The sequence below is a fragment of the Psychrobacter sp. 1176_08 genome (assembly GCF_052850615.1).
The window spans coordinates 57,672-115,342 of record NZ_VXCU01000006.1 but is presented as its reverse complement, the minus strand read 5'-3'; the positions used below and the strand labels follow the sequence as shown (position 1 = coordinate 115,342).

43 protein-coding genes and 1 tRNA gene (2 of these 44 cut by a window edge) are annotated in these 57,671 nt (G+C 43.3%); 32 read left to right on the top strand and 12 right to left on the bottom strand.

Going from position 1 to position 57,671, the window contains the following annotated elements; translation table 11 throughout:
* From FW759_RS09285 to FW759_RS09255, 7 genes are all read left to right on the top strand, one after another.
* Positions 1-70, top strand: the final stretch of a protein-coding gene (locus FW759_RS09285) for a cardiolipin synthase (protein ID WP_443566801.1). The gene continues 1,538 nt to the left of window position 1, outside the view; the window shows 70 of its 1,608 coding nt (coding positions 1,539-1,608); its start codon lies off the left edge, out of view; it ends in the stop codon at positions 68-70.
* Between the two features lie 100 nt (positions 71-170).
* Complete coding sequence (locus FW759_RS09280; protein WP_446442811.1) at positions 171-1,634, top strand: tetratricopeptide repeat protein; 1,464 nt, start codon at positions 171-173, stop codon at positions 1,632-1,634.
* A gap of 120 nt (positions 1,635-1,754) precedes the next feature.
* The gene (locus FW759_RS09275) at positions 1,755-3,359 is read left to right on the top strand and encodes a 3-deoxy-D-manno-octulosonic acid transferase (RefSeq protein WP_446442810.1); all 1,605 of its coding nucleotides are present in this window, start codon (positions 1,755-1,757) and stop codon (positions 3,357-3,359) included.
* Positions 3,356-4,123, top strand: coding sequence for a 16S rRNA (uracil(1498)-N(3))-methyltransferase (locus tag FW759_RS09270; protein ID WP_443570819.1), 768 nt, complete (start codon positions 3,356-3,358; stop codon positions 4,121-4,123). The genes FW759_RS09275 and FW759_RS09270 overlap by 4 nt, the downstream gene beginning before the upstream one ends.
* Before the next feature lie 339 nt (positions 4,124-4,462).
* Positions 4,463-5,596: an extracellular solute-binding protein gene (locus tag FW759_RS09265; protein WP_446442809.1), complete on the top strand. Its 1,134-nt coding sequence runs from the start codon at positions 4,463-4,465 to the stop codon at positions 5,594-5,596.
* Between the two features lie 123 nt (positions 5,597-5,719).
* On the top strand, positions 5,720-7,396 hold the full coding sequence (locus FW759_RS09260; RefSeq protein ID WP_443508687.1) for an ABC transporter permease: 1,677 nt from the start codon (positions 5,720-5,722) through the stop codon (positions 7,394-7,396).
* A gap of 125 nt (positions 7,397-7,521) precedes the next feature.
* The gene (locus tag FW759_RS09255; RefSeq protein ID WP_446442886.1) at positions 7,522-8,724 is read left to right on the top strand and encodes an ABC transporter ATP-binding protein; all 1,203 of its coding nucleotides are present in this window, start codon (positions 7,522-7,524) and stop codon (positions 8,722-8,724) included.
* A gap of 55 nt (positions 8,725-8,779) precedes the next feature.
* On the opposite strand, the gene FW759_RS09250 is transcribed toward FW759_RS09255, so the two are convergent.
* Positions 8,780-9,673 (bottom strand): methyltransferase domain-containing protein, encoded by an 894-nt coding sequence (locus tag FW759_RS09250; RefSeq protein WP_446442808.1) that lies wholly within the window; start codon positions 9,671-9,673, stop codon positions 8,780-8,782.
* Positions 9,674-9,998: 325 nt separating this feature from the next.
* On the opposite strand from FW759_RS09250, the gene FW759_RS09245 reads away from it, so the two are divergent.
* The 7 genes from FW759_RS09245 to FW759_RS09215 all read left to right on the top strand — a co-directional run bounded on the left by FW759_RS09245 (position 9,999) and on the right by FW759_RS09215 (position 19,965).
* On the top strand, positions 9,999-11,693 hold the full coding sequence (locus FW759_RS09245; protein WP_446442807.1) for an alpha/beta hydrolase family protein: 1,695 nt from the start codon (positions 9,999-10,001) through the stop codon (positions 11,691-11,693).
* A gap of 571 nt (positions 11,694-12,264) precedes the next feature.
* The gene (gyrA, locus tag FW759_RS09240) at positions 12,265-15,084 is read left to right on the top strand and encodes a DNA gyrase subunit A (RefSeq protein ID WP_446442806.1); all 2,820 of its coding nucleotides are present in this window, start codon (positions 12,265-12,267) and stop codon (positions 15,082-15,084) included.
* Positions 15,085-15,265: 181 nt separating this feature from the next.
* A complete protein-coding gene (gene rarD, locus FW759_RS09235) occupies positions 15,266-16,330 on the top strand; it encodes an EamA family transporter RarD (RefSeq protein ID WP_446442805.1) in 1,065 nt (354 codons plus the stop codon).
* Between the two features lie 245 nt (positions 16,331-16,575).
* Positions 16,576-17,646: an EamA family transporter RarD gene (rarD, locus tag FW759_RS09230; RefSeq protein ID WP_131397134.1), complete on the top strand. Its 1,071-nt coding sequence runs from the start codon at positions 16,576-16,578 to the stop codon at positions 17,644-17,646.
* Between the two features lie 185 nt (positions 17,647-17,831).
* Positions 17,832-18,500, top strand: a complete 669-nt coding sequence (locus tag FW759_RS09225; protein ID WP_062844104.1) for a glutathione S-transferase — start codon at positions 17,832-17,834, stop codon at positions 18,498-18,500.
* A gap of 68 nt (positions 18,501-18,568) precedes the next feature.
* Positions 18,569-18,817, top strand: a complete 249-nt coding sequence (locus FW759_RS09220; protein ID WP_062844105.1) for a hypothetical protein — start codon at positions 18,569-18,571, stop codon at positions 18,815-18,817.
* Between the two features lie 44 nt (positions 18,818-18,861).
* Positions 18,862-19,965, top strand: coding sequence for a ribonuclease Z (locus FW759_RS09215; protein ID WP_446442804.1), 1,104 nt, complete (start codon positions 18,862-18,864; stop codon positions 19,963-19,965).
* Between the two features lies 1 nt (position 19,966).
* Here the strand turns inward: FW759_RS09215 and FW759_RS09210 are convergent, their stop codons facing one another.
* Positions 19,967-20,932 (bottom strand): ATP-binding protein, encoded by a 966-nt coding sequence (locus tag FW759_RS09210; protein WP_446442803.1) that lies wholly within the window; start codon positions 20,930-20,932, stop codon positions 19,967-19,969.
* Between the two features lie 81 nt (positions 20,933-21,013).
* Here FW759_RS09210 and FW759_RS09205 point away from each other — a divergent pair, with 81 nt between their 5' ends.
* Positions 21,014-22,039, top strand: coding sequence for a serine/threonine protein kinase (locus tag FW759_RS09205; protein WP_446442802.1), 1,026 nt, complete (start codon positions 21,014-21,016; stop codon positions 22,037-22,039).
* 81 nt (positions 22,040-22,120) lie between these two features.
* Here the strand turns inward: FW759_RS09205 and FW759_RS09200 are convergent.
* From FW759_RS09200 to FW759_RS09190, 3 genes are all read right to left on the bottom strand, one after another.
* A tRNA-Leu gene (locus tag FW759_RS09200) sits at positions 22,121-22,205 on the bottom strand.
* A 240-nt stretch (positions 22,206-22,445) separates the two neighbouring features.
* A complete protein-coding gene (locus FW759_RS09195; protein WP_446442801.1) occupies positions 22,446-24,278 on the bottom strand; it encodes a sigma 54-interacting transcriptional regulator in 1,833 nt (610 codons plus the stop codon).
* Between the two features lie 95 nt (positions 24,279-24,373).
* Positions 24,374-25,735, bottom strand: coding sequence for a two-component system sensor histidine kinase NtrB (locus FW759_RS09190; protein ID WP_446442800.1), 1,362 nt, complete (start codon positions 25,733-25,735; stop codon positions 24,374-24,376).
* A gap of 148 nt (positions 25,736-25,883) precedes the next feature.
* On the opposite strand from FW759_RS09190, the gene rimO reads away from it, so the two are divergent.
* The 13 genes from rimO (at position 25,884) to FW759_RS09125 (ending at position 41,190) form a co-directional block, all read left to right on the top strand.
* Positions 25,884-27,470 (top strand): 30S ribosomal protein S12 methylthiotransferase RimO, encoded by a 1,587-nt coding sequence (gene rimO, locus FW759_RS09185; RefSeq protein ID WP_446442799.1) that lies wholly within the window; start codon positions 25,884-25,886, stop codon positions 27,468-27,470.
* Between the two features lie 164 nt (positions 27,471-27,634).
* Positions 27,635-28,360, top strand: coding sequence for a UMP kinase (gene pyrH / locus FW759_RS09180; protein ID WP_443504809.1), 726 nt, complete (start codon positions 27,635-27,637; stop codon positions 28,358-28,360).
* A gap of 96 nt (positions 28,361-28,456) precedes the next feature.
* Positions 28,457-29,011 carry a ribosome recycling factor gene (gene frr / locus FW759_RS09175; RefSeq protein WP_062844111.1) on the top strand — a complete coding sequence of 185 codons (555 nt, stop codon included), beginning with the start codon at positions 28,457-28,459 and terminating at the stop codon, positions 29,009-29,011.
* A 319-nt stretch (positions 29,012-29,330) separates the two neighbouring features.
* The gene (uppS, locus tag FW759_RS09170) at positions 29,331-30,089 is read left to right on the top strand and encodes a polyprenyl diphosphate synthase (RefSeq protein WP_446442798.1); all 759 of its coding nucleotides are present in this window, start codon (positions 29,331-29,333) and stop codon (positions 30,087-30,089) included.
* 238 nt (positions 30,090-30,327) lie between these two features.
* Positions 30,328-31,137, top strand: a complete 810-nt coding sequence (locus tag FW759_RS09165; protein WP_062844113.1) for a phosphatidate cytidylyltransferase — start codon at positions 30,328-30,330, stop codon at positions 31,135-31,137.
* 99 nt (positions 31,138-31,236) lie between these two features.
* Entirely contained in the window at positions 31,237-32,439 is a 1,203-nt protein-coding gene (ispC, locus tag FW759_RS09160; RefSeq protein WP_446442797.1) for a 1-deoxy-D-xylulose-5-phosphate reductoisomerase, read from the top strand.
* 33 nt (positions 32,440-32,472) lie between these two features.
* Positions 32,473-33,849, top strand: a complete 1,377-nt coding sequence (gene rseP / locus FW759_RS09155) for an RIP metalloprotease RseP (RefSeq protein ID WP_446442796.1) — start codon at positions 32,473-32,475, stop codon at positions 33,847-33,849.
* 261 nt (positions 33,850-34,110) lie between these two features.
* On the top strand, positions 34,111-36,531 hold the full coding sequence (bamA, locus tag FW759_RS09150; RefSeq protein WP_446442795.1) for an outer membrane protein assembly factor BamA: 2,421 nt from the start codon (positions 34,111-34,113) through the stop codon (positions 36,529-36,531).
* Positions 36,532-36,671: 140 nt separating this feature from the next.
* Positions 36,672-37,688: a UDP-3-O-(3-hydroxymyristoyl)glucosamine N-acyltransferase gene (gene lpxD, locus FW759_RS09145; RefSeq protein WP_446442794.1), complete on the top strand. Its 1,017-nt coding sequence runs from the start codon at positions 36,672-36,674 to the stop codon at positions 37,686-37,688.
* A 52-nt stretch (positions 37,689-37,740) separates the two neighbouring features.
* Complete coding sequence (fabZ, locus tag FW759_RS09140) at positions 37,741-38,250, top strand: 3-hydroxyacyl-ACP dehydratase FabZ (protein ID WP_062844118.1); 510 nt, start codon at positions 37,741-37,743, stop codon at positions 38,248-38,250.
* Between the two features lie 183 nt (positions 38,251-38,433).
* Complete coding sequence (gene lpxA / locus FW759_RS09135) at positions 38,434-39,213, top strand: acyl-ACP--UDP-N-acetylglucosamine O-acyltransferase (RefSeq protein WP_095568864.1); 780 nt, start codon at positions 38,434-38,436, stop codon at positions 39,211-39,213.
* A 287-nt stretch (positions 39,214-39,500) separates the two neighbouring features.
* Positions 39,501-41,018, top strand: a complete 1,518-nt coding sequence (locus FW759_RS09130; protein WP_062844120.1) for a sodium-dependent transporter — start codon at positions 39,501-39,503, stop codon at positions 41,016-41,018.
* Between the two features lie 40 nt (positions 41,019-41,058).
* Positions 41,059-41,190 (top strand): methionine/alanine import family NSS transporter small subunit, encoded by a 132-nt coding sequence (locus FW759_RS09125; protein WP_021815034.1) that lies wholly within the window; start codon positions 41,059-41,061, stop codon positions 41,188-41,190.
* A gap of 130 nt (positions 41,191-41,320) precedes the next feature.
* Here the strand turns inward: FW759_RS09125 and tgt are convergent, their stop codons facing one another.
* Complete coding sequence (gene tgt, locus FW759_RS09120) at positions 41,321-42,472, bottom strand: tRNA guanosine(34) transglycosylase Tgt (RefSeq protein ID WP_095568863.1); 1,152 nt, start codon at positions 42,470-42,472, stop codon at positions 41,321-41,323.
* Positions 42,473-42,818: 346 nt separating this feature from the next.
* On the opposite strand from tgt, the gene FW759_RS09115 reads away from it, so the two are divergent.
* On the top strand, positions 42,819-43,466 hold the full coding sequence (locus FW759_RS09115) for an SOUL family heme-binding protein (protein WP_446442793.1): 648 nt from the start codon (positions 42,819-42,821) through the stop codon (positions 43,464-43,466).
* Positions 43,467-43,605: 139 nt separating this feature from the next.
* Here the strand turns inward: FW759_RS09115 and asd are convergent, their stop codons facing one another.
* Positions 43,606-44,739, bottom strand: coding sequence for an aspartate-semialdehyde dehydrogenase (asd, locus tag FW759_RS09110; RefSeq protein ID WP_446442792.1), 1,134 nt, complete (start codon positions 44,737-44,739; stop codon positions 43,606-43,608).
* 418 nt (positions 44,740-45,157) lie between these two features.
* Here asd and FW759_RS09105 point away from each other — a divergent pair, with 418 nt between their 5' ends.
* Complete coding sequence (locus FW759_RS09105) at positions 45,158-46,291, top strand: endonuclease/exonuclease/phosphatase family protein (RefSeq protein ID WP_443528189.1); 1,134 nt, start codon at positions 45,158-45,160, stop codon at positions 46,289-46,291.
* 433 nt (positions 46,292-46,724) lie between these two features.
* Here the strand turns inward: FW759_RS09105 and FW759_RS09100 are convergent, their stop codons facing one another.
* Both FW759_RS09100 and lptD read right to left on the bottom strand, forming a co-directional pair.
* Entirely contained in the window at positions 46,725-48,119 is a 1,395-nt protein-coding gene (locus FW759_RS09100; protein WP_095568860.1) for a peptidylprolyl isomerase, read from the bottom strand.
* A gap of 173 nt (positions 48,120-48,292) precedes the next feature.
* Positions 48,293-51,283: an LPS assembly protein LptD gene (gene lptD / locus FW759_RS09095; RefSeq protein ID WP_446442791.1), complete on the bottom strand. Its 2,991-nt coding sequence runs from the start codon at positions 51,281-51,283 to the stop codon at positions 48,293-48,295.
* A gap of 430 nt (positions 51,284-51,713) precedes the next feature.
* Here lptD and FW759_RS09090 point away from each other — a divergent pair, with 430 nt between their 5' ends.
* Both FW759_RS09090 and murU read left to right on the top strand, forming a co-directional pair.
* Positions 51,714-52,790 carry an aminoglycoside phosphotransferase family protein gene (locus FW759_RS09090; protein WP_446442790.1) on the top strand — a complete coding sequence of 359 codons (1,077 nt, stop codon included), beginning with the start codon at positions 51,714-51,716 and terminating at the stop codon, positions 52,788-52,790.
* Between the two features lie 111 nt (positions 52,791-52,901).
* Positions 52,902-53,645 (top strand): N-acetylmuramate alpha-1-phosphate uridylyltransferase MurU, encoded by a 744-nt coding sequence (gene murU / locus FW759_RS09085; RefSeq protein ID WP_443508663.1) that lies wholly within the window; start codon positions 52,902-52,904, stop codon positions 53,643-53,645.
* A 295-nt stretch (positions 53,646-53,940) separates the two neighbouring features.
* Here murU and cydB read toward each other — a convergent pair whose 3' ends face one another.
* From cydB to FW759_RS09070, 3 genes are all read right to left on the bottom strand, one after another.
* A complete protein-coding gene (gene cydB, locus FW759_RS09080; protein ID WP_443570764.1) occupies positions 53,941-54,957 on the bottom strand; it encodes a cytochrome d ubiquinol oxidase subunit II in 1,017 nt (338 codons plus the stop codon).
* Positions 54,957-56,447, bottom strand: coding sequence for a cytochrome ubiquinol oxidase subunit I (locus FW759_RS09075; RefSeq protein WP_353671519.1), 1,491 nt, complete (start codon positions 56,445-56,447; stop codon positions 54,957-54,959). The genes cydB and FW759_RS09075 overlap by 1 nt, the downstream gene beginning before the upstream one ends.
* 626 nt (positions 56,448-57,073) lie before the next feature.
* On the bottom strand, positions 57,074-57,671 hold the 3' end of the coding sequence (locus tag FW759_RS09070) for an esterase/lipase family protein (protein WP_446442789.1). Its footprint extends 1,868 nt past the window's final position; the window shows 598 of its 2,466 coding nt (coding positions 1,869-2,466); its start codon lies off the right edge, out of view; the stop codon is at positions 57,074-57,076.

Below are 57,671 nucleotides of genomic sequence, written 5' to 3'. Positions count from 1 at the left end.
ATGGCAACAGCGTCATGGTGCTGCGCGTTTGTTTGATAATGTGGTTCGCCTATTTAGTCCTTTATTGTAGCGTTTTTACTTTTAGGTTAAGGTAACCTATCGCTATTAATGAGGCTCACTGTTTTAGCCATACTACATTCCACTTATTGGTAAAAAGGACGCGATTGTTTATGTCTGCATTGCTTTTGACACCACTTGACTATACCGCAGCAGGATATTGGCAGGACTTTTTAGCTGAGCGTCCCATTGCTGGCGGTATTGTTTATGAAACCGAGCTGCGCGATTGTGTATTGGATGAGTCACTGGCAAGTTTGCAGCGTATAGATACATTATTGACGCAAATACGCCGTGATATGATTAAAGCGGGTCAATGGCATGAAGAAACGTTACTGATTGATGAGCGTTATCGTAACTTTATGGTGTTTCTGGCGTTTTATGCAGGACAAGTCTTAGCCCAGCGGTGGCAGCATACGCCGCATTGGTATGGTCAATTTGAGCTACGCAAACGCTATCCAAACGTATCGTTAACAAGTGATGATTTTTATCAGCATATGGCGGTTGTCTATCGTGAGGATACGGAACACAGCACCTCACATAATGGCAGTAACTCTGCCTTTTTCGCCTTAGAGCCAATAGGGCTGCGTTTGTTTGGGCATATTGATCGACCATTTGAGGCAGTACAAGGTGGTCAAGTAGCAAGCGGTTTATATCAAGCGGTTAGCTTACGATTACCAGGTGTCAGCGAGCCATCCGTTATTAAAGCAGCTATACCCGATATCATTCAGAATGTTGGTACACATAAAACGGCTGAGCCTTATTTAGACACTGTCCCAGAACTGCCTCAAAATTCTAATCAAGTGTTAGTTGGTCCGTCAGATAAAATAGAGACCAGTTCGACACCAGTCAATAATCCCTCGTCTACAACAGACTATCAACCATCGCCAGATTTGAGCAGCGCTGAGACACCATCAGTTGATACGGCATCAAGCACGCTTATGTCATCCAAACTTGCTTCCGTCTCAAAAACACCTCCAACGCCAGAGATGTTTACGCAGCTTCTTATAGAGTTAAATGAGATTGAAGTGGTACAAAGCGCTGACAATATGGCGTACCAACAAGCTTGTCGTGTGTTGGATCAGTTTGAGGAACACATTGCCAAACAAAACAAATCCCGTGCGCAAGTTTCTTTTTCACAAAATCATCTAAAAGCAAAAAAACAAGCATTATTGAAGCTACAAGAGGCTGCTGATGCTGGCAATACGGCGGCCATGTTACGTTTGGCAATGTATGAATTATTGGGTGAGGGTTTGGCGGTGGATAAGTCTGCGGGAACGGCGACAGGGGCAGAGTGGGTCAAACAAGCCGCCAGCAAAGACGACAGTCGGGCCCAGCGTTTCCTTAGTAAAATTTATTACCAAGGCATAGGGGTCACGCAAGACATAGAAAATGGTCAGTATTGGCTCACCCAAGCTGCTAAACATGGTCATGCTGAAGCTGCTGACTTGGTCGCCCATTGGCAGCAGACCCAAGAGTTGATGAGTACACAAAAGCGGGAGCAGCATAGTATCAAACGGTATCAAATCTTGCTTGGAGCGGTGGCGGTGATAGCGATGTTGATTCTCATTCTTCTCTAACCTCTTTTGTGGTAGACCGTGCTTAAAAGCGTATTGTTACGTGCCAAATTCAGGTAGAATTGGCGCATTTTTTACTACTAGCTTTTTGTTTATCAATCCATTACTCATCTGGGCTGCTTCATGTCATCTCCCCATACAACTCCTGATTGTCCTTCGAAGTCGTCTGATAGTGCTTCTTTACCCAGTCGTTCTGTGCACACGCCACCTTTTTATTATCAATTTGGTATTGGATTACTCAAGCCGTTATATCGAATGCAGGTATGGCGACGCTCACATAAGCGCGATTATTATCAACGAGAAGTGGCGCAACGGTTTGGTAAACACTATCCCGCTCGTCCAATAATAGAGTCTGCTACTAATAAAAACGAACCCCACGCAAATAAAGGCGTGATTTGGTGTCATGCGGTGTCATTGGGTGAGACCAACACGGTTGCGCCTTTATTAGATGCATTGCTGGCTGAGGGTTATAAGATATGGCTGACCAATACCACTCAGACAGGGTTTGCTCGCGGTGCCAGCCGTTTTGCCGACGAAATTGCTCAAGGTCATGTGAGTCATAGCTATGTTCCGGTCGACAGTCCGGCAGTCATTGAGACGTTTTTGGCACATGTAAACCCTGTGGTAGCTTTGTTTGTAGAGACGGAGCTATGGGCAAACATTTTAACCAAACTTTCTGAGCACCAGATTCCTAGTATTTTGGTCAATGGACGCTTATCGGCGTCCTCTTTTAAAAGCTACCAGAAAATTGGCGCCGTCAGTACCAGTATGATGAAAAATCTGACACTCATCATCGCGCAAGACAATGAGTCGGCAAAACGCTTTCGGCAATTGGGGGCGCACAGTGCGCAAATTCGTGTGGCAGGCTCGTTAAAGTGGGTGATCAATACACCCAAAGTGACAGACAGCGCCGCTCATATAGAAAATACCCATAACTCTATTGATTTATTAACACAAAAAAGCAAGCTGGCAGAAGCGCTGGGCGTCGCAGGTCGACCGATTTGGGTGGCGGCAAGCACACATAGCGATGAAGAACAAACGGCACTGTCACTACACCAGCAATTACTGTCCAATTCAACGCTGGCTGATGCGCTATTAATTGTGGTGCCCAGACATCCCGAACGTTTTGACGAAGTCGCAGAGCTGATTCAAAACACAGCATTAAAGATGGCACGGCGTAGTAACGAAGAGGCAATAGAAGCAGGCACACAAGTATATTTAGCTGATAGTATGGGTGAGCTGATGACGTGGTATACGCTAGCAGACGTGGCGCTGGTGGGCGGCTCGTTGGTTGATATTGGTGGGCACAATCCAGTGGAGCCTGCGAGTGTGGCAACGCCTGTGATTATGGGACGCTACACGCAGTCTTGTCAAAGCGTAGTCGATGCGCTGTCTGAAGTAGGAGCTTTATATCAGCCGAATAATGCGTTTTATCGTCCCGCTACTAGAGAACAAGTGGCGCCGAATGACGCTGGTAAATATGAGCAAACCACCCTACAAAATGCCGCAAATATAACTCAAAAACCCGCGCGCAAAGCGTCTAATAATGAGGATGAGACAACACTGATTTACCAACAGTTGGTGTCTTGGTTGGACAATTTGGCATTGGCAAAACTGGCTGGACAGGCTGGGTTATACATGACAACGAAGCAACAAGCGGTATTGCCTCGTCAACTTACAATGATTACGGATATTATAGAGAAGCATGCGGGTTTAAAAACGTTATGAACTGTATATTACTTCCAGCCGAAAACATCGTACATGAGACTGCTCAGATTAATACTTTGTTGCAAGTGCGTCATGTGACTCAAATATTAGATGCTAAGGTTGGTGAGTCACTAAAGATAGGTCAGATCGGCGGACAGCTAGGCACAGCAATCATTGAGTCTATAACACAAGACTGTATTCAGCTACGTGATGTTCAGCTCACGATTGCACCATTACCTAAACTAGATCTGACAGTGATACTGGCGCTGCCCCGGCCAAAAGTGCTAAGACGCCTGATCATGGATATGACGGCGCTTGGCGTACGACATATCATTCTTATCAACAGTTATCGTACTCAAAAAAGCTATTGGCAAAGTCCAATGCTGGAGCGCTTAGATGAGTTCGTGTTAGAAGGGCTGCAACAAAGTGTGGATACGATAGCGCCAAGTATTGATCTAAAAAAGCGCTTTAAACCCTTCGTGGAAGATGAACTTGCGAATCTGGTCACTAATGGTGCTATTGTGGCACATCCTTATAGCACACAGTCATTTGCTCAGTATATAAAAAAGCAGCCTTTAGACAAGCCCTATCTAGATCACCCAGATTTAAAAAAGCCGCCGGTTTCTGGCTTGCCAAGTTTGGTATGCATCGGTGCTGAAGGTGGCTGGATTGATTACGAGATAGCGTTGTTGGCCACTCAAGGTTGCGAGCCTGTGCATATAGGGCCGCGGATTTTGCGCACTGAAGCTGCGGTCAACGCGCTATTAGGACAGTGGCTGCTGTAAAAAGAAGTGGTTTATTGATGGTGGTAATTTAGAAATATTTATACCCGCTGAGCTTTTGTAGTGGTAATTTTTTTGCTCCATTGACTGTACAGAAATTAACGTTATTGAGTTCAGGTTGGCGATTTACATACGGCTGGAGGGCAAGTTATCAAAGGATTTGTGAGAAAAAAATGCATTGATAATTACTCTCATTTACATTAGTATGTCGTTTCTAGATATTATAGTCTTGACCATTTTAATCAGTGGTTGACGCAATAAATGGTCGCACAGATTTTTTCACCAGCCTTTCCAACGTTTGATAACACTATCTTTCTTTTATAACACCATTGTGGAGAAACCATGTCACTGAATGCCATCACTACCATTGCGAGTTTTAGTAAGCTGACCTTACCTGTTGCTGTATTTGGCATGATGCTGGGGCTTACAGCTTGTAGCGATTCTTCTACAACAGACGGTAGCGCAGATACAGAAGCACCTGCTAGTACAGAAGCAGACGTTGCGACCAGTGATGCTGCTGACGTTAAGGCTGATACTGAAAATCATACTGTTACTATCTACTCATCACGTAACGAGCAGCTTATTAAGCCATTGCTTGATCGTTATACTGAAAAGACAGGTGTGAAGGTTGAGTTGGTCACAGATAGTATTGGACCATTGCTTGCACGTTTAAAAGCAGAAGGGCAGAATACGCCAGCTGATATGCTCTTGACCGTTGATGCAGGCAATTTATGGCAAGCTTCGCAGGAAGGATTGCTCCAACCAGTAGCTTCTGATATTTTAGAAGCGAATGTCCCTGCAAAATATCGTGACCCAAAAGGTCAGTGGACAGGCCTATCATTGCGCGCGCGTACTATCTTTTATGACCCAAGCAAAGTCAACGCTGACCAATTATCGACGTATGCAGATTTGGCCGATCCAAAGTGGAAGGGCAAGCTGTGTCTACGTAGTTCTAAGAAAGTTTATAATCAATCACTTGTAGCGAGCATGATTGAGCACTTAGGCCCAGAAAAAACTGAGACCATCATCCGTGGTTGGGTCGATAATTTGGCCACTGATATATTCAGTGATGACACAGCGTTGTTAGAAGCGATTGCTGCTGGACAGTGTGAAGTCGGTATTGCCAATAGCTACTATTATGGTCGTTTGCTCGATGAAAAGCCTAACTTTCCTGTTAAGCTATTTTGGGCAAACCAAGGCACAACTGGTACGCACACAAATATCTCAGGCGCGGGTGTGGTGGCAAGCTCAGACAATGCAGACGACACGCTTAAACTTATAGAATGGTTATCATCTGATGAAGCACAAGGCATTTATGCCAGCTCAGACAAAGAATTCCCAGTGAAAGAAGGGGTTGATGAGTCGGAAATGCTCAGATCGTGGGGTCAGTTCAAGAAAGACGATATCAACGTTCAAAAATTTGGTGAGCTACAGACTCAAGCCATTCAAATAATGGATAAAGCAGGTTACAAATAACGACTTTTAGTCACTACGGTTGATAATGGCCTTTATACCAATCTTTAAAAATTGCTTATAAGCTTGGGATTGGTATAAAGCCGTTATACGTATGACAGGACATTGAAGCATGGTAATAACGATATGAGCACAACGCCAAACGCGTCTGTTCGTCAGCCTGGTGCAGTGGATAAACGTCTTAGTCAGCAGCAGCTTGCCAGTCAAGACCATACACTCTTTAACCGTTTTCTCTCCAAATCAGTCTTAGGGCTGATTTCGTTGTTTATGCTGATCCCAATTTTAATCGTATTGCTGTCATGGACGCAGCCAGTCGCTGATATTTGGTCGCACATGGCAGAGTATGTGCTGCCACAAGTACTCAAAAATACGGCAATTTTATTGTCGATGGTAATCGCCATTTCTGGCATCATTGGTACCACGCTTGCTTGGATTACTAGCATGTACCGCTTCCCTGGACAGCGGTTTTTTTCGTGGGCATTGATGTTGCCGTTGGCCATTCCTGCTTATGTATTGGCGTTTGTGACGATCGGTATTGTTGATTTTAGTGGGCCATTGCAGACCGGTTTGCGGGATTTTGGCATTGATACAGCGATTCCATCAGTACGTAATGTCTGGGGCGCAGGTCTAGTCCTATCATTGGCATTCTATCCTTATGTTTATTTGTTGGCGCGCCAAGCTTTTTTATCGCAAGGTCGGCGTGCGATTGAAGCAGGACAGATGCTTGGTTTAAGCCGAGGGCAGGTGTTTTTTAAACTGGCATTGCCACAAGCACTGCCATGGATCGTTGGTGGATTATTGCTGGCAAGTATGGAAACGTTGGCAGATTTCGGTGCAGTATCAATATTTAATGTCGATACCTTTACGACCGCAATTTATAAAGCGTGGTTTGGGTTTTTTAGTTTAACGACGGCAGCACAGTTAGCGGCGTTGCTAATTGGGGTAGTCTTTATCGTGGTTTTGTTTGAGCAGTACTGGCAAGCAAAGCGCGGACGTTCGGTGACTCAAGGCAATAGTCAACGTTTTGAAACCACTACGCCTGCCAAATGGGGCATGACGCTGCTATGTATGCTCGTATTTGCAGTGGCATTTTTCATCCCATTTTTACAGCTGATCTATTGGACGGCATTGAATTTCAGGCAAGACTTTGATGCGCGTTATATCGATTTTGTGACCAATAGCTTTATGATTGCTAGCATGACTACGCTCTTTATTGCTGTTTTGGCGATTATTATGGCGTGGATTAAGCGGCAGTATCCTGATAAATTGACCAAGCTGATGACAACGCTGGCCAATTTAGGTTACGTGGTGCCCGGGACGGTATTGGCAGTGGGTATATTTATTCCGATTGCTTGGCTAGACAATCAAATGATTGCTTCTGGAATGATCTCAAAACAAGTGCTGTCAGGTAGTGTGATTGTGATGCTACTTGCATTATCTACACGCTTTATGACAGTCAGCTTTCAGCCAGTGGATCGGCAATTACAACGCTTGACAGTCAATCAAGAAGCGGCGGCCAAGTTACTCAGTGATAGCGCATATCAGCGCTGGCGACAAGTGGTGTTACCGGTGCTGAGCCCAGGAGTGTTGACAGCATTATTGATGGGTTTTGTCGAAGTTATGAAAGAGATGCCAATTACGTTAATGACACGGCGACAAGGTTGGGATACGCTTGCAGTACGGGTATTTGAGATGACCAGTGAAGGTATGTGGGGACGCGCGGCATTGCCCAGCCTATTGATTGTACTGGTTGGACTGTTGCCTGTTTGGATATTATTGCGTCAAAGCGACAAGCAGCATTAAAGGCGGGCGCTAAAATAGATTAAAAGCAGGCGATAGCCTTTTTGTCGTTATGATGGTTGTACTTTTTTATCCGTGAGTTTTTATTTAAAATTATTTAACGAGTATCTTCCATGCACACTGATTCGATGAAAGATTCAATAGATCTCAAATCAATAAACACCAGCTCAGTAAGTGACACTAAGCCTTATTTTCGCGTGCAAGATTTGGTGGTCGGCTATGACGATACGATAGTCGTCAATGGATTGTCTTTCATTCTGCAACAAGGCGAGATTGGCTGTTTTTTGGGATACAGTGGATGCGGTAAAACCACGGCATTACGTGCCATTGCAGGATTGGAGCCGAGTCGCGGCGGTAGCATTCATCTAAGCAATCAGTGTTTAACTGACCAAACGGCTCGTAACGCATTGACCGTAGCGCCAGCCAAACGTGGCATGGGCATGGTGTTTCAAGACTATGCGCTTTTCGGTCATCTAAGCGTCGCAGAAAACATCGCTTTTGGGCTGAATAAATGGTCTGCGGCCGACAAAAAAGCCCGCGTGGTTGAGATGCTAAGCTTAGTCGAATTGACCGAACATGCTGACAAACGTCCTCATGAGCTTTCAGGTGGACAGCAACAGCGCGTAGCATTAGCACGAGCATTGGCACCTAAGCCTAAGTTGTTGTTGCTGGATGAGCCATTTTCGAATTTAGATGTGGTATTGCGTGAGTCGTTGGCAATGAGTGTCCGTGACATTCTCAAACTCACCAATACCACTGCTATCTTAGTGACTCATGATCAAAACGAAGCCTTTGCGCTGGCAGATAAAGTTGGGGTGATGGATAAGGGTAAGCTTGTGCAATGGGCAACCCCAAGCGAGTTGTACCATGAGCCAATCAGTCCTTTTGTTGCCGAGTTTGTAGGCGAAGGCGCAATGATAGATGGCATCATAAAAGACGGCCGCATCGAAACCGCCTTGGGGAATATTTATCGACGCATGGAAGTTTATGACGAATTAGGGCAGCCGCAATACTGCGCGTATGATTATCCCAACGGCACGCCGATTAAAGTGCTGGTGCGTCCTGATGATATCATTCATGATGATGAGAGTACGCGAACAGCATTGGTGATTGGGCGCGTGTTTCGCGGTGCCAACTATTTGTATCGCTTACAGCTTGATGATGGGCAGACAGTGTTATCTTTGGTCGCCAGTCACCATAATCATGCGATAGGCTCGCACATTGGTATTTTACCCTTGTTAGAGCATGTCGTGGTATTTGATGAAAAAGAGATCAATGCCACGACGTGGTCAGAATCTGATAAATCAAAAAGAGTGGAAGAGATTAGATAAAACAAAACGGTTTGCTTTGCCTGTAACTTTAGACTGGCTATCATGATGGGCAAATTTACCGAGTTGCCATGACATGTAAGTAGCGTCCTAGCCATTTATAAGGTTCTAGTTGTGAGTAACGCAGCTCCATCCGTACGACGGCATCTGGGTGATTATGACCACCACGTTTGAGGGGCGCATAATCATGAAACACGCGCAAGCCACTGGTCAGTACGGTTTGATAATGATGGGCTGCCAGCCAAGCATCGACTTCTTCTTTGGCAACGGGATGATTGGGCGTTAAGCTTTTTTTGTTGTCGGCCTTATAGTCCGTGTTATCGAGTAAGTTAAAGTTACCCATGATGAGGTTACGATAATCGAAGCTGGCGGGATTATAGAAGCATAAAGATATCGCCCCATGATTGGCTAATTGTCGATCAAAGAAATTCATAACCATCGCAGGTTCTGCCAACCATTCTAATAACGCGTGTGACAGGATCAAATCAAACTTAGCGCCATTTGAGCTTTTATCCTTATTTAGCTTGTCTTCAAGGTCTTGATACGGGCAAACATACCACGTTATATCCAACGCTTTATCTATTTGCGCCGCGCTCACTTTTGCCTTTTCAAGCATATTGGCTGAGATGTCATTGATGACTAGGCTATGGCCTTGCGTGGCAAGCTCGATCGAAATCTGTGCCAGTCCTGCGCCCACATCGAGGATACGCAAAGGCCGTCCAAGCTTTTCGCTCATCTTTGCACTATATTCAAAAATATCACGACGCAACACAGCCAATCGAATCTCGCCCTTTAGACCACCGTAGACTTTTTTTTCAAAATGATCAGCAATCGCATCAAAATTGCGATCTGTACGTGCGTCTTGTTGCTCTAACGCTTGCTGCGGCGATATAGTTGCTGATTCTAATAATGGATTATCAGCATTTTTTGTGTCTTGAGGTATTGTTTGCATAAAGGGTAGGTCTGTATCGAGGTGAGATTTTGCAACATCGTACAATAAAGAAGAGAGCGATGCTAGGATTGGTTTGATGGCTTAGAATATTGTTTCTTAGTGTCAAAAAAGGGTCTAAGGTCATGCTTTGCAGTAGCTTTTGATAATATTTTACGGTATAAATAGTAAGGTTTAAGAAACAATTCTGATCATGCAGATTTTGAAGAAAATGCTTAAGACAAAGCAATGATTAAGAATCTCTTTCAAACTGACATTATCTACTGCCATGGACTATCGGCAATCTATTACTTGCCTCTGAAGGCCATCACTACTAAGGATAGTAACGATGTTAAAATCCAAATCTGCCACTCGCCTCGCACCAGCTGTTAATACTCAGCTCTCAACTTCTATTATTACGAAACAATCAAAAATGTCACGCTGCTTGTTGTCTGTCGCCATCACCAGTAGTTTACTACTGGTAGGCTGCGGAGATGATGACAACGACAGAGTTGTCTCCTATGACACGACAGTTGAAACCATCAATGCATTTAGTACCGATCAAATTGATAATGGATTTGGTCTAGGAAATACCGCAACGCCTGATGCCAAATGCGACATTAAAATTGAAAAAATCAATTATCCAACGGTAGGTGCAGCGGGCGAGCGTACCAATGCAACTGCCGCACTGATGCTACCAAGTGGTGATAGCGCGGACTGCCAAGGTGATCGACCAATACTGCTTTATGCACATGGCACCACCACCGATAAAGACTATGACTTCAGTCAAGTGGCGAATACCCAAAACCCAGCGGTGGCTGAAGCCACATTGATAGCCGCGAATTTTGCTGCACAAGGTTATATTGTGGTGGCACCAAACTATGCCGGTTACGATGATTCTAATCTAGAGTATCATCCGTATCTGGTGGCAGAGCAGCAAGCTACTGACATGGCGGATGCATTAGAGGGTGCGCGTACGATTATTGATAGACAACAACGCGTCAATGATACGGATTACACCAGTATTGATGACTCTGGCAAACTGTTTATTAGCGGATACTCACAAGGTGGCCACGTTGCCATGGCAACCGCCCGTCTTCTAGAACAACAAAACGAGCCAGTGACGGCAATTGCACCTTCATCAGGACCTTACGCATTGGCCGCATTTGGTGATTTTATATTTAGAGGAAATGTGAATGTGGGTGCCACCCGTTTTGCACCGTTATTGGCAGTAGGTTTGGATAAAAAGTATAAAAATATCTATAGCAATACATTAGATATTTTCTCGGCGCAGTATGCCAATACTCAGCTACCAAGTATGCAAACATTTGGCGAGTTGGTGAATGCTGGCAAGTTACCTGATAACGCGCTTTTCCAGTCAAAACCTACCAATAATCCTATTCTCGATCAACTCCCAACCAGCAATTTGCCTTTTGCTTTCTTAGGGTTCGACGATGATAAATATCTGATAAAAACAGACTTCCGTGCCGCTTACGTTGGCGATGCCTTACAAAATCCAGACAGCCTAGTAGCTAGTACAGGAGTATTGCCAGCCGCTAATCCACAAAACAATTTGCGTAAAGCGCTAAAAGATAATGACCTCCGCGGTTATGTACCTAAAATGCCAGCCCTATTGTGCGGTGGTAACCAAGACCCAACCGTTTTTTATGATATAAACACAGGATCAATGACGGCCATCATACAACAAGCAGGAGCAGCTTCAGGCGCCAATCTAAACGTCACAGTATTGGATGTTGACACTAGAGGCAATCGCGGCGCAGTAACACCAATTGGTAATGCCATGAGCAATCCATGGATGTCCACGTCTATCATTGATAATGTTCAAGGTAGATTTTCTGCAACTTTGACAGCTGTTCAAAACAAAGCCATCGCAGATGCTCAAGCGGGAGGAGTGACTGATCCGACGGTATTGGCTCAAGCAGCAGGCGCCGCTGTATTGGCCAGCTATCACGGCGGCTTAGTCAGTGCAGCCTGTACCCAAGCGACACGCGAATTCTTTGATCAGGAATTCACAGCCAGTTAAGTTCATTCAGAACTGCTTATAACTACTATTTTACCATTAAAAACTGTATCTACTGGATGCAGTTTTTTGATGAATGTATGCCAATAATTGAAGAGAGGAAAATATGAAATCAATACTATTGTCACTATTCACAATTATTTTTGTTGTTGCGCCTATTAGCCAAGCACAAGCAAAAAATACCCCATGTTCGGGTAAGATGGGCGGAGTATCTCACTGCTCAGCAGATGGTAAATTTGTGTGTAACAACGGCAAAATTAGCCAATCTAAAAAAACCTGTCACTAACGTAAATTTAACGGGCAGCGATTCATAAAAATATTGCTGCTAATAAGCTGTTTTCCTTGATTTTAATGACAGTCAGATGCCCCTAAATCAGTAATTTTGTGCTAAAATAGCTTCTTTTATTAAACATTAAAACGATCGTTATTTTCCTATTGTTTTGCACGGCTAGCCGTATTTTTATGATCACTATTTTGATAGTAGCTGCGCATTGATGCAGCTATATTTTTTAGAGTGTATTGGTATCTCAAAAAAAGTGTCTACATTAGAAAAAACGAGAGTGAAGGAGTGTATATGAGCGAATCGGTCAGTCCTATTGGCATTGTAGATGAACTAAAACAATCCTATTTGGATTATGCGATGAGCGTGATCGTCTCGCGTGCACTACCTGATGTGCGTGATGGGTTCAAACCTGTACATCGCCGCGTCATGTACGCTATGCATGTGCTATCTAACGATTACAACAAACCTTACAAAAAATCTGCACGTGTGGTCGGTGATGTTATCGGTAAATACCATCCACATGGCGATAGTGCGGTATACGATGCGATTGTGCGGATGGCACAGGATTTTAGCTTGCGTTATCCGATGGTCGATGGTCAAGGTAACTTTGGTTCGATCGATGATGATCCACCGGCAGCGATGCGTTATACCGAAGTACGTATGACCAAGTTGACCCACCAAATGTTGGCTGATTTGGACAAAGACACGGTCGATTGGGAAGACAACTACGATGGATCTGAGCGCATGCCAAGCGTGATGCCAGCACGTATTCCCAACCTATTGGTGAATGGTGCGACGGGTATTGCTGTCGGTATGGCCACCAATATGGCACCGCATAACTTGACCGAAGTCATCAATGCGTGTTTGGCCTATGCTCAAAACCCGCAGGTTTCAGCCGAAGAGCTGATGTCCCATATCTCAGGTCCTGATTTCCCTACAGGCGGCATTATCTATGGCCGCGCAGGTATCTTAGATGCTTATCGTACCGGTAAAGGCCGCTTGCACATACGGGGTCGTTATCATATTGAACCTATGAGTGATACGGGTGTCAACCGTGACCGTGAGCGTATTGTATTCACCGAAGTGCCTTACCAAGCCAACAAAGCCAAGCTGATTGAGCGTATTGCAGAGCTTGTCCGTGATAAAAAAATCGAAGGCATCAGTGAGATTCGTGATGAGTCTGATAAAGACGGCATGCGTATCGCCATCGACTTACGCCGTGGTGAGACAGCAGAAGTTATCGTTAATAACTTGTTTTTACAAACCCCGCTTGAATCTAGCTTCAGCATCAATATGGTGGCACTGGATAATGGCCAGCCAAAAGTATTGACCTTGCGTCAGCTGATTGCTGCGTTTGTGCGTCATCGTCAAGAAGTCGTGACACGTCGTACCATTTACGAGTTAAACAAAGCACGTGTACGTGGGCATTTATTAGAAGGGTTGACGGTTGCACTTGCGAATATCGATGAGATTATTGCAACCATCAAAGCGTCTGCAAACCGTGGATTGGCGCGCGAAAGCTTATTGAATAACACGTGGGGCTCAGGTAGCGTCGTTGCGATGCTAACTGCTGCTGGTAGTCAATCAGTGCGTCCTGACTTTATCGAAGGCGAAGATCCTAAAGCGCCATTTGGTTTGATCGATGGTGAAACTGGCGGTGAGCAACGTTATCGCTTATCACTTGAGCAAGTTAATGCAATTTTAGACATGCAACTGCATCGCCTAACAGGTCTTGAGCAAGATAAGTTGACTGAAGAATATCAAGACTTGCTGCGCGAAATTGCTCACTTAGAGTCTATTCTTGGAGATTTTGACAAGCTAATGACCATTATCTCTAATGAGATGATTGAGATTCGTGACAATTTTGGCGATGAGCGTCGTACGGACATTATCGATTCACGTACTGATTTTAACCGTGAAGACCTGATTCCTGAACAAACCGTTGTCATGACCGTGTCTCGTACTGGCTATGCAAAAACTCAGCCGATTGATGATTATGTGGCACAAAAACGTGGTGGTAAAGGCAAGTCTGCAACTGCGATGAAAGAAGACGATGTCATCGATCATTTGGTTGTGACATCCACGCATGCGACGGTATTGTGCTTCACAGATAGTGGGCGCGTCTTTAGTTTGCGTGGTTTTGAAGTACCCATTGCCAGTCGCGGCGCTCGTGGTCGTCCATTGGTCAATCTTATCGGTCTGAATGGTGACGAGACGGTAACGACCATATTACCGATTCCAAAAGTAGTAGAAGATCTTTCTGCGAAAAATGACGTGTCCTCAACTAGTGACGATGATGAGTCATTAGAAGACAGCAATGAAGCAGTTCCACCTTTTGTCTTCTTTGCAACTGCTAATGGTACAGTCAAACGAGTTGAGCTTAAGCAGTTTGCCAATATCCGTTCGAATGGTTTGATTGCTGTTGGTTTAGAAGATGGTGATAAACTGGTCAGTGCTCGCATCACTAATGGTAGCCAAGAAGTCATGCTGTTTGCCTCAAGTGGCAAAGCCATTCGTTTTGATGAAAATGATGCTCGTGCAATGGGTCGTACCGCAAAAGGTGTACGTGGTATGCGTTTGGCAGATGATGAATTCATCAAATCATTGGTTGTTATCGAAGATGATGTGCGCGAGATATTGATTGCTTGTGAAAATGGCTTTGGTAAGCGTACCTTTATCGATGAGTTCAATACCCAAAATCGTGGCGGTGGCGGTGTGATCGCGATTAAAACCAGTGAGCGTAATGGTGCCTTAGTTCGTGCGACCAAAGTTGAGCCTGAAGATGATATTATCTTAATCTCAGACAAAGGAACATTAGTACGTACGCCTGTTGAGCATGTTGCCAGTTCTGGACGTAATACGCAGGGTGTGACGCTGATCCGCTTATCAAAAGATGAGAAATTGGTCGCCATGGCGCGAGTTGAAAATGAAGAAAACGCTAATGAATTAATCGATGCCATGAGAGAAGATGGTACGTTTGAAGTTGAAGGTCTAGAGCAACAAGACATTGATACGGTCACTGGAGACTCAGCAACTACGGATGTCAATGATGCGATTGATATAGCCAATGACTATTCATTGAATGATGATTCGGCAGACGATGACAAATAAACGTCTCGGCAGTTAGTTTTTTAGTTTAGTTTTTCACACTGCTCTAAAAAAGCCTCTAACGCTATCGTTGGAGGCTTTTGTTTTTTTAGCATTTTATTTCTTTTATTGTCTGCTTTTAATTTTTGGAAGCGCTAATAATTGAAAAAAATGTCTATCACGTTGTATTTTAAAGGCCATAGCTATGCTCACAACCAATCAAACCTTTCAAGGAACTGTTGCCTCGGTATCATCGAGCGTTTTGTTTTCGATGATGTTTTTGTTTGGACTGTTTATGCTGCCTTTAACAGGTACGCAGGTAGCATCATGGCGCGTGCTTATGATGCTGCTCAGTTTGGTCATATTGCTGAGTTTAACTAAACAGTGGCAGCACGTCTTTGATTATGTAAAAACACTAAAGACAGCAAAAGAATGGCTGATATTCATATTACCTGCACCAATTTTGGGTGGGCAAATTTGGTTATTCATGTGGGCACCCGTGAATGGCTTTGGTCTCGATGTCACTTTGGGATATTTTCTGTTACCACTCATGATGATAGTGATCGGTCGCTTTTTTTATCAAGAGTATATGAGCGCATTGCAGTGGATAGCGGCACTATGTGCAGCACTAGGCATTGGTTATGATATTGTTCAATATGGATCAGTATCTTGGGTGACGTTGTTTGTTTGTTTGGGATATCCGCCTTATTATCTCCTGCGTCGCACGCTTTCTGTGCCGCCCATTACTGGTCTCCTATTTGATTTGACATTGCTAACACCAGTGGTACTCGCCATGCTTTATATGAGTGGTGGTTTTAGTGTGGCGGCGCAAAATATGAAGTTTTGGTACCTATTGCCACTACTTGGCGCCTTTAGTGCGCTTGCAATGTCTTTGACAATGATGGCGAGTAATAAGCTGCCTGTTTCATTATTTGGGGCTTTGAGCTATATAGAGCCGATGCTGTTATTTGTGTTCTCTATCACCATTTTAAGTCAAAGCCTTGATGAAGGCGGATCGCTCTTTATGTATGGCATGATTACGCTCGCGCTTTTGGTTATGATAATTGATAGTGCAATAGGATATGTGGTTCGCCGCCGTGACAATCATTTGCATGGCTATAGAGAGCCACAAGTGGGCGGGTTTCCACCGCGTCGTCACTATATCAATCAACGTATCGATGGTGCACTAAAAGCGCATCGTTTTCGCAAAATTCGTCGTTATCGAAAGAAGATAAATAAGATACAGCAGAAATTAAATAATTCTATTTAAAATAAGTACTTAAGTGTATTAAATTTACTCAAGGCAGAAGTTGACACACTAGATGAACAGTGGCATTGCTTATCTATGCTGACTTTGACATAATGCTGCCCATGATGTAAGCACAATACATTACAAGCGTTGATTTTAGATGGCGCGACGACCTTATATGCAAAAGCCTCAGACGTTCTCGTCTGAGGCTTTTGTTTTTTTTTAAAATTGCCAAGGATGTGCCCCAATCTCTAAAGGCTGTTGTAATGCTGACTACTAACCAAACCTCGCAGGGTACAATCACTGCTGTGGCTGCAAACTTTTTATACTCTTTGCTGTTCCTATTTGGTTTGCTGCTGCAACCGTTATCAGGTACGCAAGTGGCTTCTTGGCGCGTACTGACGATGTTTTTTAGTTTGGTACTACTAGTCAGTGTGCTCAAACAGTGGCAGCATATTTTTGATTATTTAAAAACATTGAAGGGCACAAAAGAGTGGTTGTTATTTATATTACCAACCCCAATTTTGGGCGCACAAATTTGGATATTTATGTGGGCACCCGTCAATGGCTTGGGGCTTGAGGTGACACTGGGTTACTTTTTATATCCGATGATCATGATCGTCGTTGGTCGGTTTTTTTATAATGAAGATATGAGCTTACTTCAATGGGCGGCCATTATATGTGCAGGTTTCGGTATTGCTTATGATATTTTCCAATATGGCGCGATCTCTTGGGCGACTTTATTTGTCTGTCTGGGTTATCCGCCTTACTATCTACTGCGTCGCAAGCTGGCAGTGCCGCCAATCACAGGCTTGATTTCTGATCTTGTGTTGCTATTACCCGTTGTCTTGATTGCGCTGTATTTTAATGGTGGTTTCGAAGTTGCGATCGCAAGCGACAAGCTTTGGTATCTACTGCCATTATTGGGCATTATCAGTACCGCTGCGATGTCCTTAACCATGGTGGCAAGCCAAAAGTTACCAGTCTCACTATTTGGGACTTTGTGCTACCTTGAACCGATATTTTTATTTATATTTTCGATTGCGATTTTGGATCGTAATTTACATGATGGTGGATCTATGCTGATGTATAGCATGATCTTTATTGCACTGCTTATTATGATTGCTGATAGCGCTCTTGGCTATCTGGCGCGCAAACGTGATGACCGCTTACATGGTTACAATGAGCCACAAGTGGGCAGCTTTCCGCCGCGGCGTCGTCTCAAAAACCGCCGTATCAAAGGCGTGCTAATCGCGCACCGATTCCGCAAAATAAAAAAATATCAGCAAAAAATAGATAAAATGACCCGAAAAATCGAAGCGTTACATTTAGAATAATACGGAGTAGATTGCGTCATAAAATTGACTTAGTAGACATAATTTTTCGTGATGGGTCTACATAGCGCCTATGTTAAAGGTGAATCAATTACGCTATTATCGATATCAATGTTGTCATGCGTAATAGAATATGCGGCACCATCTATGGATCTTATTATTTACTTATACTACAACTAGGACGGTCTATGTTAAATCTGCATCATTTAAACAACTCGCGCTCATTTCGTATTTTATGGTTATTAGAAGAGCTTGAGCTTGATTATAAGCTAACCAGCTATGAGCGCACCAAATCTTATCTGGCACCTGAAAGCTTAAAAAAGGTTCATCCGCTTGGTCATACCCCAGTCCTTGAAGTGGATGGTCGCGCGCTGGCTGAGTCAGGTTTTATCATTGAATATCTGCTCAGACATTATGACACCGACCATCAGTTCAAACCTACTGATGACAATGAAACGGCGTGGGAAAACTATACTTTTTGGCTACACTTTGCTGAAGCTTCTGCGATGCCGCCTTTGGTCATGCGTTTGGTATTTAGCAAAGTGGTTGAGAGATCACCAATGCTCATCAAACCAATCAGTAAAGGTATTCGCAAACAGGTAGAAGATGGCATGATCGATAACAACATCATGAACAACTTAAACTTGATGGAGCAGCATCTACAAAACAACCATTGGTTTGCTGGTGAAGCGTTTAGTGCCGCTGATATTCAAATGTATATAGTCGTTGCAGCGTCTAACGCGCGCGCAGGGATGGACAGAGTCAGATTTGCCAATCTACTAAACTGGCTTAAGCGTTGCCAAGAACGTCCAGCCTTCAAGCGTGCTGAAGAAAAAGGCGGCACACCGAAGTTTTAAAGATATAATATGCTATTGTGAGCGTTTTTGATTCTTATTTAACCATAGCATATAAAGAAGGTAGTACCATGAACGACCAGAATAAGCTGGCTAAAGATACCGTGCATACCGATGAGAGTGATATTCGTCGTCAAGAAATTCGTGCGCAGCAAGTCTCCATTAAATCATGGACGCAAAAGATATTGGTTGTGCTGTTGTGTCTTGCCAGCTTTTATGGCGGCTGGAAATCTTATGAGTCCAATATGGTCAGCGAGTGCCGAGCCAGTGGTGGACAAATGGTAGAAAATCAGAAAACCATGCTATGTCAATTGTCGTAGTGAATGGATAAATAGATGATTGCTATCAGTCAGAGAAGCTACCAATGCTCAAGTTGACCTTTCTTGGTACGTCAGCTGGTGTGCCTACCAAGCAGCGTAATGTGACGGCGCTTGCAATTGAATGCTTGAATCCCTATGCATCAAGTGCAAATCAACAAAATAGTAAGTCGCACCCATGGCTGTTGATCGATTGCGGCGAGGGCACACAGCAGCAACTGTTACATACCAAGTTGTCTTTGCATCAGTTGACTGCTATTTGCATCACCCATGTGCATGGGGATCATTGCTATGGGTTGCCTGGACTGCTCGCCAGTGCGGCCATGTCTGGACGTCGCCAGCCATTAACTTTGATTGCACCAAAATCCATTGCTACACTTTTAGATGCCATCGTATTGATCACTGAGCTATATTTGCCTTTTGCGATTGACTTTATAGCAGTTGAAGACACAGTAGAGGGGCAAGTGGGCAAAGTGGACATTGCCTTAAATGAGCAGCATCAGCTAACGATCGACATCACGCCTCTCTCGCATCGAGTGTCTTCGCATGGTTTTGGTATCACACAAAATATCAGTCGTCGCACACTAAATACCGCTAAACTCATCGCCGCCGGCATACCTGCCAGTCATTTGTGGGGCAGCTTACAGCAAGGTCAAGATGTGGTGACTGACGAGGGTCAGCAACTGAATTCGACAGACTATGTCAATCATGAGACGCAGCGCACACGCGTTGTGGTCGCTGGTGATAATGATAGCCCCGAGCTTTTAAGTGCGGCAGTAATTGACGCAGATTTATTGGTCCATGAAGCCACTTACACCACCGATGTGTTAACCAAAATCCAAGCCAAAAATCCAGACTTCGATCCGATGCATAGTAGTGCGCGGCTAGTGGGTGAGTTTGCGCACAATAGCGGTATCCAAAACCTAATTTTGACGCATTTTAGCGCCCGTTATCAAAGCTTTGAAAATCCGAATAGTAGCACACCAAATATGGCACACATCCGAGCGGATGCGCAAAGTGGTTATCAAGGCAATCTTTGGCTGGCAGCCGATTTTGCTCAGTATATAGTCAATGGTGCCAGTGATTTGACCAATAATCAAAAACACGATCGCGTACAGTATCTAGGTCCTGCACGCGATCATGAAAAATGATTTAACGCTTACTGTCTTCGATAGCCAGCTGTGTTTTACCACTCCAATAGCGACTAAACTGATAAGCAACCCGTCCTGAGCGCCCGCCACGTTCGGATGCCCAACGTAGCGCCTCTGCTCTAATAGCGTCAAGTAAATTGCCGTCTTCTGAGCTAACTTCAAGAGTCATATCGGTATTAGCCAAGATTTTCTGTTGTTCTAAAATCAGATAATGCTGAATAATTTGTAGATAGGTTTGCTGATCCATGGGGTGAAAGGTGAGTGACAAACCAAATCGATCAGATAAAGACACCGTTTCATCAATGGTCTCATAAGGATTGACTTCATCTGTCTGACCATTGTAAATATCAAGATTGTCTTTCATCATCTGCGGTAATAGACGACGGCGGTTACTGGTGGCGTAGACCAATAGCTTGTCTTGTTCAGAATCCAGCGCACCATCGAGTACGCTTTTTAGAGCGCGATAACTTTCATCTTGACCATTGAATGCCAAGTCATCACAGTACACTATGTAACGGCAACCACAGTCTACGGGTAACGCCTTAATGGCGGCGCGTATTTTGTCTAATACTTGCAAATCATCACGAGCAATCTCAATAATGCGCAGCCCCTCACTATGATAAGCTTGTAATAGAGCCCGAATCAATGAAGATTTACCTGCACCGCGTGTTCCTGTCATCAACACATGATTGGCTGGATAGCCTTTTAAAAACTGTCGTGTGTTTTGTATGAGCTTTGATTTTTGTCTCTCGATACCTTGCAAGTCGTCTAAACTTAAAAACAGATTGACTGCTAGGGGTGATAGATGACCATTTTCACCGCCGATCCAGCGATAGGCCAGCTGCTCAGGATCAATTTCGATCGTTGGCGTGACCTGCTCTTGTAAGTATTGAGTTAGCAAATCTAGTATTGGCGTGGGTAGGGCATAATGAGTAGTAGGTTTAGACGAGTGGGTAGGTTGCGACATAATAGCTCTAACTGTTGAGGTGGGATTTGAGAGGTATCATCGTGGTTTTTTCAGGACGTCACTGTATGATAAGAGTTTGCCATGAAAAACCAGACCATGCAAAATAGTGCCAGTAATCGGCTGATTATACAAGCTTTGCAAACGCAAGCTCAGCAGCTATTGCCGCTTATTACTCAAGCACTGTCTGCACTACAATATAGCGAAATAGTGCATCAGCGTATTGCTCAGCAAAATGCTCTGCAAACACGAGGTGCTGAAACAAAAACCACAGCAACAAGTTGTTATCAAGGTTTGACACGCGCAAAGCACCCGCAATTCGGTAGCGTGATGATTAAGTGGCAGCTAAATGCTTTTGAAAATCATGATTTATCCGGTTTGACTCATGAGTATGATGTGCTGAAATCTTTGAACGCATTATTACAAAATCAGAGTGCGCAAAAAGCTTTTGTTCCTTCTGTACTTACTTGTGAAAAAATAAGCATTCAGGCAATGGAGCAGAGTCAGCAATTAACGGCACTTGTCATGCCTTATTATCCAAATGGAAATTTAGCAAAGCAGCTTACTAGTCAAAACGGTCCCTCATTAACCGATAATCACAAGCATCATTTTATTAAGCAAGCCGCTTATCTTGTAGCCAAGTTACATCATGCTGGCTGGCTACACAATGATATTAAACCCAGTAATATTTTGCTTAATGCCGCTTTAGAAAATGGTGGTCATAATATTAACGAAACGTCTGAGCTAGTCATGATTGATTTTGCGTTAGCAGAGATGATGCATCAACCTATTAACTCAAATCCTGCTGGGACGCCTGCCTATCTGGCACCTGAGCGCTGGCAGGGACAGAGAGCAACCATACAAAGCGATATCTACGCGTTTGGTATCATGATGGTTGAAATACTCACGAGCGAACGACCGTTTAAGATTGCTGCTGAGAGTATCGATCCAGTAATTGATTGGGCGACTCAGCATTGCCAAACCCCCGTTCCAAGATTGCCGTTATCATATAGTGGTTATCAATTTATAATAGACAGGGTATTAGCAAAGCGGATAGAGAAGCGGTACCAGAGTATGGGCGAAATACTGTTAGATTTAGAGAAAGTGTGAGCCTACGATTAAAACTCAGACACAAAAAAACCTGCTAAAAAGCAGGCTTTAATATTTGGTCTAAGATGTACTATCCGAAAATGGTGGGGCTGGAGAGACTCGAACTCTCACACCTTGCGGCGCCAGAACCTAAATCTGGTGCGTCTACCAATTCCGCCACAGCCCCATTTTCGTTACTCTATCATCAAAAGCGATTAAGTTCAAACGCTATCTAGACAGTTAACTGATTCGGTAGTGCGTCTCAGTGGTTGGCTATTATATAGAGTTTGAATTTTTGGTCAACCCCTATTTTCGATTATTTTTAATTATTTGACGAATATTTTTCAAAAATTTCATAAATAATTGATAATAAAAACATTTTTGTTTGAAGGTTTTGCTGCTTAAATACCTATATATTTGGTTTTTGCTATGACGGAATATCTAATTGCTGTAATTTGCGTGTCAGCGTATTACGTCCCCAGCCAAGTAGGTTAGCAGCGGCTATCTTTTTACCGCCACTATGTTTAAGAGCTGCTGTCAGTAGGATGCGTTCAAATTCAGGCGTTGCCGTTTGCAAAATATCAGTTTCGCCTTCTTGTAGTGATTGCTCAGCCCAAATAGCCAGGGCTTCCTGCCAGTTCTGGCTCTCAAATCCCTCATGCAGAATATCAGCTCCAGCATGGTGGTGCTGGTCTTGTATGGTTTCTTGTGCAGAGGCAGACAGTTGCCTTAGTTGAGGCTTCACTGGGTTATGCTCAAGCAGTTCTGGCGGCAAATCATCAACCATGACTGTGTCACCAGTTGCCATGACGGTGAGCCACAAGCAAACGTTTTCAAGTTGTCGCACATTGCCGCGCCATTCAAAAGACTGCATTATCTGCATCGTTGCAGGATGCAGTTGCTTTGGAGTCATATTCATCTGCTCAGCCGCGCGCTGCATAAAATAAATGGCTAGGGCAGGGATGTCTTCGCGCCGGGTGCGTAGAGGCGGTAGTGGCAGGCGAATGACGTTTAGGCGATAAAAAAGATCCTCACGAAATCGACCCAGTTTGACCAATTCTTCTAGATTTTGATGGGTAGCAGCGATGATGCGCACATCTACTTTGACCGGCTGCTGTCCGCCCACTCGATAAAACTCTCCGTTGGCCAATACTCGTAGTAGACGCGTTTGGGTGCTAAACGGCATATCTCCAATTTCATCTAAAAACAACGTCCCTCCATTTGCTTGCTCAAAACGACCTTGGCGCGTTGTGGTGGCCCCTGTAAACGCCCCTTTTTCATGACCGAATAACTCTGACTCAATCAGATCATGCGGAATGGCTGCCATATTAAGAGCGATAAAAGGTTGTTGTTTACGAGGTGAGTGCTGATGCAAGGCACTGGCAACCAATTCTTTACCGGTCCCTGACTCTCCTGTAATCAAAACGGTAATGGGTGAGTGCGCCAGTCTACCAATGGCACGAAACACGGTTTGCATGGCTTGCGATTGTCCAATAATTCCACTAGGATTGCTTTGTGCCTGAGATTGGACTTGGGATTGAGTATCGGTTTTGATCTCAGGTTGATTGCGAGCAGGTTTGTGCGTTTTACTCACAGGGCGAGCTGTGCTAATGGGCTTCGTTGTTGCCTCTGATAAGACTTCTTCATTAGGTACAGTATCAGGAGTGGCATCGATATCAGATTCCGTGACATTGGAGTTCGTCGACCTGTTAGGCTGATAGTTGATGGCTTTATAAATCGTTGCGACTGCATCATCTAAGTCAAATGGCTTAGGAAGGTATTCAAATGCGCCTGTCTGATAGCTGTTGATTGCAGAAGTTAGGTCTGAATGCGCTGTCATAATGACGATGGGAAGCTTGGGAAAGTTCCGGTGTACCCAATCACTAAATGACAAGCCATCCATCATCGGCATGCGGATATCTGTCAATATCACGTCTGGCAATGGCTCGGCTGACTCTGGCTGCTGCAAGATATCATTAAGGCGTGTCCACGCTGCTTGCGCTTGTGTAAAGCTAATAACCGTCAATCCTGCGTCTTCAAAAGTATCCTCCAATATCAAACGTAGGGCAGCATCATCGTCAATAAGCCATAAAGTGGCAGAGTGATTGTCTGCATGGTTGTTGACGGTGACTTTTGCGGTTTGGTCATTGACCTGTTGAGTATTTAACGCTTGATTGTCTGGAGCTTGCCGATCAAAAGTCTGATCTTTCGGTGAGTAGTTATCGCTTTTAGGGTTACGCGTGTTGTTATAGTCAGTCATGTATCAGGCCTAATGAGCAATGAGTTGATTCAGGTTTATGATTGAGTGGTGAGACAATGATTTAAGCTTTAATGCCATTTACGTTTTAACCGTGTTTACGTCTCAACGATTGGTTGATTAAACGGTAGATAAAGCGTAAAGCGGGTTTGGCCTTGGCTATTATTGAGGTGGCCATGAGAATTTTTTGCTTGTGTGGAGCTGACATCAATCATACCATGATGATGGCTAATAATATCTTGCACAATGGACAATCCAAGTCCAGTCCCTGCTGCCCGGCTGGTCACCATTGGAAAAAATATTTGTCCGATGAGCGCAGGATCAATCCCTGAGCCATTATCGGTGATGTTAACTTGTAGTACTTGTTTATGCTGCTGCCCACTGATGGTGTGTTGAAACGCCACGCGGGTTTGAATATGCAACGTCGGTTGGTAGTCACCATTGCTATCTTTATGCGCCTGTGAAGTCGCAGATTGAGCATCAGACAATTCTTTTTGCTGCAATGTTTGGGCAAACTCTGTCATGGACTCGCAAGCATTATTGATCAGATTTAAGAATACTTGAATCAGCTGGTCTTTATCAGCCTGCAACTCTGGTAATGATAAGTCATAATCACGCTGTAATGTGACTTCTGGATATTGATTAAGCACTAAGGTTATGACGTGTTCCAATGGCTCATGGATATTCAGTACCTGCCAATTAGGCAGCTGATTTGAGCCAAGAAACTGCCCAATAAGATGGGTCAAACGATCCGTTTCCGAAATGATGATATCAGTATAATTACGGAGTTTTTCCGCAGTTTTTTGTAGATTTAGATTGGGGTTTAATACGGAGGTCGACTGAGCAGTAGTATCAGATGATTGAGAACTGAAAGTAGCAGTATCGCTAAAGGTGATGAATTTTCGCTGGAGTAATTGCGCCGCACCGCGAATACCAGCAAGGGGATTTTTGATTTCATGTGCAACCGAGCGTAGCATATTTCGAGCGACGCTATATTGTTGCTGCTGGCGTTGTTCTTCTGAGATACGGCTTTGACGATCCTTGCCCCACATCTCAATAATAAAATAATGCTGTTGTTCATAAATCACAGGCGTCACGCTGTAGTCGACTGACAATGGAAAATTACCATTTAAAGAAGTATTGATAATGTGATCGTGATCGATAAAGGGCTGCTGATAGTGCTTGGCCTGCGTAAAACGCTCAGTCAGAGAGCAAGTGGGTTCAGCTTCTTTATCTTCAATTAACGTATGATCTTTTGGCATTGATTTCTCTGTGACCAGTAATGTCAATATGGACTGATTGAGCAATCTACCACTACTGATCGCAAGCAACTGTTCAGCTTGCGCATTCAACCAAATAATAGACAACGCATCATTGACCCATAAAATAGACGTAAACAAATGCTGTGATAAGAACGCTAAGTCAGGTGTCAGTTTTGTTGGGGTCAAATGACTTGTCATAGATAATGCCTAATAAAATGATGCATAAGTGAAAAAGTGCTTGATATAATATTTAACCACAAATCAACAGTATAGAGCGGCAAAACTGGCGGTTTTTGTAAAAAAAACGTACAATGCGCACAGCCAATTATCTCTAGCAAGGTCAGCCATGTCCAAAACTTCTACCGAGTCGGTAAATACGACTACGATCACCTCGCCGTCAGCGTCTACTGCTCCTAATAATACAGCCACTATATTTAATCCTGCTAAGCCTGCAATGGCAAAAGAGCAAGGGTCGTCAGACAGTAGCCAGCCTTACCACCATAAAGCCAATCACAATCAAAACCGTAGTATCGTGCAAAGCAGTGATGCTGCTTCAACGGCAGCAACTTCTACTGCGCCAGTGAGCGCAGCACCAAAGATTGGGTTTGTATCGCTAGGTTGCCCAAAGGCACTGGTAGACAGTGAGCGCATTATTACGGAACTTAGCCGTGATGGTTACCAAGTCGCAAGCGACTATGACGGTGCAGATTTGGTCGTGGTCAATACTTGTGGCTTTATCGAGTCAGCAGTACAAGAGTCACTTGACGCCATTGGTGAAGCCATTAGCAAAAACGGTAAAGTCATCGTTACAGGCTGTCTTGGCAAAGAAGCGGAAAAAATCCGTGAAATGCATCCAGCGGTGCTCGCAGTGACAGGTGCTCATGCTTATGATGAAGTGATTACCGCAGTGGCGCAGCACGTGCCTAGACCCAACCGTAGTATGGATGCCAACTACGATCCAAAAATAGATTTGATCAATGAGGCAGGCATAAAGTTGACGCCAAGTCATTACGCCTACCTAAAAATCTCCGAAGGATGTAATCACCGTTGTACCTTCTGTATCATTCCAAGCTTACGCGGTGATTTGGTCTCGCGTCCGATTGACAATGTCATGAATGAAGCGATGGCACTGAAAAAGGCGGGCGTGAAAGAATTGTTGATTATTTCGCAAGATACCTCTGCCTATGGTCTTGACTTAAAATATAAGACCAGCTTTTGGAATGGTATGCCCCTAAAATCTAAGTTTTATGACTTGTGCCAAGCATTAAACGATTTAGGGATTTGGGTGCGCCTACATTACGTCTATCCTTATCCCCACGTAGACAAAGTTGTTGAGCTGATGGGCGAAAAAAAGCTGTTGCCGTATTTGGATATTCCTTTTCAGCATGCCAGCCACAGTATCCTAAAGGCCATGAAGCGCCCTGCACATAGCGAAAACACGTTGGCACGCATCAAAGCATGGCGTGAGATTTGCCCAGATATCGTGATTCGTTCAACCTTCGTCGTTGGCTTCCCTGGCGAAACAGAAGAAGATTTCCAGTGTTTGCTCGATTGGCTGGTTGAAGCGCGCCTTGATCGCGTTGGGGCATTTACTTACTCAGAAGTTGAAGGCGCGGTCGCCAACGATTTGCCAAATCATGTACCTGAAGCGGTTAAGCAATCTCGTTATGAGCGCTTGATGGCACTACAGCAAGAGATATCGGCACAAAAGTTACAAGAAAAAGTTGGCAAGACCTTGATGGTATTGGTTGACGAGATTGATAGCGACGAAAATATCGCGATTTGTCGCAGTTACGCTGATGCGCCAGAGATTGATGGCCATGTCTATGTTGACGAAATTACCGATCAGGTGAAAGTGGGTCAATTCTTAACAGTCACTATTGATGATGCAAGCGAATATGACTTATTTGCCAGTTATCAAGGTGAACACTGACTATAATATGCGAGTGAAAATTGCCCAAGAGCGGGCAGTTTTTGCTACAATTAGCGCAATTTAGCCTGCTTCATACGCCGCCAGCCTGTATGGCGCTGCAGGCAGACGCTATTTGTATTTTACCCATGATTGTAATTATAATTTAATACTAACAAGGTGACCTCATGTCTGACAAAAATCCACGTTACTCCCGTATCTTGTTGAAACTCTCTGGTGAAGCTTTGGCCGGCAGTAAAGACATGGGTATTGATACCGAAGTACTTGATAAAATGAGTTTGTCTATTGCCCACTTGCGCGGCCTTGGCGTGCAAGTCGGTATCGTCGTTGGTGGTGGTAACTTATATCGCGGTGCACAGTTGCAAAAAGAAGGCTTGGTTGGCCGTGTCACAGGTGATCAGATGGGTATGCTGGCGACAGTCATGAACGGACTTGCCATGCGTGATGCGCTTGAGCGTCGCAATATCAAGACGCGTTTGATGTCAGCACTGCCAATTGGTGAGGTGACAGAAAGCTATAGCAGTCGTAATGCGATTCGCTACCTCAAAAACGGCGAAGTTTGCATTTTTGTGGCAGGCACAGGCAACCCGTTTTTTACCACTGATACCGCCGCTTGCTTGCGCGGCATCGAAATTGAAGCGGGTCTTATTTTAAAAGCCACCAAAGTGGACGGCGTTTATGACAAAGACCCAAGCCTACATACCGATGCCAAAAAATACGATGGCTTAACGTTCGATGAAGTGTTAGAGCAAAAACTGGGCGTGATGGATTTAACTGCCATTGCATTATGCCGTGAGCACAATGTACCGCTACAAGTTTTTGATATGAATAAGCCCAATGCTTTATTGAATGTCATTATGGGCGAAAATGAAGGCACGCGCGTTTATCATTAATACGAGCGACGACTCTTGTTGTAGTAAATACCCTAATAACTTTTTATAACTAACAATAATGAATGATTTGTCGGTAGCGATAAATAAGGATACATGATGATTAAAGAGATTAAGCAAGACGGCGAAGCGCGCATGCAAAAAACGCTAGAAGCGCTTGAGAGCACCTTTAGTAAAGTACGTACTGGCCGTGCACATCCAGGCATGTTATCTGGTGTAATGGTCAGTTACTATGGCTCACCTACGCCATTGAACCAAGTTGCTAGCGTAAACGTAGAAGATTCGCGCACGCTATTGGTTCAGCCATTTGACCGTACTATGGTACAAGCGGTAGACAAAGCCATTCGTGAAGCAGATCTGGGTTTGAATCCAATGACTGCTGACGTAATTCGTGTGCCAATGCCAGCGTTGACAGAAGACACGCGCCGCGACATGCAAAAACTTGCCCGCGGGGAAGCTGAGAGCAGCCGCGTTTCTATTCGTAATATTCGCCGTGATATGATGAATGACATCAAAGAATTGGCGAAAGAAAAAGAAATCTCAGAAGACGACGAGCGCCGCGCCAGTGATGATATTCAGAAAATTACTGACAAGTATATCGACACTATCGATAGCCGTCTGAGCAAAAAAGAAAGTGATTTGATGGAAGTCTAAAAACGGGTCAGCCTATTATTTATGGCATAACCAGTCGAATTATATTTTGACAGTTTAAACAGCCAATGTGCGAGTGCTATTGGCTGCTTATTATTATGTCGATTGGCAGGATGTTTTTATAGCAATATGGTTTTTTGGTCTTACTCAGAGCATGAGCATATGTGTTTTTGAATACTTGGCCCATCATATCTTATCGATAATAAATGTATATGAGCTGATAATGTATTTATGATAAGTTCATGAATTGTCTGTATGACGCTTTTTAACTGCGCAAGTCCACGTTATTATTATCTTACCTTAACAATAAGCAAGTTTTCTTATGTCCACTTCAGTTTTTTTGGCTCCTGACATTCTTCCACGCCATATCGCCATTATCATGGATGGTAATAATCGTTATGGGAAAGCCAATGACTTGGCAAAGGGGCAAGGACATGTGGCTGGCAAAGATGCCTTAGATCCTATTGTTGAGTATTGTGTCGAAACAGGTATTGAGGTATTGACCGTATTTGCTTTTTCTAGTGAAAACTGGCAGCGCCCGCCTAGCGAGGTGGCGTTACTCATGCAGCTCTTATCATCAACCATCTATGAGCAAATACCGCGTATGAATGAGTACCGTATTCGCTTGCGTTTTATTGGTGATCGCAGCCAGCTCAGCGACAGTTTGCAAGCATTGATGGCAGATGCGGAAGAAAAAACAGCAGAGTTTGAAGCCATGACCTTGGTCATTGCCATCAGTTATGGTGGACAGTGGGATATTGCAAATGCGGCAAAACAGCTAGCTAAGCAAGTCCAAACAGGACAATTACGGGCGGAAGAAGTGAGCAAAGAGCTGCTGGGTGAGTACGTGCAGTTGGCAGATGCGCCAGCAGTAGACATGTTGATACGTACAGGCGGTGAGTATCGAATCTCCAATTTTTTATTGTGGCAATCTGCTTATGCAGAGCTGTTTTTTACTCAAACGTTGTGGCCAAATTTTGGTGCGGAGGAGTTGTCTACTATGGTAATCGAATTCGCTCAGCGTCAACGCCGCTTTGGTAAAACCAGCGAACAAATAGTGATAGAGCAGCAGTCTCGTTAATGTGGTGACGGTTTTGAGGATTTCTAAGTGCTTTTATAAGTAAGTACTTTTATAAATAAGCATCTTACAAATAAGTCTTTTACAAAGCCAATATGCTACTAGTAGTTAATAAGCTGTGTTTGTGAAATAATCAATACTCTCATTAGGGTCAATTGCTATTAAAAGATGATTATAGATTGACAGCTATATAAAGCACTTTTTGTTCATGCGTTTTTTATTATTATAAGGCTCAATAAGTATGTGGCAACGAATTAAAACGGCAATTATTCTCGTTATTATCGTTGGTATTGCAATGTTTGCGAGCCAAACTCCTATTTTATTTGCGCCGCTATTAGCCATTGGCGTCATTATCGCCGCTCACGAGTGGACAAAGCTGATGCCAGCATGGCGTCAACCGCCAGTTTTTGTATTGTTGGTACTGATACTGACATCGGTATCTTTGCTTTTTAAAGTGACTTGGTTGTTTTGGTGGATTGCTGCCATCGCGATATGGCTAATGGCTCTGTCTTGGGTAAATGCCTTTCCGACACATACCAATTGGTATGGCAAAAAGCTGGCATTAATGGGCGCTGTGATATTGACAGCGTCCATCACAGCCATGTTTTATTTATGGCAGCTGTCAGCATGGTGGCTGTTATACGTGTTTTTATTGGTATGGTGTGCTGATAGTGGTGCGTATTTTGTTGGTCGTAAGTTTGGCCGCCGAAAAATGGCCCCAAATGTCTCACCCAATAAAAGTATGGAAGGGCTTGCTGGCGGTTTAGTGACGGGTTTGTTAGTCGTTGTTGCCATTAGTATTTTTAAGCTGCACCTGACAGGTGTGCCTTTGGTTGCTTTTGTGCTACTGTCTGCGCTAACCATTTTGGCCTCAGTGCTTGGCGATCTGTTTGAGTCAATGCTTAAGCGTCGTGCGAAAGTAAAAGATTCAGGAACCATACTACCTGGGCATGGCGGTGTGCTTGATCGCATCGATTCGTTATTGTCTGCTACCCCAATATTTGCGCTTGGTTTTTGGGTGATACAATATTTCGGTTTGATGGTTGTATAACGTTAAAAAGTCCTTATATTAGTCTGTTTTATTTTTACTGTATCACTTACATTCGTACTCTTTATATTCTTTACTTTTTGTATATAGGCACCATTGGTTATGACGCAACGCATCGCCGTATTAGGCGCGACAGGTTCGATTGGCGATAGTACGCTAGCAATCTTAGCCGCGCAGCCACAGCATTATGAGGTCTATGCGTTATCAGGTCATCACCGTTTAGACAAATTATTTACGCTCTGCCAGCAGTTTTTACCAAAGCGTGTCAGTGTACCTCTGACAGCGGTGAATGATTTTGCCAATCGTCTCAGTATGGCAGGCTTAAACATCGATGTGGTAGGCGGTGAAGAGGGGCTGGTAGATATTGCCAAAGACTCCCAGACCGATACAGTGGTAGCAGCCATTGTGGGTGCAGCAGGCCTTCCTTCTACCTTAGCTGCTGCCCGTGCAGGCAAACGTATCTTGCTAGCCAACAAAGAAGCTTTGGTTATGGCAGGTCAATTGATGATCGACGCGGTCAAAGCAAACAATGCGACTTTGCTACCACTCGATTCTGAACACAATGCTATTTTCCAATGTTTGCCGCTTGCTATTCAACAAGACAATACCCAAATCCACCAAAAAGACCACGGGGTGCGCAAGCTTTGGTTAACGGCATCTGGTGGGCCATTTTTGCAGCAATCATTTGAGCAAATGCAACAAGCAAGCATTGCTGAAGCTGTCAAACACCCAAACTGGTCAATGGGTCAAAAGATATCGGTTGATTCTGCCACGATGATGAACAAAGGCTTGGAGTTGATTGAGGCGTGTCATCTATTTAATCTGCCTGAAGATAAGATAAATGTGGTGATTCATCCACAAAGTATCATTCACTCAATGGTAGAATACAGCGATGGCAGCTTCTTAGCCCAGCTTGGCAGTCCAGACATGAAGACACCAATCGCGCATGCGCTCAGCTATCCCAAGCGTATGGATAGCGGCTCGCAGCCATTAGATTTGTATGCGCTTAGTGGATTAGAGTTTATTGAACCTGACTTACAAAAATTCGCCTGTTTGCGCCTTGCACGCCAAGCCATGCAAGCAGGAACACACGCAACGATTGTACTGAATGCGGCCAATGAGATAGCAGTGGCTGCATTTTTAAATGGACAGATTCGCTTAACAGATATTGCTGATATCAATGAGCAAGCCCTAACTAACACTCAAGTGCTATTATTAAATGATAGTGCTGACATAGAAGACATATTGGCAATTGATAAAATAACGCGTCATCATACCGATAGACTTATCAAGAGTCTGACATAATCATCTCATGAGCCATTTAACAGAGAAAAGAGCATGACATTTTTATTAACGCTACTAGCGGCAATATTTGTCTTGGGCCCACTTATTGCTTTACATGAGTGGGGTCACTATATCGTGGCGCGTCTTTGCGGTGTAAAGGTGCTGACGTATTCTATCGGCTTTGGACCCAAGCTCTTTGGTTGGACCAGTAAGAAAAGTGGCATTGATTATCGTATCTCAGCACTACCACTTGGTGGCTATGTCAAAATGCTTGATGAGCGTGAAGGGAATGTCACAGAACATGAGCAGCATTTGGCTTTTAATCGCCAGCATCCGCTAAAAAAAATTGCGATTACTGCAGCGGGTCCTCTCATGAACTTTATCATTGCAATCGCGCTTTTTTGGGTGTTATTTATGACGCCATCAGAGCAGCTTGCGACGAGAATTGGACAAGTCTTACCTGATACACCCGCTGCCATCGCACAGCTTCCCGTTGGTGATAAAATTGTCGCCATTGATGGCCATGAAGTGCAGACCTGGGAAGGTATTAACTATCGTCTCGCAGATCGTATGGGTGAGACAGACAAGGTGAGTGTTACTTTGCAGTCAGACGCACAAGTCGATAGCCCGACCAAAACATATCAAGCGCCCGTACAAAAGTTTATGCAAGGGGCAGCACAAGGTAAAGATGCCTTGAGCAGCTTTGGTATGTTACCGTGGCAACCCAATATCGCACCAATCGTTGGTAACTTGACGCCCGACGGCGCTGCCAGTCGTCAAGGTCTGCAAAAAGGTGATCGCATTACAGCTATCAATGATGAACCAATCAAAGATTGGATTAGTGCGACTCGTATTATTCGTGATAGTCCAGAGAAGTTGCTTAATTTCACGGTATTGCGTGATGATAAGTCGGTTCAATTACAGATTATGCCGCAAGGTAAAAAAGACAATTTAGGTAACGACTATGGGCAGATTGGTGCTATGGTGGAGCAATCTGAGATTGTTATTCCTGATGCTTATAAGACGACCGTGGTATATGGTCCTGGTGAGTCACTGATCAAGTCTTTTGAAAAAACTGAGCAATTGGCTGTCATGACAGTTAGCTCGATGGGTAAAATGCTGTCAGGTATGATTGGGTTAGACAACTTATCAGGCCCAATTACCATTGCCAAAGTCGCCAAACAAAGCTTTGATATTAGTTGGGAGATGGTGTTATCCACCGCAGCCTTGATCAGTTTGAGCCTTGCTGTATTGAATCTTTTACCCATTCCGGTATTAGATGGCGGTCATATTGTCTATCATTTTATTGAGCTGATACGCGGTAAGCCACTTTCAGAAGGGGTACAAATGGTAGGATTAAATATCGGCTTACTCTTACTGGCAGGTTTCATGGTGTTAGCAATTGGTAATGATATCAGTCGTCTGTTTTAAACAATTATTCTTCTATACCCTTGATCAGAGGAGATATAATAATGGCTTTACCTCAATTGTGTCGTCATTATTCATGTGACAGGTAAGTGGCTTTATATCAGGACCTCTGTACTAATCGTAATTTTTAGTTTATTTTGTGATGCATTTTATATAAAGTGTTCTGAGTCTCCCATGTATCGTTCGAATTTGACATGTGATGGACTGGACAACAGGCGCTTTTTAACTTAACTTAAGCAAGTTTTTTATTGACGGATAGTGTTTATGCGTACGCCTTTATTTATGAGCGCGGCAGGGTTGCCGTTAGTTGTAGCGATGATGAGCATGCCTGCACAGGCTGCCGAGTTTGTAGTGACTGACATCGGTTTTAATGGTCTGCAACGCTTAACCCCAGATAGCCTCTATCCGGTCCTACCCATTTCGGTAGGGGATACGGTTAATGACAGTAGTTTGGCGGCCAGTATTAAGGCGCTATATGCGACCGAAAACTTTGCCGATATTCAAAGCCGTGTGGAAGGGGGACAGCTACGATTTGACGTTGTTGAGCGTCCAACCATTGCTGAGGTAAATTTTGAAGGTAATAAGCTCATTCCAAAAGAAGGACTTCAGCAAGGTCTAGACAATGCTGGCCTGGCTACTGGTAAAGTGCTAAAACAAGCCACTTTGCAAGGCGTTGCTAATGAGCTGCAGCAGCAGTATATAAGCCAAGGTTATTACAACAGTAATATCGAGGTTGACCAAACCCTACTTGATGGCAATCGAGTGAAGCTTGATGTGCGCTTCATTGAAGGCAAGCCTGCTAAAGTGGTCGATATCAACGTTATTGGTAACAAGCACTTTAGTGACGAAGAAATCAAAGATGTCTTCGCCGTAAAAGAGTCTTCTTGGACACGTCTGCTGTCTAAATCTGATCGTTATGCGAAAGAAAAACTGGCAGCCAGTTTAGAAAATCTAAAGGCGCTGTATCAAAATGACGGTTACGTACGTTTTGCGGTAGACAATGCTGTCCTCAATATCAGTGAAGACAAAAAAAATGTCTTCATCGAAGTCAGTCTGAGTGAAGGCGAGCAGTACCAATTTGGTGAAACAAACTTCTTAGGCAAACCAACATTTGATACAAATGAGTTAAAAAATTTGGTTACTTTTGCCCCTAATGAGAAGTACTCACAAGCCAAGTTGGATGAGACGACCGCAGCACTGAAGAGTCGTTACGGTAACGAAGGCTATTACTTAGCTCAGGTCAGACCTGTGCCACGTATCAATGATGATACTAAAGTGGTTGATGTCGATTACTTTATCGATCCTGCGCGTCCAATTTATGTTCGCCGTATTAATTTCACAGGCAATATCAAAACTCAAGATGAAGTGCTGCGCCGTGAGATGCGTCAATTAGAAGGCGCGTTGGCGTCTAATGACAAAATACAATTGTCACGTACCCGTTTGATGCGTACAGGTTTCTTTAAAGCTGTCAATGTTGATGTAAAACCAGTACCTAACCAGCCAGATCAAGTTGATGTTAGCTACACTGTTGAAGAACAACCTTCTGGTAGCTCGACGATTGCAGCTGGTTACTCACAAAGTGGTGGTGTTACATTCCAGTTGGATCTGACCCAGAATAACTTTATGGGCACAGGTAACCGTGTTAAAGCCGCACTATCACGTTCAGAGACGCGTGACTCTTATAGCTTGGGCTATACCGACCCGTATTTCACCGAAAATGGTGTATCACAAGGTCTGAGTGCTTATTATCGTGAGACTAAATTCGATGATAGAAACGTCAGTAATTATGTGACTGATTCTTACGGCGCTACCTTGAATTATAGCTATCCTGTTGACGAGACCAAGCGTGTGAGCGCAGGTATCAATGTCGATAATACCTCAATACGTGGTGGTCGTTTCCTTGGTGTATCAAACGTACAGCAAATCATCGATGATGGCGGTTCATTTGAAGATTTCACAGGGGATTTTGAGGGACGTACTGGCTTCAAAAATGATTACCAGACCTACAACTTGTTACTAGGGTGGGATTACAGTACTTTAGATCGCCCTGTTTTCCCGACTAAAGGGATGAGTCATACGGTAGATGCAACGGTTGGCTTGGGTGACTCCAGTTATCAAAAGCTTATTTATCAAGGTAATGTATATTATCCAATTTACAAAGATTGGGTTGCTCGCGGTTATACCAAGTTAGGTTATGGTAATGATTTGCCATTCTATGAAAACTTCTATGCTGGGGGCTATGGCTCAGTACGTGGTTATGAAGCCTCAACGCTTGGGCCAAAATCACAAACGTATTTTGATGCCATTAATGACCCCGCCAACCAAACTTTTTCAGCAGAAGAAGTTGGGGGTAACGCATTGGTTAGCTTCGGTAGTGAGCTGATTTTACCGATGCCGTTCAAAGGCGACTGGGCAGACCAAGTACGTCCAGTACTGTTTGCTGAAGGTGGTCAGGTATTTGATACAACTGATAAAGAAGATCGTACTTTTGTTAATCCTAATACAGGGGTTGATACCGAAGTACCGCTATTGACACAAGACAATAGCATGCGCTTTAGTGCTGGTGCAGGGGTGACTTGGTATACGCCAATTGGCCCGATTTCACTCAGCTATGCAGTGCCTATCGGTGATAAAGACGGCGATGAGACTGAAAAAGTTCAGTTCCAAATTGGTAATACTTTCTAATTTGCTATCCTTGTCTATGCTGGTTTGATAAACAATATAGAAAATTTAAAAGAGCGAAGCCTCAGTTAAATATAAATAGATCGCCAAGATGATTTTTCAGCTTGGCGATTGCCATATTCATAATAATATTAATAGCAACTATGATAACGATTGAGCAACTTATCACTCGAATTGAGCAGCGTCAGCCTATTATTAATAAAGCTGACATTGATGCTGAGCAATTACATCAAGAATTTGATAGTGTTGGTAGTTTAACCACTGCAACTCATAGACAATTGAGTTTTTTAGCAGATCCTAACTACATTTCGAGTTTAGCGAGTAGTCAAGCCGGTGCAGTATTAATTACTGCCGAATATTTTGACCAAGTGCCACAGACAGCAGTAGCGCTGGTCGTGGCGAATCCATATTTAGCCTATGCTGGTGCCAGTCAGCTATTTGCTCGTGAGTCACTGTTTAACGGTATTCACCCGAGTGCGGTGATTTCTGAAAGTGCAGTGATTGGTGAGCAAGTCAATATTGGCGCTTTTTGCGTGATTGGCGACAATGTACACATTGGTGCACACAGCTCAATTGATGCTCATGTGGTGGTTGAAGCCAATACTGAGATCGGTCACAATTGTGTTATTAAGTCTCACGTGGTCATTGGGCACGATAGCATTATTGGAAATCATGTAAGGATACACGCGAACGCAAGTATCGGATCCGAAGGGTTTGGCTTTGCACCTACTAGAGATCCTAGTACTACGGGCTGGGAACGTATCGCTCAGCTAGGGCGAGTAGTAATTGGCGACCATGTGCGTATTGGTAGCCAAACTTGTATCGACCGCGGAGCTATCGACGATACAATCGTTGGCAGTTATGTGGTTATCGATAATTTGGTGCAAGTTGGTCATAACGTTCGTATTGGGGATGGTACCGCTATCGCTGCCAAAACGGGTATTGCTGGCAGTGTTATTATAGGCAAACGTTGTATTATTGGTGGGGATGTTGGTATTACTGGTCATATTGAGATTGTAGATGATGTTATTTTATCTGGCATGACAATGGTCACCAAATCGATTAAAAAGTCCGGTTCATATTCTTCTGGAACGGTCGCAATGCCGACGGCTGAGTGGCGACGTGCCGCAGTACGTTTCCGCAAGCTTGGTCGTGATTAGCAAAAACACAAATATGTCTTAAAGATTTAAAACACTGCAAGGAAATGCCATTATGAGCAGCACTGATACAGATAGTTCAATTGATAATAATGTGAAAAGTTTGGCTGAGCAAGGTCTCACGCTGCCATTAACTTATCACACTCTAAAGCATTACTTGCCGCATCGTTATCCTTTTTTATTGGTGGACAGAATTATTGATTGTACCCCTGGAGAAAGCATTACTGGTATTAAGAATGTGACGATCAACGAAGAGTTTTTTAATGGCCACTTCCCTGATGAGCCAATTATGCCAGGAGTATTGATGGTTGAGTCGATGGCTCAGGTATCGGGCGTGCTTGGATTTATCAGTGCAGGGCTGACATCAGAAGATGGGTATTTGTATCTGTTTGCAGGCGTGGATAAGGTTCGTTTTAAACGTCGAGTGATCCCTGGTGATCAGCTGACCATTCGTGCCACATCAGTGATGCAAAAGCGTGGTATTTATAAGTTCGATTGTACCGTTCATGTTGAAGATGAGCTGGCGGCTAGCGCGCAGATAATGATTGCACGTCAAGAGCAATAGCACTTATTGCTATCTATCTACAATTGGCAACAGTGTCTAAAAAACCACATCAAAATAGATAATAGGCATCGTTATTTACTATGATGTTTTATAGTCATGATACTTTTGTTTTGGCGCACCAAGCCAGACTTGTTATATTCGCTTTACTATTTATTCGCATAAAATGATACAAAGGGCCACATTATGAGTCAGATTCATCCAACAGCACTCATCTCACCATCCGCTCAAATCGATGAGACTGCTATCATTGGTCCGTATTGTATCGTCGGTGATGAGGTAACGATTGGTGCCCATACAGTTTTGCATCGGCATGTGGTTGTGACCAAGCTAACTCGTATTGGCCAGCACAATCAGTTTTATCAATTTGCAAGTATTGGTGAAGACCCACAAGACCTGAAATATGCAGGTGAGCGCACATGGCTTGAGATTGGCGATCACAATACTATTCGCGAGGCTTGTAGCTTACACCGTGGTACAGCGCAAGACAGTGAGCTTACCAAAATCGGCAGTCATAATCTGTTGATGGTAAATACGCACGTGGCTCACGACTGTGTGATTGGCGATCATAATGTGCTGGCTAATAACGTTGGGGTGGCAGGGCATGTGACCATTGGCGACCATACCATTATTGGTGGTAATTCAGGTATTCATCAGTTCTGTACGGTTGATGATTATAGCTTGATTGGGGGCGCCAGTTTGATTCTGAAAGATGTTGCAGCCTTTACAATGGTATCAGGGAATCCTGCAAAAGCACACGGTCTTAATGTCGAAGGAATGCGTCGTAAAGATTGGTCACAGGATACCATCGACGTGTTGCGTCAAGCATACCGCACAATCTTTAGATCAGGCTTGACAACCGTTCAAGCACTTGAAGTTTTGAGCAACGAACTACTACCAAAAGAGCCAAAAATTCAATTACTGATCAACTCATTAGAAAAAAGCCGCCGCGGTGTCGTACGTTAAACAGGTGATGGCTTTTTATTCAGAAATCTAGAGCGTATTACGGTTCTAATCAGCCAAAATATTATCAATCGCAGCTAAAATATCAAAAAGCCATAACCAAACGTTATGGCTTTTTATGTTTATAATTACTTGACTTTTTTAGTCGCTTAGCAGAAACTTCCTAATCATATACAGTTAGATTCTAGTAACGTATTTTAACCAATAGCTTGTGTAGTCTCTTTAAGTATCTGTCTTTAGCTGAGTTTGATAACTTAAAGGGAATTACTATTAAATTTTAGGAGTGTCATATGGCAGAGCAAAGGGAAAATTGGTCCAGTCGAACTGGATTTATTATAGCCGCTGTCGGTTCAGCTGTGGGATTAGGTAACATATGGCGTTTTCCATATGTTGCTTATGATAATGGTGGTGGGGCATTTATGGTGCCATACCTCATTGCGTTATTAACCGCAGGTATTCCATTGTTATTTTTAGATTATATTATAGGACATAAGTATCGCGCTGCAGCACCTCGTGCTTATAAGAAACTGGCGCCTTCTGGTCAGTTTGTGGGCTGGTGGCAAACGCTGGTCTCTTTTGTGATTGCGGTTTATTACGCAGCTGTCATTGTATGGGCTGGCAGTTATATGTTTTTCTCGTTTGGCCAAAAGTGGGGTGAAGATACCACAAACTTTTTCGTCAGTGACTTTGTCAAGCATACTGGCGACTTAACCTCAGTATTTGTACCCCAAATGTTTGTAGGCTTAGTCATTGTTTGGGCTTTAGCCATATTGATTATGTTTGGTGGCATTCGTAAGGGTGTTGAACTTGCGAACAAAATTTGTTTGCCATTATTACTGGTATTATTTGGTGTTATGGTATTTAAGGCAATTACTCTGCCAGGTGCGGTCATTGGTTTAAATGCCTTCTTTGAGCCAAATTGGGCGAGAATGAGTGATCCTAATGTTTGGTTAGCAGCTTATGGTCATGTGTTTTTCTCATTATCAGTAGGTTTTGGTATCATGGTCACTTACGCCTCATACCTACAGAAAAACACAAACCTAACAGGTGCAGGGCTAGTGGTTGGTTTTGCTAACTCTTCATTTGAGCTCATGGCGGGTATTGGTATTTTTGCTGCAATTGGTTTTATGGCGATGTCGACAGGTCAAGACGTGTCTGAAGTGGCTAGTGGCGGTGTTGGATTGGCATTCTTCGTCTTCCCTAAAATCATCTCTACTATGGGTGCCAGTGGTGATTTTGTTGGTTTCTTATTCTTTGGCTCTTTAGTAGTGGCGGGTATTAGCTCATTAATCAGTATTCTTGAAGTACCTATCTCTGCTTTTCAAGGTAAGTTTGATTGGTCACGCAAAAAAGCAGTTGCTATCATATGCGGAGCATGTGCACTGATATCTATTTCTGCTTTCTCTACAGGTAGCTCACTAGTGCTAGTAGATGTGATAGATCATTTTGCAAATAACATTGGTATCGTTGCTGGTGGTTTGATGTCAATTGTTTTAGTCACTTGGTTTCACCGTAAGAAAATTCCAGGTTTATTGGCACATAGCAACCGTATTTCTAGTGTCAAGTTAGGCGGCGCTTGGATATTTATGTTGACCATTATTACTCCAGCTGTACTGACTATTGCTTTAGGTCTCAAGTTTATTGACTTAGTCAAAACACCTTATGAAGGTTACTCTTCAACGATTCTATTGCTGTTTGGTTGGGGCGTAGTCGTATTCTTTGGCCTAGGTGCCTTCATATTAAGTCGTATGAAAGGTATCCATGATGAAGAAGATGATAAAGCTCGTGCCATTGATGACGCGCGCTAGATAGTTAGCAGATAGATTAACATTTCAATAGGAATTTATTATGAGCACTTCAGCTATTATTTTTATGATTATCTCAATGGTACTGATATGGGGTGGCTTGATTTCTGCCATCATACACCTGCGCAACAATCCTGATATTCCAATGGATCAAGTACCAGATGATAACTTTTAAAGTTTAGTCTACTAAAGACTTTGATGTCTTTAAGGTTTTGCATATTATAAAAAATGCCAATCAGTGAAAGCTGACTGGCATTTTTCTTATTAAATAGTCTAAATTAAGCAGTTATGTAGCTCTATTCATATCAACGAAGGTTTAATTCAGGAACGGTTTGACCACGTTTGCTATAAAACTCACTGACGAATGTATCAAAGTTATCTTGTTCGATGGCGTCTCTAATACCTTGCATTAGGCGTTGATAGTAGCGCAAATTGTGAATAGTCGCTAACTGTGCACCAAGCATCTCTTTACATTTATTCAGGTGGTAAAGATAAGCGCGGCTAAAGTTCTGGCAGGTATAACAATCACATTCAGGGTCTAATGGGCCTTCGTCGTTACGGTATTGGCTGTTACGAATACGTACGACGCCCGCGTTGTCCGTGTCGCCTGTGACAAAATAGTGACCATTACGCGCATTACGAGTTGGCATGACACAATCAAACATATCGACGCCTCGACGTACGCCTTCAACCAAATCTTCAGGCTTACCAACACCCATCAGATAACGCGGCTTATCTGCTGGCATATCATCAGGAAGATAATCTAGGACATCTATCATCTCCTCTTTAGGCTCACCAACGGACAAACCACCGATGGCATAACCATCAAAGCCAATATCGAGCAGCCCTTCAAGTGATTGCTGACGCAAATCAGGATACATACTGCCTTGGACGATACCAAATAGTGCGTTAGTACTGCCCAGTCTTTTATGCTCATCAATACAGCGCTGTCCCCAGCGTAGTGATAGCTCTAGAGATTTTTTGGCTTCATCGTGAGTGGCTGGATATGGCGTACACTCGTCAAATTGCATCACAATATCAGAGTTTAAGCTGTACTGAATTTGCATAGATTTTTCTGGAGAGAGAAATACCTTGGCACCATCGATAGGGGATTTAAAATTGACCCCTTCTTCAGTGATTTTGCGCATTGCGCCAAGACTAAATACTTGGAAACCGCCTGAATCTGTCAAAATAGGCTTATCCCAATGCATAAACTTGTGAAGACCGCCAAATTTGTCGATCACTTCCGTGCCTGGACGCAACCATAAATGAAAGGTATTACCTAAAATGATATCGGCGCCAATCGCTTCGATATCACGTGGCAGCATGCCTTTGACCGTACCATAAGTACCAACAGGCATAAAAGCAGGCGTTTGCACGTCGCCATGATTGAGATGAACCGTACCACGGCGTGCACGCGTTTCGCCGCTGGCCGTTTTGTGTAAGACAAATTGCATATGATAACCGCTATCTAAGCTATGAAAATAGCGCCAATTATAGCACTACTGGCTATTTTTTTGGACATGGATATTTAGGGGTATGCGAGATACTGACGGTCAGGTTGACAGAAAACAAGGTGGAACTATAGTAAAATTTAATAAACGCTGTTTGCATAGATGCCGAAAGTCACAAATTTCCTAAAATGATGCATCGTAGTATTAGATATCTACTGTACTTTAGTCGTAGCTATAGCTTCGCTATAACCAAAAGATACAGACACTACTATAGAGTCGTTGGTAAAGTAAAAAATGGGTGAGGGGTTAACAATCGTTAAAATGTACTGCTGTACGCTGGAGACATAATATGAATAGGGCACCTTACTTATTGCTGAGCGGTTTATTATTGATATCAGGAGAGACTATGGCTATTGAAGAGCCAAGCTATACGGTGTTGTCACAAGTGGAGGATTTTGAGTTGCGTCGTTATGATGAGCAGCTTGTGGCTCAGACATGGGTGAGTGGTGACCAAGATACTGCCAGTCGTCAAGGCTTTAAAATTCTGGCAGATTACATTTTTGGTAATAATACAGCACCAAGTGGAGAGAGCAGTAAAATAAGCATGACAGCACCTGTTACGATGCAGTCCGACAATCTAAATGGGCAAGCATCACGAAAAATTGCCATGACTGCGCCAGTTAGTATGCAACAAAATAATGGGAAGTGGCGTGTACAATTCACAATGCCTAGCCAATATACAATGCAAACATTGCCAAAGCCGAACAATCCAGACGTCAAAATTGTACAAGTGCCAGCTCAGACATACGGTGTGATTAAGTTTTCAGGGTTGGCAGGTAGCAAAAAAGTAGCGAAAAAAACAGAAACCTTAAAATCTTGGATGCAAACTCAAAAGCTAGTGATAACAGGGACACCGGAGTTGGCACGCTATAACCCACCTTGGACATTGCCTTTCATGCGCCGCAATGAAGTGATGATGGCTTATCAGCCCAAATAGTACACGTTAGTATTTTTGGTATTTGCTAAATTTATGTATACATAATTGACTCTTTTTCGATAGTTTTAACTGAGATAGGCGACATAAAAAAAGACAGCCACCGCTGTCTTTTTTCGTATAAAACTTAAATGCCATAAGATTAGCTATTTTGTTCACGAATAATATTAAGCATACGGCGTAACGGTTCAGCGGCGCCCCATAATAATTGGTCACCAACCGTGAAGGCACCTAGGTATTCAGGTCCCATGTTTAGTTTACGCAGACGACCTAAGGCAACGGTCAAGGTACCTGTCACTGCTACAGGTGTTAAACGGTTTATGGTCGCTTCTTTGTCATCTTCAACCAAATCTAGCCATTCGTTACCGCTATTTTTTAAGGCGGCCTCAATCTCTTCTAAGGGAATATCTTTTTTCAACTTAATGGTCAGGCCTTGAGCATGACAGCGCATCGCGCCAATACGCACACACATACCATCGATAGGAATGGTATTGTCGTCTGAGTTGCCAAGGATCTTATTGGTTTCAACACCGCCTTTCCATTCTTCACGCGACTGTTTGTTTTCTAACTGTGCATCAATATAAGGGATCAAGCTGCCTGCCAATGGAACCCCGAAGTATTGCTTAGGAAAGCTGTCTGAGCGCTGAGTTTGAGCGATTTTTTTATCTATATCTAAGATGGCACTAGCAGGATCAGCCAACTCGTCCTTGACGGCATCATGCAACACACCCATGCCACTGATCAGCTCACGCATGTTATTTGCACCAGAGCCGCTTGCCGCTTGGTAAGTCATTGCACTGACCCATTCTACCCAGCCTCTATTGAACAGCTCACCGATTGCCATTAGCATCAAGGATACGGTACAGTTACCACCGATAAAGTCTTTTTTGCCTTCAGTCAACGCATCATCGATCACGGTGCGATTGACAGGATCAAGGATGATGATGCTATCGTTTTCCATGCGTAACGTACTTGCTGCATCAATCCAGTAGCCACTCCAACCGCTGTCTCGTAATGGTTGATGAACTTTTGAGGTGTAATCTCCACCTTGACACGTAATAACCACATCACAGGCAGCTAGTGCATCAATATCATGAGCGTCTTTTAATTGGCCAGTTTGAATACCATCAAATTTTGGTGCATCACCACCGGCATTGCTGGTTGAAAAAAACACAGGCGTAATACCGTAGAAGTCTTTTTCTTCAATCATACGTTGTATCAATACTGACCCAACCATACCGCGCCAGCCTACCAAGCCTACTGTCAAATTACCCATGAAATTTAATCCTATTTACAATTAATTATTGCATTACCAGCCGATAACAATGCCGTGAATGGTCACAAAAAGCAAGGCGTTTTGACGATTTTTACGTGTTTTTCATGCACTATTAACTGTGTTTGTTATAACTTTAAGTTATTAACGCCATACCGATATCTGCTCTTCTTGTCCCTTTTATCATATGAAAAATCCTTATAAATTAGCTTACGGGATATCGAGTAAGGCAGACATGATTTTTATATTTTCTGACCGTTGTCGTATAATTAATACGCAATGAGTAGGCGTTAATCTTGTGAGATGATAAAGTAAACCCTAATGCTGGTTCAATTAAGAACAGAAAAGCGCTTGTCAGTGAGCGAATAATGACTATCATTATTGGCTCACCTATTATTTTAATCAACGGTTAATACACATTATGGATCTCTCACTATTATATTATGGCGTACAGTGGTTAGCAGGATTCATCGCATTCATAACAGTTTGGGGTTGGATACCGCTCGATAATTGGTGGGTGCGCGGTGTGGATTTTCCACGCATACAGATTATGGTGCTTGGCGTTATCGCTTGGATTGGTATGATCGCATTTTGGTCAGAGTGGCAACTAGGGCAATGGGTATTGTTTGCAGCTTTATGTGTCACTTTAGCATTCCAGTTTAGAATGGTATTGCCTTATACCAAACTGTGGAAAAAAGAAGTTGAACATGCAAAAAGTGATGCAGAGGGAACCTCACATCATCTTAAAATCATGGTTTCAAATGTACTGACACCAAATGATGAAACGCAAAAGCTGGTTGATCTCGTTAAGCAAAAGCAGCCTGACATTCTTATTACTTTAGAAAGTGATAAAAAATGGGAGCAAGCCCTGCATCAAGTCGAAGCAGATTATCCTTATACCGTGAAAGTACCTTTGGATAATTTGTATGGTATGCATCTATATTCTAAACTTGAATTGATTGACCCTGAAGTCAAATATTTGATGATTGATGACATACCTTCTATACACACGCAGCTGCGGCTTCATAATGGCCGCGTGATCTGGCTATATTGCTTACACCCTATGCCGCCAAGTCCGACAGAGGCGGATAAGTCGACCACTCGTGATGCTGAGCTGTTAATGGTTGGCAAGCATATAAAAGAAAATGAGCAAACCGCGATATTGGCAGGTGATCTCAATGACGTTGCATGGTCAAAGACGACCAGACGCTTTCAGCGCATCTCAGGCTTATTGGACCCACGTATCGGACGACACTTTATCAATACCTTTCATGTCAAGTATCCGTTTTTACGTTGGGCATTGGATCATCTTTTCCATAGTGCTTGCTTTACGGTGGTGGATATTAGGCGTCTGCCCTCGGTTGGCTCCGATCACTTTCCTGTGATGACCACACTACAATATGAGCCAGAAAAAGAGCAAAAGCAAAAGCAAAATGCGCCTACTGCGGAAGCAGATGATATTAAAGAAACTGACCATAAAATAGAAGAAGGCAAAAAAGAAGGTAAAAAAATCTCAAATGAGAATATAGAAGAGCATGTAAGTCCAGCTTTATAAGTGATAAATGCAGTGAGCGAAATGAAGATAAAGTTCATCATAAAAATGTAAGCATATGCTTACGTTAAATAAGGTCTTTAGCCTCTAGTGGCCTTATAGTGATTGCACTACAATAAAACCATCAACAAAAGGACATGCAAGGATGCATTGTTGAGACAGTACCCTAAACGTTCAGACCAGCCCGCTGTTCTTTTAGTGTACTGTTTGTGACTTAGGATAAGTCAAAATGGAGTAGATAATAATAACAATATGAAGCGTCATAGCCCCGAACCAATCGCCCTAGGTTCGGGGCTATTCTTTGTGTAATGGCTTTAGTTTGTAGACAGTGCTTCACTTACAATGATTAGCGTACAAAAAAAGGATACTTGCATCGACAAGTATCCTTTTTTTAATCAATTATTTTTTAATCAAGTATCATGGATTTGTCTATCGACTAACCAAGTATCTGGATATAAGCACCTGCACGCAGCTCTTGTAGCCAATCTTCTTTGGCTTGTGGTGCCAAACGTTGATAAAGAGCTTGGCGTGCCATGTTGCGACGATATTGCGTACTCACGTCTTGCTCGCGCTTACCTTCTACTTTTAAGATATGCCAGCCAAACTGAGTCTTGAATGGCGCTGAATAATCACCGACAGTCGTGTTTTTCATCACAGCCTCAAATGGACCGACCATATCTTCTGCACTTACCCAATCAAGATCACCGCCACGACCAGCTGAGCCTGGATCATCTGAATAAGTAGAGGCTAGGTCAGCGAAGTCAGCACCACTACGTAATTGACCATATAGATCATTGATCTTTTGTTCAGCAAGTGCGTCTGTCTGTAGTTCATCAACTTTGACTAAGATATGACGAGTATGCCACTGCGGTATGAGCATCTTATCGCTTTCTTTTTTGTCAGCAAGCTTAATGATGTCAATACCTTCAGGCGTCACTAATGGTGCACTGACAGCGCCAACTTCCAGTTTGGTAATTTCAGTTGATAACTCTGTGGGTAATGAAGCAGCTTTATGAAAGCCCATATCGCCGCCTTGTAACGGGATAGGATAACTGCCTTGAGTAGCAGCAACGGCCTCAGCAACATTAACGTTTGGTGCAAGTAAACGAGTGCGTAAGTCCTCTGCGACTTTTAGCGCCTCTCCGCGTTGAGCTTCTGATAGGCGGCTATAATCATCTATATAAGGCACGCGTACATGAATCGTTTGATACTCGCTTTGATTCAAACGCTTGGCTTCAGGTGAGGCCAAAAACGCATCAATGTCTTGTTCGCTAATACGAACACGACTGCTGATTTGACGTTGTTGTAAAGCCTGAATAGAAGCTTCTTCAATCAATTGTGCACGCAGGGCAGCATAGCTACCAGGTCTTGCTGCGTCTAAACTTTGCTGCAATTCTGATAGACTATTTAGACCTTCTGATTGTGCGATTTGACCAAGGCGCTGATTGATGGCTGATTCATCAGGATTCAAGCCAACACGCTTAATCATAGACAATTGCAATTCGCGCAAGATAAGAGCGTTTAGCACGTCCGACTGCAACTGTGCCGAATTTGGAAGGTTTTCTCCAGCAGCTTGAGCGCGTGCTTGGGTTTGCACGATAGCGTCAACCAATTCACTTTTTAAAATCGCATTTTCATTGACCAAAGCAATAATGCCATCTGTGCTATTGCCTGGAGTCAAACGATTGCTACTGTTTTGCTCAGCAGTGCTCGCTGTTTGCCCTACAGGAGGCTTGACGGTGGCAGCGTGGGCACTCAATGTCAGTGCAAGACTGGCACTCATAGACAGCAATACAGCGCGGCTGGTCTGACGTAAAGAAAAAACTCTCATGATGCTCCTCATCAATGTCATCACATCGGATGGTAGTCGGTTAACGCTATCTGATACTCTCAATAGATAAGTATCAGATAGGATAGTCCATAATAGGGTTGCAGACTGGGTAATACAAAATGCTTTATGAATATTTATACAAACGATCTTTTAACCTGACAAAGAATAATTTATCAGTCTTTCCATGCAGTTTGGACAGGTTCAAAGCCCAAAACCTTATCAGACAGTAAGCGTGTCAAGCGGCTGCTGCCACTGCCAAGCCCATTTAATCTGATCTCTGCCATAATCGCTTGCGTTGGTTTGTCTTTAACATTTAGGTCATTATAGTAACGACGACCATAAACCGCAAAACCAAAACAACAATCCTCATAGTCAACACCTACTAACGAATCAAGCATCTTATCACGATTATGATCGTATTGACCCTGAGCCAATATTCGCCAGCTATTATTGATAGGGAAGACAGCTGATGCTGTAAATGCAGCGAGCGGTAGCTGATTCGTGTTTTCGTCACGTTGACGTTTGACGTAACCGACGTTAAATAAGCTATTTTCCGATGGCTGATAACGCAGTTCAGTCGTGATGTAATTTAAGTCATAGTCATTGGTAAGTGCGCCACTGACATCCACCCAAAAATTATTATAGGGCTGTGTACTCGTATCCCAAACCATCCCTGAAGAAGAAGACGTAAAGACGGGTTGTTCATTTTCAAGTGTGACACGTCCATCATCGATATAGAATTGTTCCGCTATGCTACCATCAAAACGTGTCACACCCGTTGCGTCGATGTAACGATAATTGACCCCAGGAGTAATCGAATGCAAATCTTGCAAGCGATCATGGCCTAAGAACCAACTGTCCGAAAATAACTGCTCGTAGTTAATAGAAGCAATACGCGTGTTAAAGTTGGGAAGCTCGTTTTGGTTTTTATAAGGTGAGTACGTATATTTCAATCGCGGACTGAGCAAGCGATAGCCACCCATGGTGTCATCAAAAGCGCCAAACGGTGAACCTGCTTGATAAAAGTTCAATCCAGCATCAATACTAGCCTGTGGTACAAACACAGATTGACTACCGTCTTCCTCACTCAAATCGTTGTCTGCCAAACTGTCTTCATCATAAGAGGTATAAAGATGCTGCAAGCTTAGTTTGGGTCTAATGTAACCCCAAGATTTTTCTATTGGATAAGCTGCGCTTAGCTTATTATAAATACGGGCGCCACTTTTTTCATTCTCAGAACCATCATCGATCGACTTTTTAAAGTAAGCAGAGTCTTGTACACCTGTTATGTCGAAATTTTCAAACCAAGGCAGGCGATAATTGAGTTTGAGCTGCGGTAATCGTGAGTAGGGCTTGTCTTTGTCTTGTAATGGCTGTCCACTATCCGTAAAAGCATCCAAAGTCTGAAACGTTTCTACTTTTAATTCGCCATCAACGTAGTCATTGTAATAATTGACGCGAGCACGGCGTGGTAAATTGATGGTACTGTCTGATAAACCCAACGTATCAAAATCGTTGAGATAATCAGCATCTGACACATAGCTGTATTTGGCATCACCGCTCAAACGAGGGATGTCTTTAGACGTCCAGTAATGATCATAGAAGAAGCTGGTACGATCTTCATCATTATATTCTTTATCGTTGGGTAGGTATGAGCCGTTGAAAATCCCTTCGCCATAGTTTTCGGTTAAATAACGAAATTCACCTGAGACCATGGGATTACGATCAGTATAAATGTGGGTGTTAAGCGTGGCATCATAGTTGGGCGCAAGATTGAAATAATACGGCACATCAAGCTCAACACCACTTTCACTACCGATACTCGCGCTTGGCAATAAGAAGCCACTGCTGCGACGACTATCAATTGGAAAGTTAAAATAAGGCAGATAAAATACTGGCACATCAGCAATACGGAAAGTGGTGTTGTAAGCTTCACCGCGACCTGTGTCTGTATCTAAATCAATGCTTTTTGCATCGAACTGCCATTTACGATTGGTCGGCGGGCAGGTGCTAAACATTACCTCATCTAATTCGTACTGACTCTCATTGGGCTTGTTTAGACGCTTAGCATAGCCATGTGCTTGTAGTGCCACACTGGCAAACGCCACATCATTAGCGGTTGATTGTCCAGTTTCAGTGTTGTAAGCCAAGCTGTCTGCAACACCGATGAGGCCTCCTTGAGAGGCTTTATTGCCAAAGTTGCCCTGCGATGTCTTAAGAGAGTTACTCGTAGCATCACTAGATGGCATTTGTTGTCCAGTTGCCTGATCCGTAAACATGACTTTGCCTTGAGCAGCAGCAACGCCCGTGTTTAAATCAACCAAGACCTTTTCTGCTTCTATGTACTGCGTACCCTGATTGACAATAACGTTGCCTGAAAGCTCGGCATAATCGACGTTATTGTAGTAACCGTAGTCTGACTCTGTAAACAAAGGCGCTTGATTGTTTGGAAGACCATCAAGGTTCGGCGCTGGTTGACCATTTGCTGCTCCAGCCTCATTCACGGCACGCTGATAGTTTGGATTACCCTTTGGATATACCCATTGACCTTCACAGCGTTGAGCGCTATCAATGGAGCTTGGTAACAGTCGTAAGTCTCTACCCACCTTTGGAATGGTTTGTGAGTTAAGTGTCAAAGCATTTTGATTGTCGTCAGTTTCAGTTTCAATATTTGCTGTTTTATCTGCACTGTCCAAAGCTGGTGTCTTAGCACTACTATCAGTATCTGGTGTCAGCTCATAAAACTCTGCCAAACGCATCAGACTGTCTTGGATGCTCTCTTCACTGGTCTCACCTTGAGTCGCGTCTGTTATAGAATCCGACACGGCCGTCTCGCTGATTGGTACATCAGTATTTATTTGAGAGTCACTGTTTTCCTCAATATCAGTGATATCCAAAGCATTGCTGTCTAAAGTATTGCTATTTAAATCGCTGTTATTTAAAGCACTACTATTTAAACTGTTGTCATTTAGATTAGTGGTATCTAAGCGACTGTCAGCAAAATCACTGTTGTCAGGGCTATGAGTGGCACTATTATCAGTGATTGGTAGCTCTGTTTGCGATGTATTGACATCGTTCAGCGCAGCACTGACAGTGAGGCTGGATAAGCCTAGGGCACCAAATAAAATCAAGCGAATGCTTTGGTAAAGCGGAGAATATAACAAGGGCACACCTATGATTGCAGAGCCTATTGGATTGCGATACTGAGTTTAATAACTGCTGATATATTCTATATGGTACAAACAATACGATAGCGAATGAGCAGCTACTAAATTCCTAATGGGTAATGTAATCTCAAGAATTTAGACGTTTTACATATAATGACGACTAATCATAGTCAAAAAAAACCAAATCAGCTACACTATTTACCAAAATTTATCGTATAGACTGGCTATTTTTTAAATGGTCACTGAGAGAATGCTCAGCGCTAGATACTGAATGATATATCAATATGACTGTTACAGCATCTGTTGTGGCTCAAGACGTTACTATTTTAGCAAGTATTGGTGCGACTTATCACTACTTTAATTGTTTACGACGCATATTTAACTTTTAATACCTTTTATGACTGATCCAATAATTTTAGAGCCTAACATGACTATGACCATTACAAACAATCGCCTTCAGCATTTAGAGCACTGGTTGCAGCAAGTATTTGCTGGCAAAACATTCAATCTTGACAGTTTGCCAGGTGATGCTAGCGCGCGTCAGTATCATCGTCTTCAGCTGTTAGAGGGCAGTGATACGACAGCATCGCGTTATATTGTTATGGATTCTGCTGATGAACAAGACGCCATGCACCAGTTCATCAATGTTGCCAAATTGATGTCCCCAGCGATCAATGTACCCACGCTCATCGCACAAGATGTAGAAAAAGGTTTTTTAGTATTACAAGATTTTGGCGCGGTAGAGTTTGCCCATTTACTTGTCGGTGCAGTGCCTGCTCAGATTGATAAGCATTATCAGCTGGCAATGCAGACATTGGTCGCGCTTCAAACTGTTCCGGTTGAGACTGCAAAGGCTCAACATCAATTGCCAGATTATGATGAGGAACTACTAAATCGCGAGATGGATCTATTTAGTGATTGGTTTATACCTTACATTGGTGTAGCCCTTGATAAAACATTGTGGGACAATCTAAAAGCGGCACTGATAAAACAAATTTTGCGCCAGCCTCAAGTTATCGTCCACCGTGATTATCACAGTCGCAATCTTATGCAAGACCAAGCGGATCACTCACGCTTGGGTGTGATCGATTTTCAAGATGCGGTCATAGGTGCTTATACTTATGATTTGGTGTCATTGATACGAGATGCTTATGTTGAGTGGTCAGAGCCTCAAATATCTGAATGGATTAGTGATTTTTGGCAGTTACAAAAGCAAGCAGCGCTCACCACAGCAGATAGTGTTGAGCAGTTTGAAAGTGATGTGAATATCATGGGTGTGCAGCGTCATCTAAAAGTGCTGGGAATATTTATCCGCTTGTCTGAGCGCGATGGCAAAGATCGCTATCTATCTGACATTCCTAAAGTCATGCGTGATTTGATCACCGAGTTAAACTGGTTGGCTAAGCATGGCAACGCTGACATTCAGCAAGCCGTTATCCCTTTTAACCAATGGCTACAAAGTGTTGTCTTGCCTGCTTATCAAGACACATTTTCTGCGATATGAGTGCGGCAATATAAGTATTGATAAATCGACACTGATAAATACAGACTACTCATGAGCTGTGGCTGAATATTTAGATCAAGAATTTACATAATACGATGAAAAGGAATATGCATGTCAATGTCATCTACCTCTAAGATTACCCAAGCAATGATTTTGGCTGCGGGTAAGGGGACACGCCTACGTCCATTAACGCTTGAAACCCCAAAGCCATTGGTTGAAGTGGGTGGGCAGCCGCTTATTGTTTGGCATATCAAAGCGTTGCATGCAGCAGGCATCACTGATATTACTATCAATGCGTCATGGCTTGCTGATAAGTTAATGGATACATTGGGCGATGGCTCTCAATATGGCGTCAACCTACATTGGTCCGTTGAAGAAGATGAACCGCTTGAGACAGCAGGTGGTATTTTTCAAGCATTGCAAGCAGGTCAGTTAAGAGATGAGCCCTTTATCTTAGTCAATTCTGACATTTGGACGACGTATGATTTTGGCCAGTTACGAGATTATGCATTGAGTGCTGACCAACAAGCGCATTTATTGTTGATTGACAATCCTGAGCACAATAATGGTGGCGATTTTGCAATTAACAACGGTCTGGCCAGCGAACAAGCAATTGGTGACGCAGACAAATATACATTTGCTGGTATCAGTGTCATCTCTCCCAGATTGATGGATGGTTTGGTGTCAGGACAGCCAGCAGCATTAGGGCCTTTATTAAGACAGGCAATGATAAAATTCCAAATCACTGCTGAAGTCATTACTGATAATTGGATCGATGTCGGTACGCCCGAACGCCTGACACAGGTAAATGAGTTCATTGACAGTAAAGGCGCTGACAATCATTTGGGCGCATAAACCCACTATCAAATAAAAATAGACCCATAAAAAAAGCAGCGTTGATTTCTCGACGCTGCTTTTTTATGGTTTTAGCAATTGGCATCAAACGCCCATTGCTAACTTGATTATTTGGGCAAATATAAAAACAACCAAAAATCCTGCCACATATAAACCAAAAAACCATAACCATTGTGACTGTTTTTTACTAAGCTTTTTCATAAAAACTCCTGATTAGCTCATGAACTGTGGTTATCCTACAACAGTAGTAATAACCACAGTATCAGTCTGACCTGTCATAAGTTGCTATTTACGATTAATACATTGGGTTGTGATCTGTTTTACCCTTAAACGTATAATAAGCAAAAGCGGTATAACTCAAAATAATCGGTAGCATAATGACCGCGCCAATTAACATAAAGGACAACGACGTATCAGCCGCCGCCGCATCATAAATGGTCATTTGATACGGTACGATATAAGGGAATATGGCAAAACAAACCCCAATATAGCCCATCAAAAATAATGCTACAGTCAATAAGAAAGGACGATACTCACGTTCCGTTTTTAAGTCTTTACGCATTAGGAAAAATAACAACAACGCAATAACAGGCATCGGTGCAAGATATAAAATACTTGGCAACATAAACCAGCCTTCGAGTGCATCAATGTCTGAAAAATACATGAACGCAGTCACGATAATCATGGCTACTACTAAGGCAGAAAGCAGCCAACCTGATACTTTACGTGCCCAAACTTGCAATGTATGCTCAGTTTTTATGATGAGCCATGTCGAGCCAAGCAGCGCATAGCCGATAATCATCGCAAACCCACAAACGATGGAGAAAGGCGTCAACCAGTCAAATGGACCGCCTGTATAGAGACGGTTACTGGCTTCTAATCCTTGTACTAGCGCTCCAAGCATAATCCCTTGAGAGAACGTCGCAATGACCGAACCGACAAAAAAGAAAGTATCCCACACATGACGACGTGCTGATGATTTAAACCGGAACTCAAACGCGACGCCGCGCATAATGAGTCCAAACAGCATAGCAGTCACGGGCAAATAAAGCCCCGTCATGATGATACCGTAAGCAACTGGGAAGGCGGCAAATAAACCACCCCCGCCCAATACCAACCACGTTTCATTACCATCCCAAAATGGAGCGATTGAGTTCATCATGCGGCTGCGGTTTTTATCAGAACCTGCAAATGGAAACAAGATACCGCAGCCCAAATCGAAGCCATCGAGCAGTACATAAATAAAAACAGCAAGGACGATAAGTCCGCCCCAAATTAAGGGTAAGTCTAATACATCACCGAAGTTAAACATTAGCGTAACCCTCCATCATCGACATCATCAGCAGGCTTACTCATGTCTTCATCATTGTCTTTGGTATTTTCGCCTGCATTTTTATCACCGCTCAAAGCCCGACCTTGCGCTTCTGTGACAGAATGCTCATAGAAGTTATCTTCTGATGGATCTTCATAAGGCTTAGGCCCTTGCGCGATCAGTCGCAAAATATAAAAGCTGCCAGCGCCAAATACAAAAATGTACAATATGATAAAGCCAATGAGTGTCGTTGCGACTTGCTGTGCAGCTACTGGCGACATACTTTCAGCGGTACGAATAACGCCATATACTGTCCACGGTTGACGACCTGTTTCAGTCACAAACCAGCCTGCCAATATAGCGACAAACCCAAGCGGCGTCATCATCATCCATGCACGGTGAAACCAGACGCTATCAGGGCTAAATTGCTGCTTCTTAAAGTATTTATAAAGACTAAACAGGCCGACAAGTACCATTAACATACCAATAGCAACCATGATACGAAATGCCCAAAAGACAACAATAACGACAGGTTGATCTTCAGGTGCCCAGTTTTTTAGGCCTTTAACTTCGCCATCTAGTGAATGGGTAAGAATCAAGCCGGTCACATAAGGAATTTTTACTTCATATTTATTGGTTTGGTTTTCCTGATCAGGAATAGCGAATACACGCAAAGCAGCTCCGCGCTCATCCTCCCAAATACCTTCCATTGCTGCAACTTTGGCAGGTTGATGCTCTAATGTATTTAGACCATGCTCATCGCCGATGAGTACTTGAGCCGGTGCCACAAAAATTGCCATAATCATCGCCATACCTAGCATGATACGACCATGACGACGGTGCTCAGTGTGTTTTTTAGATTGAAGATAGTAAGCACCGATACCACCAACGACAAAGGCGGTCGTTAAGAATGCGGCTGTCATCATATGAGCGTAGCGGTAAGGAAATGACGGGTTGAATATGATTTCAAGCCAGTCAGTAGGGTATAGCAACCCATCTGCGCCCATCATAAAGCCCTGCGGCGTTTGCATAAAGCTATTGGCAGCCAAAATCCAAAATCCTGAAATCAGCGTACCAACAGCGACAATGGCAGTTGAGGCAAAATGCATGCGCTTACTCACGCGGCCCCAACCGAATAGCATAATGCCGAGGAAAGAAGCTTCCAAGAAAAACGCAGTCAACACTTCATAGGCAAGTAGTGGACCTAAGACGTTCCCCGCTTTATCAGAAAACACAGCCCAGTTGGTGCCGAACTGGTATGACATGACCACGCCCGATACCACACCTAAACCAAATACCACGGCAAATATTTTTACCCAGTGTTTATAGACTTCAGCATAAATAGGATCGCCAGTTTTTAACCAACGGTATTCAAGCACCGTAAGCCAGCTGGCAAGTCCGATGGAAAAAGCGGGAAAGACGATATGGAAAGAGATAACGAAAGCGAACTGGATGCGTGCGAGTAATAGCGCATCAAGCTGGTCAATCATAAACGTAGCGAACATAAATGGTTACCCTTATCTGTTACCTGAACAGCGCTAGCTTCCATAAAACGCTTAAGTAACTGTCCGTAATTGTCTGTAGACTAAAATGACAAGTATTACAGCAGTAGCTCAGTGTCGGCTAGCGAGCAACATTAGAGACAAAGTGCAGCTAGGCTAACAACTGTTTAGTTGGATTGAATAACTTACATCCTTATAAATTAATGTATTGTCGTACGGATTAATATCTTGCTGTCGTGTATTAGAGATATATTATGCGCTTACCTAGATATACACGCAAGCTAAGCTATGTCATAGTTACATACCTAACAGTCATCTAAAAATACTAAAATCATCCTCAAAAACTTGAATAAATACCATTCAATAACAAGGGGTTACTAAATAGATAGTATGGTCAAAAATGTCTATAACTGATCACGAAGTGATATTCGTACATCATCACCAACTATTTTAATATTCATAACGATTTTTTCTTAGATAAAATACGGCTTCGCTAGAACAATTCTTTAAAATAATATTCAAATGACATGCTTTATAGTCTGGCTCTCTTATTTTTTAATAAGTTACTAGAGTTAAATCATTGTGAATAATCGACGATGTAATGCAGATTGCCTCTATTCTTGTAATTGCTTATGCAAAATGCGTCTCAAGGTCAAAATGGTTTGTGGATTGGTTTGGATACTATGACCACCACTAATAATAGTCTCAGAAGTCGCCCCTTCTAGATGCGCACTGGTATAAGGGACAATGCCGTCTGACAAGCGTTCAGTCAATGCCTGGCTTATATCGCTATTGACCGTGACGGCAGCCACAAGAGGCTCAGCAGGGATCGCTGAGCTATCGCCAATGTCACTTGTAGCGTCGGTAGTATCTTCCTCTACCGCTTGTGACAGATCGACTTTTGCACCGTTTGGCTGCATTTGCGCCAAGCCTTGAGTGATATCGGCATCATTATTGGCAATAATGGAATGATAAGTAATCCGGTCATTGATACCGATGTCTTTAGTCAGTTGTATAAAGGATGACTTATCGCTTAGTTGGCTGGCACCATTTTGTAAGTACAAAGCACCCAATGGATTTTGTGCCAATTCACCTTGAGTCGCAATCGTAGCCAAGTTATCCGTGACCGTTTTTACCAAGCCGACGGGTAGATAGACAATGCGACGTAGCGCCCGTGTGAACCAGCGATCTGCATAATCTGTACCGCGAAAA

Excerpts from the sequence above, each read along its gene's own strand:
- FW759_RS09195 (WP_446442801.1), bottom strand. The coding sequence starts at position 24,278 with ATGACTGACTATAACAACACGCGTAACCCTAAAAGCGATAACTACTCA.
- FW759_RS09090 (WP_446442790.1), top strand. The coding sequence starts at position 51,714 with ATGACTATGACCATTACAAACAATCGCCTTCAGCATTTAGAGCACTGG.
- ispC (WP_446442797.1), top strand. The coding sequence starts at position 31,237 with ATGACGCAACGCATCGCCGTATTAGGCGCGACAGGTTCGATTGGCGAT.
- cydB (WP_443570764.1), bottom strand. The coding sequence starts at position 54,957 with ATGTTTAACTTCGGTGATGTATTAGACTTACCCTTAATTTGGGGCGGA.
- lpxD (WP_446442794.1), top strand. The coding sequence starts at position 36,672 with ATGATAACGATTGAGCAACTTATCACTCGAATTGAGCAGCGTCAGCCT.
- FW759_RS09220 (WP_062844105.1), top strand. The coding sequence starts at position 18,569 with ATGAACGACCAGAATAAGCTGGCTAAAGATACCGTGCATACCGATGAG.
- FW759_RS09210 (WP_446442803.1), bottom strand. The coding sequence starts at position 20,932 with ATGTCGCAACCTACCCACTCGTCTAAACCTACTACTCATTATGCCCTA.
- FW759_RS09215 (WP_446442804.1), top strand. The coding sequence starts at position 18,862 with ATGCTCAAGTTGACCTTTCTTGGTACGTCAGCTGGTGTGCCTACCAAG.
- FW759_RS09100 (WP_095568860.1), bottom strand. The coding sequence starts at position 48,119 with ATGAGAGTTTTTTCTTTACGTCAGACCAGCCGCGCTGTATTGCTGTCT.
- gyrA (WP_446442806.1), top strand. The coding sequence starts at position 12,265 with ATGAGCGAATCGGTCAGTCCTATTGGCATTGTAGATGAACTAAAACAA.
- FW759_RS09255 (WP_446442886.1), top strand. The coding sequence starts at position 7,522 with ATGAAAGATTCAATAGATCTCAAATCAATAAACACCAGCTCAGTAAGT.
- FW759_RS09280 (WP_446442811.1), top strand. The coding sequence starts at position 171 with ATGTCTGCATTGCTTTTGACACCACTTGACTATACCGCAGCAGGATAT.
- FW759_RS09075 (WP_353671519.1), bottom strand. The coding sequence starts at position 56,447 with ATGATTGACCAGCTTGATGCGCTATTACTCGCACGCATCCAGTTCGCT.
- FW759_RS09115 (WP_446442793.1), top strand. The coding sequence starts at position 42,819 with ATGAATAGGGCACCTTACTTATTGCTGAGCGGTTTATTATTGATATCA.
- rimO (WP_446442799.1), top strand. The coding sequence starts at position 25,884 with ATGTCCAAAACTTCTACCGAGTCGGTAAATACGACTACGATCACCTCG.
- tgt (WP_095568863.1), bottom strand. The coding sequence starts at position 42,472 with ATGCAATTTGTCTTACACAAAACGGCCAGCGGCGAAACGCGTGCACGC.
- fabZ (WP_062844118.1), top strand. The coding sequence starts at position 37,741 with ATGAGCAGCACTGATACAGATAGTTCAATTGATAATAATGTGAAAAGT.
- bamA (WP_446442795.1), top strand. The coding sequence starts at position 34,111 with ATGCGTACGCCTTTATTTATGAGCGCGGCAGGGTTGCCGTTAGTTGTA.
- FW759_RS09130 (WP_062844120.1), top strand. The coding sequence starts at position 39,501 with ATGGCAGAGCAAAGGGAAAATTGGTCCAGTCGAACTGGATTTATTATA.
- FW759_RS09125 (WP_021815034.1), top strand. The coding sequence starts at position 41,059 with ATGAGCACTTCAGCTATTATTTTTATGATTATCTCAATGGTACTGATA.
- FW759_RS09250 (WP_446442808.1), bottom strand. The coding sequence starts at position 9,673 with ATGCAAACAATACCTCAAGACACAAAAAATGCTGATAATCCATTATTA.
- FW759_RS09205 (WP_446442802.1), top strand. The coding sequence starts at position 21,014 with ATGAAAAACCAGACCATGCAAAATAGTGCCAGTAATCGGCTGATTATA.
- murU (WP_443508663.1), top strand. The coding sequence starts at position 52,902 with ATGTCAATGTCATCTACCTCTAAGATTACCCAAGCAATGATTTTGGCT.
- FW759_RS09260 (WP_443508687.1), top strand. The coding sequence starts at position 5,720 with ATGAGCACAACGCCAAACGCGTCTGTTCGTCAGCCTGGTGCAGTGGAT.
- rseP (WP_446442796.1), top strand. The coding sequence starts at position 32,473 with ATGACATTTTTATTAACGCTACTAGCGGCAATATTTGTCTTGGGCCCA.
- FW759_RS09270 (WP_443570819.1), top strand. The coding sequence starts at position 3,356 with ATGAACTGTATATTACTTCCAGCCGAAAACATCGTACATGAGACTGCT.
- FW759_RS09105 (WP_443528189.1), top strand. The coding sequence starts at position 45,158 with ATGGATCTCTCACTATTATATTATGGCGTACAGTGGTTAGCAGGATTC.
- FW759_RS09165 (WP_062844113.1), top strand. The coding sequence starts at position 30,328 with ATGTGGCAACGAATTAAAACGGCAATTATTCTCGTTATTATCGTTGGT.
- pyrH (WP_443504809.1), top strand. The coding sequence starts at position 27,635 with ATGTCTGACAAAAATCCACGTTACTCCCGTATCTTGTTGAAACTCTCT.
- FW759_RS09190 (WP_446442800.1), bottom strand. The coding sequence starts at position 25,735 with ATGACAAGTCATTTGACCCCAACAAAACTGACACCTGACTTAGCGTTC.
- FW759_RS09275 (WP_446442810.1), top strand. The coding sequence starts at position 1,755 with ATGTCATCTCCCCATACAACTCCTGATTGTCCTTCGAAGTCGTCTGAT.
- FW759_RS09265 (WP_446442809.1), top strand. The coding sequence starts at position 4,463 with ATGTCACTGAATGCCATCACTACCATTGCGAGTTTTAGTAAGCTGACC.
- FW759_RS09245 (WP_446442807.1), top strand. The coding sequence starts at position 9,999 with ATGTTAAAATCCAAATCTGCCACTCGCCTCGCACCAGCTGTTAATACT.
- FW759_RS09225 (WP_062844104.1), top strand. The coding sequence starts at position 17,832 with ATGTTAAATCTGCATCATTTAAACAACTCGCGCTCATTTCGTATTTTA.
- rarD (WP_131397134.1), top strand. The coding sequence starts at position 16,576 with ATGCTGACTACTAACCAAACCTCGCAGGGTACAATCACTGCTGTGGCT.
- rarD (WP_446442805.1), top strand. The coding sequence starts at position 15,266 with ATGCTCACAACCAATCAAACCTTTCAAGGAACTGTTGCCTCGGTATCA.
- asd (WP_446442792.1), bottom strand. The coding sequence starts at position 44,739 with ATGGGTAATTTGACAGTAGGCTTGGTAGGCTGGCGCGGTATGGTTGGG.
- frr (WP_062844111.1), top strand. The coding sequence starts at position 28,457 with ATGATTAAAGAGATTAAGCAAGACGGCGAAGCGCGCATGCAAAAAACG.
- lpxA (WP_095568864.1), top strand. The coding sequence starts at position 38,434 with ATGAGTCAGATTCATCCAACAGCACTCATCTCACCATCCGCTCAAATC.
- uppS (WP_446442798.1), top strand. The coding sequence starts at position 29,331 with ATGTCCACTTCAGTTTTTTTGGCTCCTGACATTCTTCCACGCCATATC.